Source organism: Aurantiacibacter sp. KMU-128, from assembly GCF_056933515.1.
Genome location: NZ_JBXORT010000001.1, coordinates 2705791 through 2761540 on the forward strand (window position 1 = coordinate 2705791; position 55750 = coordinate 2761540).

The window sequence follows — 55750 nt, forward strand, 5'->3', positions numbered from 1 at the left end:
TTTCCCACATACTGGGCGTTTTGCGTTCGCGCTTGGCGACTTCTTCCTCGCCCTTTTCGGCGACTTCCTCTGCAGTTGCAGCGGCATCGGCGGCCTTTTGTGCGAGCACTTCCTCGGCGCTTTCTCGGTTTACCGCTTCGTCATACTTGCCTTCGAACGGACTGACCGACTGGATGATCGCGCGCTCCTTGGGCGTCAACGGGCCAAGGCGGCTGCGCGGCGGTTTGATGAGCGTACGCTGCACGATGGTCGGCGCGCCATCCTCGTCGAGCGTACTCACCAAAGCCTCGCCGACCTTGAGTTCGGTAATCGCCTCGGCAACATCCAGCTCGGGATTGATGCGGAAGGTCTCTGCCGCCGCCTTGATCGCGCGCTGGTCTTTCGGCGTGAACGCCCGCAAGGCGTGCTGCACGCGGTTGCCCAATTGCCCGGCGATCTCCTCGGGAATGTCGATGGGATTCTGTGTGACGAAATAGACCCCGACGCCTTTGGAACGGATCAGCCGGACGACACGCTCGATCGTGTCATGCAGCGCCTTGGGCGCGTCATCGAACAGCAAATGCGCCTCGTCGAAGAAGAAGACGAGCTTGGGCTTTTCCGGATCGCCCACTTCGGGCAGCGCCTCGAACAGTTCGGCGAGCAACCAGAGCAGGAAGGTGGCGTACAGCTTCGGGCTGCGCATCAGCTGGTCGGCGGCGAGGACGTTGACGATCCCGCGCCCCTGATCGTCCACCGTGATGAAATCGTTGATCTCCAGCGCGGGCTCGCCGAAGAACTTGTTCGCGCCCTGGCTTTCGAAGCTCAGCAGCTGCCGCTGGATCGCACCCACCGACTGCTTCGAAACATTGCCATACGTGCCCGACAAGACATCGGCATTGTCGTATGCCCAGGCGAGCATGGCGCGCAGATCCTCGAAATCGAGCAGCAGCAGCGCGTTTTCGTCAGCATAGCGGAACACGATGTTCAATACGCCTTCCTGTGTCTCGTTCAGATCGAGCAGGCGGGCGAGCAGCAGCGGGCCCATTTCAGAGACGGTGGTGCGGATCGGGTGGCCTTGCTCGCCGAATAGATCCCAGAACACCACCGGATTATCCGAATAGGCATAATCGTCCATGCCCAGTTCCTTGGCGCGGGACTCCAGCTTGTCGGCGTGCTTGAAGGTGGGCGAGCCCGGCATGGCAATGCCCGACAGATCGCCTTTCACATCGGCCACGAACACCGGGACACCGGCGGCGGAGAAACTCTCCGCCATGCCCTGCAAGGTCACCGTCTTGCCCGTTCCGGTCGCCCCCGCGACAAGGCCGTGGCGGTTGGCGCGCCCCAGATCGAGCGCCTGCCGGTTGCCGCCCAGATCGTTACCCAGAAAGATGTCGGCCATTTTCGTCCCTTATTTCTCATGTTGCCCGATTCTCGCGGTGACCCTAGAGCGGGGCGGATGGATGGCAAGTCCCCCTTCGTTCTGCTTGACGATGCGCGCGTGGAAAATGCGAGCGACGCGCATTTCTTTGCCGCGCCCGAAAAGGTGTTTGTCGCTCGTACACCTGCCGAGGTAGAGCCGGTGCTGGCCGCCGCCGAGGCCGCGCGTGTAAAATCTGGCAAACATCTGGCGGGCTATATCGCTTACGAAGCGGGGCTGGCGCTGGAAGGACGGCTGGAGGCGCTGGCGGCGGTGCGCAGCGGGGCGGACGGGCCGCTCGTCTGGCTTGCCCTGTTTGCCGATGCGGAGAGTATCCCCGCCGCCGACATGCCCCGATGGCTTGCCGCAAGGGTGCAAGGCGAGGCAAGCATCGGCCCGCTTGATCCGCAAATCACGCCGGGCGAATATTGCGCGCGGTTCGAGGCGCTGCAGGAAGCCATCCGGGCAGGCGATATCTATCAGGCGAACCTGACCTTCCCGCTCGCAGGCCCGGCCAAGGGCGATCCGTTGGCGCTTTATGCCGCAATCCGTCCGACGGCGGCAGCGGGCTATGGCGGGCTGGTGTTTGACGGCTCGCATTACCTGCTGAGCTTTTCGCCCGAACTGTTCTTCTCGCTGAAGGGCCGCGAAGCGAAGGTGAAGCCGATGAAGGGCACCCGCCCACGCCTTGCAGATCCCGCAGCGGACGATGCGGTGCGCGATGAACTGGCGACATCGGTCAAGGACAAGGCCGAGAACTTGATGATCGTCGATCTGATGCGCAACGATCTCAGCCGCGTGGCCGAGGCGGGTAGCGTGCGGGTCGATGCACCGTTTGCGGTCGAAAGCTATCCCACCGTCCACCAGATGGTGAGCACGGTCTATGCGACGCTGCAAGAGGGCAAAGGCGCGGTCGATCTGCTTGGCGCGCTGTTCCCCTGCGGATCAATCACCGGCGCGCCGAAAATCCGCGCGATGGAGCTGATCGATGCGGTCGAACGCGATGCGCGCGGCCCCTATTGCGGTGCGATCGGGCGGATCGACCCGAATGGTGATGCCGCATTCAATGTCGCCATCCGCACGGTCCGGCTGACTCCGGGCGAAAATGCCAAGCACAAGGCGGTGCTCGGCGTGGGCGGCGCGATTGTCGCCGATAGCGACCCGATGGGCGAATGGCGCGAATGCCTGATCAAGGGCGCGTTCACGCGTGGCCCCGCGGGCGGGCATGATCTGATCGAGACGATGCGCTTCGATCCCGAAACGGGCATTGCGCTGCTGGAGCTGCATCTCGAACGCATGAAAGCGAGCGCGGCGGAACTGGGCTTTTCCTTCGACCGCCACGAAACGCGCAACCGCATCCAGGCGCTGTGTTTCGAGCTCGAAGCGGCGGCGAAAGTGCGGCTTGTCCTGTCGCGCAGCGGGGCGACGACTCTGGAGACTTCGGCGCTGCCTGATGCGCTGCCCGATCCTGCTCCCTGCATTGCCCTGCCGCATCCGACGGTTCCCGGTGACTGGCGGCTGAGGCACAAGAGCACCGACCGCAGCTTCTACGAAATGGCGCATGAGGCCGCGCGCGGTGCGGGCGCGGTTGAGGCGGTGCTGGTGCGCGCCGATGGCCTCGTGACCGAGGGAAGCTGGACGAGTATTTTCGTCGAGGGCGAGGATGGCGTGCTGCTGACGCCGCCTGCGGAGCTTGGTTTGCTGCCGGGAGTGTTGCGGCGCTCTTTGCTGGAACAAGGCAGGGCGCGCGAGGCGGAATTGACCTTGGACGATCTCGCGGGCGGGTTCGTGATTGGAAATGCACTGCGGGGTTTGGTGCGGGCGAAACTCCTTTAGGCCGCTCATCCTGAGCCTGTCGGAAGCGAAGCTGGCCATTAGACCTACGACTGTTTTTCTTCTCGTTAGACCGGCCTCAAAAAAGAAGAACAGCCCTTCGACAAGATCAGGGCACACGGATATGGGGTTTCGATGCAGAACATAGAAATCCTCTACGAAGACGGCGAAGCGCTGGTCATCAACAAGCCGGCTGGCTTGCCGATCGAGCGGCCGCGCAAGGGTGGGCCAAGCCTCGAAGACCATCTCGAAGCGCTCAAGCTCGGCTTCCAGCGCGCGCCGCAAGCCGTCCACCGGCTCGATACCGATACGTCGGGCTGCCTGCTGCTGGCGCGCAATCCCAAATCGCTGAAACGCTTCAACGCCGCGTTCGAGGCGAAGGTGGTGAGCAAGACCTATCTTGGCATTGTCGCCGGGTCGGTCAGCGAGGACGAAGGCACCATCGACCTCGCCCTGTCCAAGATCAGCAGCGAGGCGAAGGGCTGGCGGATGATCGTCGCCAAGAAGGGCAAGCCATCGGTCACCCATTGGACGAAGCGCAAGGAGCTGGAAGGCGGGCTGACGCTCGTCGAATTCCGCCCCGAAACCGGCCGCACCCACCAGATCCGCGTCCATGCCGAACACGCTTTCGGGCGCAGCCTGCTGGGCGATCCGGTCTATGGGCACAAGGATGCGCGGGTGAGCCGCACCATGCTCCATGCCAGTGCCATCACCGTGCCCCGCGAAGGCAAGCCCGATATTGTGGCCGAGGCTCCGCTTCCCGCCGACTTTCTGGCGCTGGGAGCGGGATAATGTCCGGCATCCTCGACGATCTGCTGTCGCGTGCGAATGCGATTGCCGAGGAGAGCTTTATCGCCGCCTCCGGCCCCGGCGGGCAGAACGTCAACAAGGTGGCGACGGCGGTGCAGCTGCGGGTGAATATCTACGCGCTCGGCCTCGCTCCGCGCGTGTTCCACCGGCTGAAAGACCTGGCGGGCAACCGGCTCAATAGCGCAGGCGAGATCGTGATCGACGCGCGCAACCACCGGACGCAGGAAGCGAATCGGCGCGAGGCGCGCGAGCGGCTAGGCGAGATGCTGGCCAAGGCGCTGATAGAGCCCAAACCGCGCGCCAAGACCCGGGTAAACCGCGTCGGCAAGACCAAACGCCTTGCCAGCAAGAAGGCACAGGGCGAGAAAAAGGCGCTGCGGGGGAAGGTTGATCTCTGAGCGGGCCACCGCGCTCCCCGCTTGACTTTTCCCCGATTCTCCATCATTGGCGCTGCGATTGAGGGCGGCGCGCTGCGTCGCCTGTTGTTTTTTCGGACCGCTGTGGTCCTCCAAACATATTCGAAGGCAAGACCATGGCGAAGCCCGCAACCATCAAGATCCGCCTCAACTCGACGGCAGACACCGGCCACTTCTACGTGACCAAGAAGAACCCGCGCAATCACACCGAGAAGTTCACCTTCCGCAAGTATGATCCGATCGCGAAGAAGCACGTCGAATATAAGGAAGGCAAGATCAAGTAAGACGGCGCGCCGCGCTCTCTTTCAGAAAACTTGCCCGAAACCTGAACGACGCCAGCCTGCGAAGTTCAGTGACAGTTCAACGCTCCGCCATTAGGAACCGAGGCTCGCTCCCATGCATTGGGGGCAGCACTCGCAAGGATGGAATGATGAACACGATTGCCCGCCTGATCGCCAAGCCCCTCGCCGCCACCATGGTTGGCGCGCTGGCACTGTCCGCGCCCGTGGCCCTGACCGCTGCCGAGGCCCCCGCCTCGCGCGTCGTTACCCAGACCGACGATCTCGACCGCGCCGTCGCTGCTCTGCGCGCCATCACCACGATGCGCGCCGATTTCACCCAGACGGACCGCGCGGGCAACAGCGTCTCCGGCACGCTCACCATGCGCAATCCCGGCCGTATCCGTTTCGAATATGGCCGCGACACCAATATGCTCGTCGTGTCGGACGGGCGCGCGCTGACGCTGGTCGATTACGATGTGAACCAGGTCGAACGCTGGCCGATCCGCAATTCGCCGCTGGGCGCGCTCCTTGATCCGCAGAACAATATGCGCGGCTATGGCCGGCTGGTGCCCACCAGTTCGAGCAATGTCATCAGCATCGAAGTGCGCGATCCTTCGCGCCCCGAATTCGGCGTCATCACGATGATCTTCGTCGAGGATACCTCCGCGCCGGGCGGGCTGGAGCTCGCCAGCTGGGTGGCGCTCGATGCGCAGAACACGCGCACCACGGTGCGGCTGCGCAACCATCGCTACGGCGTATCGGTGCCCGACAGCGCGTTCACCTATCGTGATCCGCGCCGCTCCACCCGTCGCCCGGGGTAGTCACTCGCCGCTGAACGGTTGTAAATTTGCGACAAGCAACGGCGAAAATTCATTGGCGTGACAGGCTTCGCACCCTAAATTACAAATTCAAGACGCCCGGGGCGGGTTTCCCCCCTGTTGCCCTGCTCCATCATAGGGCGTTCTTGAAAAGCGTGACGAACGCTGAAAATGGAACCCCCGTCGCAATGCCCCCGCGGCGGGGGTTTTTTTATCTGGTGATGGAGACTAGGTGATTCCTATGATCTCGATCGCCACCTGGAACATCAATTCCGTCCGCCTGCGCCTACCCATTGTCGAACGGTTCCTCCAAGAGGAAGCGCCCGATGTGCTGTGCTTGCAAGAAATCAAATGCCAGGCGGAGCAGTTTCCGGCGAAGGCACTGGCCGAGCTTGGCTATGTCCATCAGGCGGTGCACGGGCAGAAGGGCTATCACGGCGTCGCCACGGTCAGCCGCGTGCCGATCACCGAATTCTCGCGCCATGATTGGCAGGACAATGGCGAGGCGCGCCATGTCGGGGTGGAAATCGGCGGGCCGGGCAAGGGGATGATTCTGGAGAACGTCTATGTCCCCGCAGGCGGCGACGAGCCCGACCGGACGGTGAATCCCAAATTCGGGCAGAAGCTCGATTTCCTCGAACGGATGACGCGCTGGGCGGACACAGTAGACCGGCCCACCATGATCGTCGGCGATTTCAACATCGCCCCGCTCGAAAGCGATGTGTGGAGCCACAAGCAGTTGCTCAAGGTGGTCAGCCACACGCCGCTGGAATGCGAGACCTTGCAGCGCTTCAAGGACGCGCATGGCTGGACCGATATCGGGCGCGAGCATATCCGCGACCCCGAACGCTATTACAGCTGGTGGAGCTACCGCGCGAAGGACTGGCAGGCGAATGATCGCGGCCGGCGATTGGACCATATGTGGGCGAGCCCCGACCTCGCCGCGCAATCGACCCGCCATTGGCTGCGCGAGGATGCGCGCGGGTGGGAGAAGCCCTCCGACCACATCCCGCTCATCACCGAGCTCGACCTCTGACCATGGACGGGCGTTCCCCTGCACGGCGCGTGGCGCAAGCGGTGGACGCGCTGCGCCATGGCTGGCCGCTGCGCATCGGGGACGCGCCGGTGCTGCTGCCCATCGAGACCTCGCCCGACAGCGCGCCGCAATCGGCCCATTTGCTGATTTCTGCTGCGCGGGCAGAGACATTGAAGCTCGGCAATCAGCGCGCGGCGGCGGGCGGACACACGCCGGTACTGGTGCGTGCGGCAGAAGCACTCGATATCCGCACCGCACTCCCCGCAGCCGATCCTGCGCTCGACGGTGCGAACCCGCTCAAAGGGCCGTTCAAGGCCGAGAATCTGGCGTGGGCAGAGGACGCGGCAGCTGCGATGGAACTGGCGCGGATTGCCGGAATCCTGCCCGCCTTTCTTGTCGATCCGCAGCCTGCGGGTGAACCGGTGGCGCTGGAGGCTGGCGATCTGGCGGCATGGGCTGCGCCCGCCAATCTCGCCATCGCCACCCGCGCACGCCTGCCCATCGCGCATGAGGAACACGCCGAGATTATCGCCTTCCGCTCTGCCAATGACTCGCGCGAACACGTCGCCATCGTGCTGGGCGAGCCATCTTCAGACCACGCGCCGCTTGTCCGCCTGCATTCCGAATGCCTGACGGGCGACATTTTCGGCAGTCTCAAATGCGATTGCGGCCCGCAACTCGACGGCGCGCTCGCGGCGATGTCGGCCGAGGCCGCGCGGGGTGGCTGGGGCGTGCTGCTGTATATGCGGCAGGAAGGGCGCGGGATCGGCCTCATCAACAAGCTGCGCGCCTACCGGTTGCAGGATGAAGGTTTTGACACGCTGGAGGCCAATCGCCGCCTCGGCCTGCCCGAGGAAGCGCGCGACTTCCCGCTGGCCGCAAGGATGCTCGATCTGCTCGGCGTAGGCGCGGTGCGTTTGATGACCAACAATCCGGAGAAAGTGGCTGCGCTCGAAGCCGCCGGAGTGACCGTTACAGAACGCGTGCAGCACCAGCGCCCCGCCAATCCGCACAATGCCCGCTACCTCGCCACCAAGCGCGACAAGTCCGGGCATTTGCTGACTTGAATCGGCTCACGCGCCGTCTGCGCAACACGCGCCTGCGCTTTTACGGGCGCGCGCGCTTTGGTCGCGACAGCCGTTAGTACGGAAGGCCCCGGCTGAACCCTATTCCGGCAAAACCGCGCCGCCGGCGGGCCACTCGCTGTCTCCGATGCGGGTCAAATCCATGCGGAAGAACTCGAAAGGCGGCCGACCCTCCATCACCATGTGCCCGGTCTGGCGCCACATCCCGTCCTCGAAGCGCGCTTCGTATACCGTGGTGCCCGCAGGTGTCTCGATTTCCCAGCGATAGCCCGTTTCGGTGGCTTGCAAAGGAAAAGAACCTGCATTCTCCAGCGTCCAGCTGGTCATCAGATAGCCCTCGCCATCCGGAGCGGGGGCGATCACGGCAAAGGCGTTGAAAAGGACATTACCGTCCCCGTCATACCCCTTGCCTTCGACCGCACGCACAAGCCCGCCAAGCATCGGGCCGACCCGTTCGGTCTGGGTGAATTCCACCGGGCCTTCCGGAGTGACAAACATCGCCGTGCCGCGCCATTCGCCATCCATCCACGCCAGCGGGTCGTGCGCCGGTGCAGTGTCCGGTGCAGCCTCTTGGGCAGTTACTTCTGTCGATAAGGCCAGCGCAACAGGCGCGGCGAGCGAGATGAGAATTTTGGTAAGCATAGCTCCCTCCCTTATGCAGGAGGTCAGTCTGCCCGAATTTTGGCTCAGTTCAAGCGATCAGCGCACTTCGTAGCGGGTCAGGCCACGGCCCAGCGTGTTCTCGCCGATGCCGCCCATATCGCCCGACCAGTCGGCCACGAACACCGTGTTGCGCTCCACACCGGGGGCGAGGCGGGCGTCATTGCCCACCACGACCAGCCCGCTGGAGCTGCGCTGGCGGCCTTCGGCCGCGACTGCGATGAAGGCGGAGTAGTTTTCCTTGTCAGCGCCTTGGACGAACCAGTTGTTGCTGATCTGACCGGCGGAACCGCCCGGCAGATCGATCATGTAATTGGTCGCGCGGCCTGCGGCATCGTCAAAGCTGCACGAGGCGATATCGACGCGCGCGGCTCGCGATTTGACGTAGTGCCCGCCGCGTCCCTGCTCGAACCGGCTGCGGGTGATGCGGACATGGGCGAGATCGCCGGTATAGACCGAATGCGCGCAGCCGCCCGCGCCTTCGCAGGTGCCGAGGCGGGTGAAGGTCGAACGGTCGATCACCAGCTGAGAGTTGGTGTCGCTGGCGGTCAGAATGCCCTGCTGGCTATCGCGGAACCAGCTTTGCGCTACCGTCAGATTGCCTGCCTCGAAGCGGATGCCCGCGCCGTTGAAATCGGGCACACGCATATTTTCGAAAATGATGCCTGCAACTTCGGCATTGCGCCCACGGAGCACTAGCGCCGCCTTGCCCTCACAGGTCACGCCGTCGAAAATCACCGAGCCGGGTTCGCTGGCGAGGTAAGAGACTTCTCCCGCCGTCTGCACCGCGCACTGCTCGTGGCGGCCCGGCGCGATCGCAATCGTGCCGCGCCCGTCACCAATCGCGTTCACCGCGTCCTGCAAGCGGGTGAAGCCCTGCCCGGTCTCGACCACCGTGTATGGCGCATCGGTTGCTTGCGCGAAGAGTGCGCTGGCGGGAATGGCAGCGATAGCGAGCGCGGCCACAGCAAGCGCAAGCTTGGCGGTAAAGCGCGATGCGGGCGTTGGGGCGGGCGGGCAGGGGACGGCGTGTGTCATGCCCGCAGGCGTAGCGCAAAAGGGTTAAAAGGCGGCTAAGTCTGCCCTGCGCTCAGCCCCGCCAGCGCCACCCGCCGCGCGTGTGCCGCTTGGCGATCCAGAGGAAGGGGATGGTGATGGCTGTCAATGCGACGATGAAGAGGGGTAGGCCCAGCCATTCGACCGAGAGGCCGAGGCCGATTGCGGCTGCGATAAAGGCAACCAACAAAACCCAGCCTTGCCACGCACAGGGCAATCCTGCGCCATAACCGAAGCGCTTGGGTTCAAACCATGGGTCAGTTCCGAACAGGTCGCGCAGCATCCTATTTCCCTTTCGTCTTCGTGCCCGGCATTTGGTCGAGGTCGATGATGTCGGCGCGGGCGATTTGCCAGCGGAACATCAGCACACACCAGATCGCGGTTGCCGCCAGGAACAGGATGGTCGCCGTGGCCTTGCCCCAATCCCCGGCGAGAGTCGGCATAAGCAGCGAATAGAGCAGGGCGAGGATCGCGAAGGGGATGAACCATACACCGGTGGCAATCCACCCGGCGCGGCCCTTGGCCACGATCTTCCGGTTCCAGCCGCGCTTGTAGTAAAAGAAGATCTTTTCCTCGGCCATCGGTCAATCCTCCTTCGGCGGCCTGCCCCGTGGCGGGCGCTTGCTGTGCGGGACCACATGGCCCCGTGTCCTTAGCGCTTCGCGCAGCAGCATTTCGATCTGCGCATTGACCGAGCGCAGCTCGCCCGCCGCCAGACGCTCCACCGCATCGTGGAGCGCCGGGTCGAGCCGCAGGGCAAAGGCCTTCTTCTGCGCCATGGTCTCTTAGTAGAGCGAGCCTGCATTGACGACGGGGTTCACTTCCCGCTCGCCGCACAGCACCACCATGAGGTTGGACACCATCGCGGCGCGGCGTTCGTCATCCAGTTCGACAATCCCGTCCGCGCTGAGCTTTTCCAGCGCCATTTCGACCATGCTGACCGCGCCCGCCACCAGCTTGGCGCGCGCCGCGATCACGGCTTCGGCCTGTTGGCGGCGCAGCATCGCTCCGGCAATTTCGCTGGCATAGGCAAGGTGGGTGAGGCTGGCCTCGTCCACGACCACGCCCGCTACCGAAAGCCGTTCGTTCAATTCGGCCTGCAGCTCGGAATTGACGACTTCGGGATGGCCGCGCAGCGTCGTCTCGTTCTCTTCGAAATCGTCATAGGGATGGCGCGCGCCCACCGTGCGCAGCCCGGCCTCGATCTGGATGTTCACAAATTCCTTGTAATCGTCGACATCGAACACCGCCTGCGCGGTATCGCGGACGCGCCAGACCACGTTGCACGCGATATCAACGGGATTGCCGCGCTTGTCGTTGATCTTGATGCGTTCGGAATGGACATTGTGCGCGCGCACATTGACCTTGTTCTTGCCCATCCACGGCCACACCCAGCGCAGGCCTTCGGTGCGGTCGGTGCCGCGATATTCGCCGAACAGCGTGATGACTACGCCCTGATTGGGCTGGATCATATAGAACCCGGCCCAGGCGAACAGCGCCATGACCATGCCGAGGATAGAAGCGAGAATCATCGTCGCCCCGCCACCTGCTTCGGCGACCCAGATGCCGTTGGGGATGCCCCAGCCCGATAGCGCTGTCAGCGCGAGCGTAATAAACAGCAACAGAAACCCGTTATAGCCGCTGGCGGAGACTTCCCGGCTGCGCGCCATGTGCGTGTGCTCTTGATCCATATGAAATGCCCTCCTGATATAAATATGATATCGTATTTATATCAATCTGGGTGAATTGCAAACAGAATCGGCGAGGGATCAGTTTTCGCGGATCGCCTTCAGAAATGCTGCGCCGAAGGCATCCAGCTTCTTCTCTCCGACGCCGGGGATTGCCGCCAATGCCGCCAGCGATGCGGGGCGCTCGGCTGCCATGGCGCGCAGCACCGCGTCGTGGAAGATAACATAGGGCGGAACCCCCGCTTCGATAGCGAGATCGCGGCGGAGCGTGCGCAGCGCGTCGAACAGCGGATCGCCCACGGGATTGGGCGTGGTATCGCCGCGCCCGCGCCTTGCCCGCCTTTCGCGCGGCGGCGGCAGGACGATCTCGACGCTGCGCTCACCCTTAAGGATTGCCCGCGCTTCGCCTCCCAGCTCCAACCCGCCATGCGCATTGGCCACCAGCACACCCTGCGCCTGCAAAGCCCTTGCGAGCGGTTTGAGCAGCGGCGCTTCTTCCGCAGTGACGATACCGAATACGCTCAGCGTATCGTGCCCGCGCTGTGTCACCCTCTCGTCCGCCTCACCGGTCAGCACTTTGGCGAGATGCGTCAGGCCGAAGCTCTGGCCGGTGCGATAGGCGGCGGAAAGCAGCTTGCGCGCCAGTTCGGTGGTGTCGGCGGTCTTGGGCGGGGAGAGGCAATTGTCGCAATTCCCGCAAGTGGCTGGCGGCTCCTCGCCGAAATGCCGGAGCAGCACCGCGCGGCGACAGCCCGGCGCCTCGACCAAACCCGCAAGCGCATCGAGCCGTGTGCGCTCGCCCGCCTGCCGTGCAGGGTCGAGCTCGGCCAGCCGCTGGCGCGCGGTGGCAAAATCGCCCGCGCCCCAGAACATCACCGCCTGCGCCGGATCGCCGTCACGGCCCGCGCGGCCGGTTTCCTGATAATAGCCCTCGATCGATTTGGGGATGCCCGCATGGGCAACGAAGCGCACATCGGGCTTGTCGATCCCCATGCCGAAAGCGACCGTGGCGACGATCACCATATCCTCGCTGGCAACGAAAGCCGATTGGTTGTCCGCGCGCACCTGCGGATCGAGGCCCGCATGGTAGGGCAATACCCGGCGGCCCGTCGCGCCGCCCAGCGTTTCCGCCAATTGCTCCACCTTCTTGCGCGTCGGCGCGTAGATGATCCCCGGCCCCGGCTCTTCGGCGAGCAGCGCCGCCAATTGCTTGGGCCCGTGCTGGCGCGGGCGGATGGCGTAGCGGATATTGGGCCGGTCGAAGCCCGCCAGCACCATGCCTTCCGCGGGAATGCCGAGCTGGGTGAGGATGTCTTCGCGCGTATGCGCATCCGCCGTCGCCGTCAGCGCGAGACGCGGGACGTGCGGGAAGGCATCCATCAGCGGGCGCAGCTGGCGGTAATCGGGGCGGAAATCGTGCCCCCATTCGGACACGCAATGCGCCTCGTCGATAGCGAACAGGCTCAGCCGCGCGCGGCCGAGAAGATCGCGGAAGGCGGGCTGGCTCGCACGTTCGGGGGCGACATAGAGCAGGTCGAGCGCGCCTTCCTCGAACGCGCGCATCGTTTCCCGCCAGTCGGCATCGACAGAGGTGAGCGTGGCGGCGCGAATGCCGTTCGCCCGCGCACTGCGCAACTGGTCGTGCATCAGCGCGATCAGCGGCGAAATGACTACGCAGCAGCCATCGAGCATGGTTGCAGGCAGCTGGTAGGTAAGCGATTTGCCCGCGCCGGTCGGCATCACCGCAAGCGTCGACTGCCCCAGTAGCACCCGCGCCACGACATCGGCCTGCACCCCGCGAAAATCGGCAAAGCCGAACAAGCGGCGCAGTTCTGCGCGCGCCGCGTCGAGCGGTTCGGGAGCAAAGGCGGTGGAAGTCATCGCCCCGCTTGTGGCAGAAGCGCCGCGCTGCGAACAGAGTTGCAACGGGGCATTTCCACGCGCGCGCGCCTGCGCTATCCTTTCCGTCCTGTTTTTATCTTCGAAGGGGAAGACTTATGAAGAAACTTGCATTTGCCGCCACTGCTGCGGCCTTCGCTCTGGCCGCTTGCGGCGACACCACCGACGCTTCCGAAGAAGCGCAGGCGGATACGGTGGAAATCGCTGCTGACGAAGCGATGGAAGATATGCCCGAACCGGTGGAAGACGAAGCGGCGACCGAGGAGGTGACCGAGGAAGCTGCCGAGACGCAGATGAATGTGACGCAGGAAACCGCGGAACGCGCGGCTGACAACGCCGAAGCTGCCGTTGACGACGCACTCGCCGCTGCCGAGGCTGCTTCTGCCGAGCTTGAAAACGCCGCCGAATAAGCGGTTTGTCCGCTAGCAAGACGCGCCCGGTGCCACCCGGCCCCGGGCGCGTTTCTGTATGCAGCGCAGATAGTATCGCTTGAAACTGGAATGCCGCGCCGCCCCGTGGTATTTTGCTCTGCATGAACGATCTCGCCAATACGCCTGCCGAGTCGGTGGACTATTCCGCCCTTCCCGATGTCTCCGATGACGTGTTCACCGCGCCGCTCAAACGGCCCGATCATGTCGGGCCGGACTGGCTGGAGCCTGCGCAGACGCAATACACTTCCGAAGACGATGCGATCTGGAACGATCTGTTCAATCGGCAGATGGAGATCCTGCCCGGCCGTGCCTGCTCGGCCATGTTCAAAGGCCTCGACACGCTCGATCTGGGCAAAGGCGGCGTGCCCGATTTCGGCAAGCTCAGCGAAGAGCTGGGCGCGCTGACGGGGTGGAGCGTGGTGCCTGTGCCCATGCTGATCCCCGATCACGTATTCTTCTGGCACCTCGCCAACCGCCGCTTCCCCGCAGGTAATTTCATCCGCACGCGCGAGACATTCGACTACATCCAGGAACCCGACGTGTTTCACGACGTGTTCGGCCATGTCCCGCTGCTGACCGACCCGACCTTTGCCGACTATATGCAGGAATATGGCCGCGCCGGATGGAAGGCGATGCGATACAACAAGCTCAAGGCCTTGGGCGCGCTTTATTGGTATACGGTCGAATTCGGGCTGATCATGGAGCAGGGGGAACCGCGCATCTACGGTGCAGGTATCCTCTCCGGCCCGCAGGAGGCGGTGTTTGCATTGGACGGCCAGTCCCCCAACCGCATCATGCTCAATGTCGACCGCGTCATGCGCACCGACTATGTCATCAGCGATTTGCAGCCGACCTATTTCGTGATCGAGAGCTTTGACGATCTCTACCACCAGACGGTGGATCGCGATTTCGACCGGCTCTACCGCAGCCTCGGCCCCGGCTTCACCTACGCCAATTCGGCAGTGATCGATGTCGACGATGTGCTGCATCGCGGCACGCAGGAATATTTCCTGCGCGGCGGACGCGGATCAAGTGCTGCTCCGGTTTAGAAAAAGGACAAGAGCGCCACGCCCATCGCCACGCGGTAAATCACGAAGACCAGCATACTCGCCTTCTTCAGGAAGTTCATGAGGAAGGCCATGGTGGCGAACGCGGCGAGGAAGGTCAGCACACCCGCAATCAGCGCCTCTACAGCCAGATCGCCGCCCGCTTCGAAAATCTCCGGCACGATCAGCACGCCCGCGCCCGCCACGGCGGGAATTGAGAGCAGGAAGGAAAAGCGCGCCGATTCAAAGCGGCTGTAACCCAGCACGCGCGCCGCCGTCATGGTGACGCCCGATCGGCTGGTGCCCGGAATAATGGCCAGCGCCTGCGCAATGCCCACGATCAGGCCATCGCGCCAGGTCATGTCCTCGAACTTCTTCACCTCGCGCCCGAAATGGTCGGCCAGACCCAGCAGGATGCCGTAGAAGATCAGGTTGAAGGCGATGAGATCGGTAAATCGGATCGAGGCCATCAGATCGCCATCGGTTATGGTGATGCCGAAAACACTGCTAACCAGCCCGTTGAACAGCCCCAGCTTGATCGACAGGCCGAAAGCAACGGCGGGGATAGTGCCCAGCACAATCCACCAGAACAGCTTGCGCTCCGCCGGAGCCTTGCCAATCCCCACGCTCGCAAAACCGCCGCGCGCCAGGGACACCACGTCCTTGAAGAAATACACCATGATCGCCAGCAGCGAGCCGACGTGCACCGCAACGTCGATCAGCGGCCCTTGATCGGGGAAATCGGTGAAATTGGGGATCAGGATCAGATGGCCTGAGGAGGAAATCGGCAGGAACTCGGTGATCCCCTGCACGATGGCAATCAGCAGCAATTGGAGAAAGGTCATGGCCTGATGCGTGTCCGTTTGATCGGTGCGGAGATGCGCCCGAATGCTGTCGCGCCAACAAACACAAACGGGGGCGAAGTCAAGCCTCGCCCCCGTCCGATATTACCTGTGCTGCGCGCTTACCAGATGCGGATGCGCTGTTCGGGCGGCAGATAGAGCTCGTGCTCCTCGGTCACGCCGAACGCCTCGTACCAGGCATCGGTGTGGCGCACGGCGTTGTTGAGGCGGAATTCACCCGGCGGGTGGTTGGCGGTCATCACGCGGTTGCGCAGGCTCTCCTCGCGCTCCATCCCGCGCCAGATCTGCGCGTAGCCAAGGAAGAAGCGCTGGTCGCCGGTCAGCCCGTCGATCACCGGCGGCTCCTCGCCGTTCAGCGAGAGGCGGTAGGCACGGTAAGCCATTTGCAGGCCAACCACATCGCCCAGCGTTTCACCCATCGACTGGCGGGCGCGCAGGCACACAGGGCCTTCAGCGCTGTTGACGGGGCAATAGGCTTCGATGAATTCACCCATCTGGCGGGTGAAATCCTCGAACCCGGCGCGGTCTTCTGCCTGCCACCAGTTGCGCAGCGTGCCCGTGGCATCGAATTGCGAGCCCTGGTCGTCATAACCATGGCCGATTTCGTGCCCGATCACCGCGCCGATGCCGCCGTAATTCACCGCCGGATCGGCATTCATGTTGAAGAAGGGCGGCTGCAGAATCGCGGCGGGGAAGACGATGCGGTTGGTCAGCGCCGAGTAATAGGCGTTCACCGTCTGCGGCAGCATCCCCCATTCGCTGGGATCAACCTGCGTGCCGAGCCGCGCGTAATTGTCCTCGTTGCGCCAGCTTGCCGCGCTCATCGCGTTGGCCAGCGGATCATTGGCGGTAACTTCGAGGCCGTCATAGGTCTCGAACACATCGGGATAGCCGATCATCGGGACAAAGCCGTTCAGCTTGTTGCGCGCTTCTTCGAGCGTTTCGGCCGTCATCCACTCGTTTTCATCGAGCGACATCGACATGGCGCGCGAGAGGTTGGCGACCAGTTCGTCCATCTGTGCCTTGGCTTCGGGCGGGAAATAGCGTTCGACATAGAGCGCGCCAAGCTGTTCGCCGAGCATCCCTTCAACCGTGCCGATCGCCCGCTTCCAGCGCGCTTCCTGCTCTTCCGCGCCGCCAATCGTGCGACCGTAGAAATCGAAATTCGCCTCGTCGAGCGCGCTCGACAGCACCGATGCGTTCCCCGACAGGAACCGCACCGCCATATAGGCCTGGATGGTCGGCAGCGGCGTTTCGGTCAGCAGTTCCATCATCGCGGGCAAACCGCCACCGATGAGCGCGAGTTGCTCCTCGGTCAGCCCCAGCGCCGCGATTTCCTCGTCGGTCGGCGGCAGCTGGCTGGCGAGGAAGCGCTCCTGATCGGCAAAGCGCCCGGCTTCAAGCAGCGCGCCGATGGGGAAGTCGCCCGCCATCGCGTCCAGCTCTTCGCGGCTGAGCACGTTGTAGGTGAGCTGCGGAATGCGGAACATCTGCCGTGCCCATTCGATTTCGGCCACTTGGTGCTCGAAGGCATAAACGGCTGCGGCAGCACCAGCCGGATCGGGGTAACCCGCCGCTTCCAGCATGGTGGCGAGATAGCCCATATAGGCTTCGCGGATCGCCAGATTGCTTTCCGAATCGACCAGATAATAATCGCGGTCGGGCAGCCCGGTGCCATTGAAGCCGAGCGACACGGCATATTCGGTCGGATTGCGCGCATCGATGCCCACGCCTGCCGAAACGAGGCTGGGATAACCCGGCTCTTCCATGAGGCGGACCAGCGCTTCCAGATCCGGCGCGGTGAAAATCCGCTCCAGATAAGGATAAGCAGGTGCCAGCCCGCGCGCGTCGATCGCTTCGATATCGAGATAGGCGTTATAGGCGTCAACGATGCGGCGCTCGGTCGTGCCTTCTGCCGGGTTGGAGGCGACGAGATCGGCCATCAGCCGCTGCACATCGACCACCGACTGTTCGCGCAGCATATCGAACGCGCCGTAACGCTGGCGGTCAGCCGGAATTTCGTTCGTCTCCACCCAGATGCCGTTGGCATAGGCGTTGAAATCGTCACCGGGATGCAGATCGGCGTCAATGTAATCGAGGCCGACACCCCATTCACCAAAATCCATGGTGGGGCCCGAGGGCGTTTCCTCCTGCGCGGCGGCGGGCATGGCGATTGCCAGGCCAAGCGCCGAAACCGAAGTGACGAGCAAAGTGCGGATCATAAGGCAGTCCTCTACGATGAAACGGTTGGATAGAGCGATAACACGAAGGCGCGTCACGCCAAGAAGAAGTTACAGATGTGACATTCGCCAATCGACCAAATGCCGACTCCCCTCGACACGCGGCTTTTGACCGCCAAGGTCAGGCGGCCGCCACTTCGTCAAATTGCAACGCCGCCAGCCGGGCGTAAAGACCACCCGCAGCCGACAGGCTGGCATGGTTGCCCTGTTCGACGATACGACCGTTTTCAAGTACAACGATCCGGTCTGCCGCGCGCACGGTGGCCAGCCTATGAGCAATCACCAGCGTGGTGCGGTTGGCCATCAGCCTTTCGAGTGCATCCTGCACCAGCCGTTCGCTTTCGGCATCGAGCGCACTGGTGGCCTCGTCCAGCAGCAGGATCGGCGCATCGCGCAGCAACGCCCGGGCAATCGCCACGCGCTGGCGCTGTCCGCCCGAAAGCCGCGCCCCGCCTTCGCCAAGGAAGGTGTCGAGGCCCTCGGGCAGGTCGCGCAGGAACTCCTCGGCATTGGCCGCGCGCGCCGCCTCCCAGATCGCGTCCTCGCTCGCATCCCATGCGCCGTAGCGCAGATTGTCGCGCGCGCTAGCCGCAAACAGGATGCCCTCCTGCGGCACCAGCGCCATGCGGCGGCGGATCTCGGCAGGATCGGCCTGGGTGAACGGCACGCCGTCGAGCTTGATAGTGCCCGCTTGCGGATCATAAAATCGCTCGGCCAGCTGGAAAATGGTCGACTTGCCCGCGCCCGAAGGCCCGACAATCGCCACCGTCTCACCCGGCTCGACCGAAAGCGTGAAATCGTCGAGCGCGGTCTCGCCGGGCCGTGTAGGATAGCGGAAAGTAACGCCCGAAAAGGCGAGCGCACCGCGCGGCGGCACGGGCAGCGCCTGCGGGCGGGCAGGCGGCGCAATCACTGGCCGTTCGTTGAGCAATTCGTTGAGACGGCTTGCTGCACCCGCGCCGCGCAGCAGATCGCCATAAACTTCGGTCAGCGCCCCGAATGCCCCCGCCGTTATCGCCCCGGCGAAGATGAAGGCGGCAATCGTGCCCCCCGATATCAGCCCTTCGCTCACCATCGTGGCACCACGCCACATCAGCACCGTAATCGCGCCGAAAATCAGCGTGATAATCAGCGCGGTCATCACCGCGCGGATCAGGATGCGCACCTTGGCGACGGCAAAGGTCTTCTCGACCGCTTCGGCAAACCGTCCGGCCTCGCGCGCTTCCTGGTTGAAGCCTTGCACAATCTTCATTGCCGAAAGCATTTCAGTGGTGATGCCGCCGACGGAGGCGACATTGTCCTGGCTATCACGGCTGACATTGCGCAGGCGGCGGCCGAAAATGGTGATCGGGATAATCACCAGCGGAATCCCCGCCAGCAACCACACCGCCAGTTGCGGCGCCATCCAGAACAAGTAGCCCGTACCCAGCACCGCCATGATCGAATTGCGCAGGGCGACCGAAACCGTGGTGCCCACAACCTGTTCGATAATCGCGGTGTCCGCCACCATGCGGCTGGAAATTTCCTTGGGGCTGTTCTCTTCGAAAAAGCTGGGGGATAGGCGAAGGAGGTTTTCGTAAACCTCGCGCCGGATATCCGCGACCACCCGCTCGCCGATCCAGCTGACGAAGTAAAAACGCAGTGCAGTCCCCATGCCCAGCACGCCCACCAGCAGCAGCAGGTAGCGGAACCAGCGGCCGATATCGCCGTCACCCTCATCGCCGAACCCGCGGTCGATAATCGTCTGCAACGCATTTGGTAGCGCCAGCGAAATAACCGCCGCCGTGATCAGCAAGGCAATCGCTGCCAGCGCGATCTGCACCGGATAGCGCGCCGCTGCGCGCCAGATCATCCGCAAAGGGCCGAGCGACTTGGCCGGCTCCACCTTATCGATTTCGAGAACGTCATCCATTGCGCCGAGGCCCTAGCCCAAGCCGCGACAAGATTGAAGCACCACGATGGCGCCGTGCCCCAATATGACCGCCTAAAACTTATGCCGCGTTGCAACATGAAACGAAAAGGGGCATATCGTCGCCCCAAGCGCGGCAAAACGGACAAATCCGGCCCGCATCAAACCGATCCGCAGGGGACGCATTTTTGCTTTATTCCGCTTACGAGATGCAGAAGGCGTGGCTGTCTTCGGCCAGCCACTGGGCGAGCGTCGGTGCCGAACTGCTCGATAATCCGGCACTGCCCATGGGCTATTTCGGCATGGGGCCTGCTGCTGCAAGCGCGTTGAAAGTCTTCGCCCATCTGTATGAAGACCGCGGCAAACCTTCCTTCGATATCCAGCCGGTTATGGTCGATGGCGAGGCAAAATCCGTCAGCGAGACCGTCGTGCTCGAAAAGCCCTTTGGCAGCCTGCGCCGCTTCGTGCGCGACGGCTTGCCCGAAGACGCGCCCAAGCTGCTGATCGTCGCTCCCATGAGCGGCCACTTCGCAACGCTGCTGCGCGGCACGGTGCAGCGTCTGGTGCAGAACCAGCAAGTGTGGATCACCGACTGGGCCGATGCGCGGATGGTGCCGTTGTCAGCGGGCCATTTCGATCTTGATGACTACATCGACTATCTGATCGAGTTTATGCGGTTTATCGGGCCGGATACGCATATGCTGGCCGTTTGCCAGCCCTCGGTGCCCGCCTTTGCCGCTACGGCGGTAATGGCCGCCGCCAAGGACAAATGCCGCCCCAAATCGCTCACCATGATGGGCGGGCCGATCGATACCCGCGCCAGCCCCACCAGCGTCAATGATCTGGCGATGGAAAAGCCGCTGAGCTGGTTCCAGAACAATGTGATCGCCACCGTGCCGTTCAATTATCCCGGCGCGGGCCGCAAGGTCTATCCCGGCTTCCTGCAACTCGCCGGTTTCCTCAGCATGAATCTCGCCGATCACATGATGAGCCACTACGAAATGTTCAAACACATGACGATGGGCGATCAGGACAGCGCCGACCGCACCAAGCAGTTTTACGACGAATATCTCAGCGTCTGCGACATGACGGAGGAATTCTACCTGCAAACCATCGTGCACGTGTTCCAGGAACATTCGCTGCCCAAGGGCGAATTTGTCCATCGCGGCAAGGCGATTGATCCCGATGCAATCCGCGACACGGCACTGCTCGCCATCGAAGGCGAGTTGGACGACATTTCCGGCATCGGCCAGACCCGCGCCGCGCTCGATCTCGCCCCGCACCTGCCGGAAGCGAAGAAGCGCTACTACCTCGCCAAGGATTGCGGGCATTACGGCATTTTCAACGGCAGCAAATGGCGCAACAAGATCGCGCCCGTGGTGGAAGAGTGGCTGAGGGAGAATGGGTGAGCGGTCGGTGAATTCCGAACTGCTTTAGGAACCCGTGACCTCGGCCTTCTTTTTGCCAAAGATTCGCTTGAGCAATCGACGCAATGTCAGCACCAAAGCAACGGCGATAACCAGTAGCACCGCCGCCACGCCTGCCGCCGCCCACGGGTACTCGTAAACGACCCACAGCAGGCCCACGGTCGCCACGTCCTCTGCGGTGGAAGCGACGATATTCGAAACGGGCTCGGGCGAGGTGTTCATCGCGGCTCTGGCACCCGCTTTGCCGCCATGCGCCAGCAAGGCGCCGCCGCCGCCGAGCAGGAAGGCGACGACTTGCAGCGCCGGTTCGCCCGGATCGACAATCGCCAGCGCCAGCAGCGCGCCGCCCACCGGTCGCACCAGCGTATGCACCGTGTCCCACGCGCTATCGAGCCATGGCACCTTGTCGGCAAAGAACTCGGCCGCCGCGCCGAAGCCGGCAATGCCCAGCACCCACGGATTGGCGAGCACTTGCAGCGATTGCAAATGGTCAGGCAGCGGCACCACGCCGCTGCGCATCGCAAGCCCGGTCGCCAGAATGACGAGATAGAGCCGCCACCCCGCGAGCAGGCTGGCGCTGGCGGCGATGCCCAGAATTTCTACGATACCAAGTGGTGCGACCCCGTCCATGGCGCGATTATCCTACGCCTGCACGGTTTTGTCGAGTGCGCGCCTTACGCCGTCGCCGCCTGCCGCGATGCCGCCAGCTTTTGCGCCACCGGCGAAGGCTCGAACCCGCGCCGCTTCTGCCGCCACTGGCTCCATAGCGCCGCCTGGAACGCCAGCAGGATGAACACGAAGGACTGGAAGGCGATGCCGACAAACAGCGCCCCGACAAGGAAAATGATCTGCGCGTGCTGCAAGGCGGTGGCGAGATCGAACATGAAGACATCGCGGTCGGGCCGCTTCTTGCCCTCGCGCCAGCGGATGCGCTCCATCTGGTAGAGTCCCAGCCCCTGCAAGGACAGCCACAGGAACAGGCCGAGCCAGCCCTGTTCGCCCAGCACTTCGAAATAGGACGAGTGATAGGCGCGCGCCTGGTCGGTGATCTCGCGATAGGTGACGCGGCGGTTGTTGCCTTCGCCCTCGATCTCGGGAATCTCGTAGGTGAAGCTGTTGCCGCGATAGGCGTCAAAGCCGCCGCCGGTGGGGTTGGCGAGCACGTAGTGATATGTCCATTTCCACACTTCGATGCGGGTGGACGCGCTTTCGTCCGAGCGGAAACCGGTGATCGTCTCCATCCGCTCTTTGTATTCCTGCGGCAAGAATGGCGTCGCCGCGACCACGGCGACCGCGGCAAGACCTGCAATCAGGAAGCGGTACTTCACCTGCCGCATCAGCAGCACGCCGAACACGGCGATGCAGATCAGGCCGGTGCGCGCGCCGGTGCCGATCGGGATCAGCATACAGGCGAAAATCAGCGCGGCGGAGAACACCCAGACCGTCCAGTGCGGCGGGAAAATCGATCCGCGCCGGGCAAGGAACAGGATCAGCGGGATGCTGGCAATCGCCGCCGTCGACATGATCGAGCCTTCGTAAAGCCCCGCATCGACATTCACCAGCAACACCAGCTGGCCATAGCCGCCCCCGCCGAAAACGGTCTTCATGCCGCCTGCAATCGCGTTCGCGCCGATCGACAGCACGAACACCAGCAGCGCCGCTTCCAGCCGCAGCCGTGTGCGCAGGGTGAGGGGGAGGAAAGCGGCGAAGAAGATGCTCTTCCACACCCAGTCCCATTTCTGCCACGCAAATTCCTGGAATACCGCGCCCAGCGTTGTGTACCCGCACCACGCGAGCAGGCCGACCATCAGCGCCTGTGTCAGCGTAAAGCGGCTGTTCTCTTTCGAGTCGAGCACGACATAGCCCGCAAAGGCCGCCAGAAAGGCGACGAGCGAGAGTTGCAGGCTGCGGATAAAGCCCCAGCCGATCATCTGCGGCGAGACGATATCGACATAGATATAAAGCAGCACCCACAGGAAGGGCCGCTTGAAGCCCATCGCCAGCACTATGGCGATGAAGATAAAGAGGACGATATCACGCATCGGCGCGCGGCTCCTGCGTGCCGGATGCCGGTTGGCGGTTTTTCAGCCACGGCTTCACCGGCTTGTCCTCTGCCGCGCCTTCGTCATCGAGTTCGGGCCGGAAAATGATGCGCCACATGGCGACCAGAATCAGGCCGTGGGTCAGTCCGATGGCAAACAGGTCAATCACGTGGGGTTGTTCATCCGCAAAGCTTTGAAGGCGCCGCTTTAGGCCAAAGCTCTTGACGGCCCGTTAAGCACAACCGGGTTAATGCGCGCGCCATGACCCGGATTTTGCACGTTCTCGATCATTCGCTGCCGCTGCATAGCGGCTACACCTTCCGCACTCGTGCGATCCTGACCGCGCAGCAGGCGCTGGGCTGGGAAGTGCGCGGCATCACCGGTCTGCGGCATTCGGAAGCGAGCCCGCCGGTGCAGGAAGTGGACGGTTTCACCTTCCACCGCACGCCGGGCAAGGCAGAGGGGCCAGCGGGCCTACGGGAATGGCGCGAAATCGGCGCGCTGACCGATGCGATTGTCGCGCTGGCACAGGAATGGCGTCCCGATATCCTCCATGCCCACTCGCCCGCATTGGACGGCCTTGCAGCGGTTCGTGCGGGCAAGAAGCTCGGCATTCCCGTCGTCTACGAAATCCGCGCCTTCTGGGAAGATGCGGCGGTGGGCAATCTCACCGGCACGGAAGGCTCGCTCAAATACCGCCTCACCCGCCAGCTGGAAAATATGGCGGTGGCCGGAGCCGACCATGTGATGACAATTTGCCAGGGCTTGAAAGACGATCTGGTGAAACGCGGCGTTGCGCCTGCGAAGATCGGCATCATGCCCAATGGCGTCGATCTCACCATGTTCGGCGAACCTGCCGCGCGCGATGACACTTTGGCCGAAGAACTCGGCATCGGCAGTGGGCCGGTGATCGGCTTTATAGGCAGTTTCTATGATTACGAAGGGATCGACGATCTGATCGCGGCCATGCCGCTGCTGATCGAACGCCACCCCGATGCACGGCTGCTGCTGGTGGGCGGCGGCCCGATGGCCGATAGCTTGAAAGCACAGGCCGAAGCCTCGCCCGCAGCGCATGCCATCCGCTTTACCGGCCGCGTACCGCATCACGAAGTCGAGCGGTATTACGCGCTCACCGATATTATGGCCTATCCGCGCAAGGCGAGCCGCCTCACCGATCTCGTCACGCCATTGAAGCCGCTGGAAGCGATGGCGCAGATGAAAATCGTCGCCGCCAGCAATGTCGGCGGGCACCGCGAACTGGTGACGCATGGCGAGACTGGCGTATTGTTCGCACCTGATGATCCGGGCGCCTGCGCGGCGACGCTCGCCGACCTGATCGACCGGCGCGGCGAGTGGGAAGCGTTGCGCGCACGCGGCAAGGAGCATGTGCGGGCCAATCACGACTGGCACGCCAATGTTCAGCGTTATCAGGTCGTTTACCAAACCCTGTTAGGCACGAATGTGAACCGCCGGATTTCCGCCGCGGCCTGACAGCCAGGCCACCGCAGTATCGGCGCAGAACAGGAACGTATCGTGGCGTCAATGCCCATGGATAATGCACCCACCACACGCGGCCGCGGCAAGCCGCCGGTCAGCGCGCACCCGGCTTTCCCGGCCGTGGTGGCCTTGTGGTTTGCCGCCCTGCTCGGGATCGGCAGCCTGATTCTTCCGGTCCGCCTGTACGAGGCGATCCTCGCTGCGACCGGCATTTCGAACATCATCACCGCCGCCGCGCCGCCGCTGGGCTTTACCGCGCGCGCACTGATCGCGCTGGTCGCCACCGTTTGCGGTGCGGGCCTTGGGCTCTACGCCGCGCGCCGCATCGGAGGAAAGAGCAGTGATCGGGTAAAGAGCAGCAAGTCCGGGTTTTTCCGCCGCGACGACTCCTCCCGCCGTGCCTTCAGCGCCGCGGATGAAATCGGCGAAGACGGGATTGAGGATGAAGAGGATGACCTTCCGCCGCTGCGCGAGTCTGTGATCCCGGCAGGACGCCGCCGCGCGCTCGCCATGGTGGAAGACGACGGACCGAGCGAATTGCTGAACGCAGCGCCGCTCCCCGGCGAAGGCACTGACTCGCTTGCAGGTCTCGGCGGCGCGGTGATGCACGCTGACGACGCGCTCGAACTGTTCGAAGAAATCGAGCCTGACGACTATGCCGATCTGCCGCGGCAGGAATTTGTCGCGGATGCCCATGCCTGGCCACAGGATGGCGGCGCACGAGACGACACCGAAGCGCCGCTCGAACTCGAAATGATTGCGGAAGCTCCGGCGCGCTCCGAACATAGCTCGGGGCAACTCTCCGATCCGCTTCCCTTCTCGCCGCCATCGCTCGGGCGCAAGGATGTGGCACCGGAGGAAGGCGGGCCGGATGGCGCGACGGTGTCAGCGGTTGCCGGACCCGGCTTCCTGAACCCGCGCAGTCCGCGTCTATTCGATCCTTCGCAGGCTATCGCGCCCGCTCCCCAGACAGCTCCCAAGACCGGCGCACCGGAAGAAGCCGCCGCACCAGATTTTAGCGAGGACATTGTGCCAGACAAACCCTTTACGCCCAGCGACGCCTTTTCCGATCCTCTGGCGGCTAATCCGTTCTCCGCGCCGTCGCGCAGCGAAGCAGGTGCCGCCAACGATGGCGCCGAAGGACTGGTTCAGCTGGTGCAGAAACTTGGCTCCACGCTCGAAAAGCATCGCGAATGGAGCGCCCAGCGCGCGGCGCAGGGCATGGCGGCAAAGATCGCTGCTCCTGCTCCGCAATTCGCGGCAGAACAGCCGGTCGCACACGCGGAGGCCAAGCTGGCCGACGAATTCGATCCCGCCGCCGCCGATGACGCGGCAGAGGCCATGGCTGCCTATTTCGGCAAGCCCGCAACCGTCAGCGAACAGGATGATGGCGCAAACGAAGCAGCGAGCGAGCCCGATGCGCGCCCTTTCGCTGCACCCAGGCAGGTTTTCCAGCCAGCCGAAGAGGAAGCTGAAGTACGCGACCAGATGCATCCGGCTCCGCCAGCCCCGGTCGCAGGCGAGGCATATGCTCCGTTCACCGGCTTTGCCGCATCGGCCAATATGTCGTTTAACGCGGCAAGCGAGGACGAGGACGAGGACGTCGCCGATCTGGCCGCCTCGTTCCAATTGCCGATCGCTGCAAAGCCGACGCCGGCTCCGGTCGAAATTGAGCAGGCGGAAACCGATGTGGCAGCCCAGTCGCCACGGCCTGCATTTGATGTCCCGCCGCCTTCCGCCCGACCCGCCGCACCGGCCGAAAGCACCCGCGATGCGGACTACTCGGCCGTTGCTGCACACAATCCGTTCAAATCCAATACCGAAGACTTCGTTCGCATTGACGAGCCGGAGCCCGACACGGCAGAGCCCGCTGTGGTGTTCCCCAACCAGCAGCGCCGCGCCGGTGGACTGGGTCTAACTCCCTCGGCATTCGCAGGTGAGTATGCTAGCCCGGCACGAGCCGCGTCGGCATCGAACCCGTCGGTCTCGAACGACGATAACGAGCGCGCCCTGCGCGAGGCGCTGATGAACCTACAGCGGATGGGCAAGTAAGCCCAGCCGCTGCGCTTCGCCGCTACACATACTTATGCGCCTCTTGTGCGGCGCACCAAAACTTGCAATTGGCTTTTCCTGTCGCCATGAGGGCGCTTCGCGAAATTTTCGTGCAGCAGAGGGCTGTTGATTCGCGTTTCGTTGCCGATGAAACCGGTTTCGAGGCGCGTTTTCCAGCCGCCCCGCAACAGGAAGAGTGCAAGTTTGACCGAGTATCCCGCCTCGCCCCCTGTCAATCAGGGTCTTTATGACAGCGTAAACGAGCATGACAATTGCGGCATGGGCTTTGTCGCCCATATCAAAGGCGTCAAATCGCACGGCATCATTACGCAGGCGCTGGAAATTCTGGCCAATCTCGACCACCGCGGCGCGGTGGGGGCAGACCCGTTGCTGGGCGATGGCGCGGGCATTCTGATCCAGATTCCCGACACGCTCTATCGCAAATGGGCCGACAGCGAAGGCCTCACCCTGCCCCCCGCAGGCGAATATGCGGTCGCCATGTGCTTCATGCCGCAGGACGACAAGGCCCGCGCGTTCATCACCGAACAGTTCGAAAAGTTCATCGCCAAGGAAGGCCAGCGCCTGATCGGCTGGCGCGACGTGCCGGTGACGACCGCAGGGCTCGGCAAGGCGGTGCTCGCTTCGATGCCGCTGATCCGCCAGTGCTTCATCGCGCGCGGAGAAAACACCCCCGATCAGGACGCGTTCGAACGCAAGCTGATCGTCATTCGCAAGCAGACGCAGAACCCGCTGGCAGAACTGGCCGAAAAGCATGCCATGCCCGCCATCACCAAGCTCTATATGCCGAGCTTCTCTAGCCGGACGGTGGTGTATAAGGGCCTGCTGCTCGCCGATCAGGTCGGCAGCTTTTACGACGATCTGCGCGATCCCGATTGCCAGAGCGCGCTGGGCCTCGTGCACCAACGGTTCTCCACCAACACTTTCCCCAGCTGGCGGCTGGCGCAGCCCTTCCGGTTCATCTGCCACAATGGCGAGATCAACACGGTGCGCGGCAATGTGAACTGGATGAACGCCCGCCGCCGCACGATGGAATCCGACCTGTTCGGCGCCGATCTCGACAAGCTGTGGCCGATTGTGCCGCACGGCCAGTCCGACACGGCCTGCCTCGACAACGCTCTGGAATTGCTGCTGCTTGGCGGATACAGCCTTGCCCATGCGATGATGATGCTGATCCCCGAGGCCTGGGCGAAGAACGACCTGATGGATCCCAAGCGCCGCGCCTTCTACGAGTATCACGCCGCGCTGATGGAACCGTGGGACGGCCCTGCATCGGTCGCCTTCTCGGATGGCCGCCAGATCGCCGCCACGCTCGACCGCAACGGCCTGCGCCCCGCGCGCTACTGCGTCACCAAGGACGACCTCGTCTGCCTCGCTTCGGAAAGCGGGGTGCTGCCCTTCGCCGAAGAAGACATCGTGCGCAAATGGCGCCTCCAGCCAGGGCGGATGTTGCTGATCGATCTGGAGCAGGGCCGGATCATCGAGGACGAGGAGCTGAAAGCCGAACTCGCCGCTGCGCATCCTTACGAGGAATGGCTCGAAGCCGCGCAATACAAGCTCAAGGACATCGAAGCGATCGAAACCGACGCCGAAGCGGTGCTGGAGCATGATGTCAGCCTGCTCGATCGCCAGCAGGCCTTCGGCTACACGCAGGAAGACATTTCGCGCTTCCTTGAACCGATGGCGGTGAATGGCGATGATCCCATCGGCAGCATGGGCACCGACACGCCGATTGCCGTGCTCTCGAACAAGAGCCGCCTGCTCTACGATTATTTCAAGCAGAACTTCGCGCAGGTGACCAACCCGCCGATCGACCCGATCCGCGAAGAGCTGGTGATGAGCCTGCTCACCATGGTCGGCCCGCGTCCGAATATTCTGGGGCGCGAGGCGGGGACGCACAAGCGCCTCGAAATCAGCCAGCCAATCCTCACCAATAGCGGGATGGAGAAGATCCGCTCGGTCGAAAGCGTGCTCGACGGCGCGTTCCGCACGGCGACCATCGACATCACCTGGGACGCGGTGAGCGGGGCAGACGGCCTCGACATGGCGATCAAGGAAATGTGCTGGGCCGCGACCGAGGCGGTGCTGCAGGACAAGAACATCTTGATCCTGTCCGACCGCGCGCAGGGGCCGGACCGTATTCCGATGCCCGCCCTGCTCGCCACCGCCGCCGTGCATCACCAGCTGGTGCGGCAGGGTCTGCGGATGCAGACCGGCATTGTGGTGGAGACCGGCGAAGCGCGCGAAGTGCACCATTTCTGCGTGCTCGCAGGGTACGGCGCGGAAGCCATCAACCCCTATCTCGCTTTCGAGACGCTGGAGGATATCCGCCAGCGCAAGGCCCCCGAACTTACCCCGCAAGAGGTCGAGAAGAACTACATCAAGGCCATCGGCAAGGGCATAATGAAGGTCATGTCCAAAATGGGCATTTCGACCTACCAGTCCTATTGCGGGGCGCAGATTTTCGACGCGGTGGGCCTGTCGAGCGAATTCGTCGAGCGCTTCTTCACCCGCACCGCGACCACCATCGAAGGCATTGGCCTGAAGGAAGTCGCCGAAGAAACCGTGCGCCGCCACGCCGCCGCGTTTGGCGACAATCCGATCTACAAGAATATGCTCGATGTGGGCGGTATCTACCAATACCGCCTGCGCGGCGAGGAACACGCCTGGACGCCCGCGAATATCGCCGATCTGCAACACGCCGTGCGCAGCGAGCCGGGTCTCGATGCGCAGGGCAAATACCGCGCTTTCGCCAAATCGGTTAACGAGCAGGCCGAGCGTCTGCTCACTATTCGCGGATTGATGGAGCTGAAGCCGGCGAATGATCCGGTGCCGCTCGACGAGGTTGAGCCCGCCGAAGAGATCGTCAAGCGCTTCAGCACCGGCGCAATGAGCTTCGGTTCGATCAGCCACGAAGCGCATTCCACGCTCGCCATCGCGATGAACCGCATCGGCGGCCGCTCAAACACCGGCGAGGGCGGCGAAGAACCATTCCGCTTCACGCCGCTCGACAATGGCGATTCGATGCGCAGCCGCATCAAGCAGGTTGCCTCCGGCCGCTTTGGCGTGACGACCGAGTATCTGGTCAACTCAGACGATATCCAGATCAAGATGGCACAGGGTGCCAAGCCCGGTGAAGGCGGCCAGTTGCCCGGCCACAAGGTCGACAAGCGCATCGGCGCGGTGCGCCATGCAACGCCGGGCGTTGGCCTGATCTCCCCGCCTCCGCACCATGATATCTATTCGATCGAGGATCTGGCGCAGCTGATCCACGATTTGAAGAATGTGAACCCTGTGGCGCGCATCTCGGTGAAGCTCGTCTCCGAAGTGGGCGTCGGCACGGTCGCGGCGGGCGTTTCCAAGTGTAAGGCCGATCACGTCACGATCTCGGGTTATGAAGGCGGGACGGGCGCATCGCCGCTCACCAGCCTGACGCACGCGGGTTCGCCGTGGGAAATCGGGCTTGCCGAAACGCAGCAGACGCTGCTGCTCAATGATTTGCGCAGCCGCATCGCGGTGCAGGTCGATGGCGGGCTGCGGACGGGCCGCGACGTCGCAATCGGCGCGCTGCTCGGCGCGGACGAATTCGGTTTCGCCACCGCTCCGCTGATCGCGGCAGGCTGCATCATGATGCGCAAGTGTCACTTGAACACCTGCCCCGTAGGCGTGGCGACGCAGAACCCCGAACTGCGCAAGCGTTTCGTCGGCCAGCCCGAACACGTCATCAACTACTTCTTCTTCGTCGCCGAAGAACTGCGCGAGATCATGGCCGAAATGGGCTTCCGCACGGTGGAAGAGATGATCGGACGGGTCGACCGCATCGATATGAACCGCGCCATCCGGCACTGGAAGGCGGACGGGGTCGATCTCTCCAAGCTGCTGCACACGGTAGAGGCACCCGCAGGCAAGGCGCTGTTCCAGACCGAGACGCAGGATCACGGCCTCCAGAACGCGCTCGACAATGAATTGATCGAAGCCTGTGGCCCAGCGATTGAAAGCGGCACGGCGGTGCAACTTGATCGGCCGATCCGCAACGTGAACCGCACGGTGGGCACGATGCTCTCGGGCGAAATCGCGCGCAAATACGGGCATCAGGGTCTGCCGGTCGATACGATCCGCGTGAACTTCACCGGCACGGCGGGGCAGAGCTTCGGCGCGTGGCTGGCCCACGGGGTCACGCTCGATCTGGTGGGTGACGGCAATGACTATGTCGGCAAGGGCCTTTCGGGCGGGCGGATCATTGTGCGCCAGCCGGACAATGTGGAGCGCGATCCGCGCGAGAACATCATTGTCGGCAACACCGTGCTCTACGGCGCGATTGCGGGCGAGGCCTATTTCTGCGGCGTCGCGGGCGAACGCTTTGCCGTGCGCAATTCGGGCGCGATCGCGGTGGTCGAAGGCACGGGCGATCACGGCTGCGAATATATGACCGGCGGCGTGGTCGCTGTTCTGGGTCGCACGGGCCGCAATTTCGCGGCGGGGATGAGCGGCGGGATCGCCTATGTCTACGATCCCAAGGGCACGTTCCACCAAAGGTGCAATCTGGCGCAGGTCGATCTCTTGCCAATCACCGCCGATGCGGACGATCCGGAGGGCACCGGCCTGCCGCAACAGCGCGCCGCCAGCGTCGATGATTTCGGCATGGGCGATCCGCTCTACCACGATGCCGCGCGGCTGAAGATCCTGCTCGAACGGCACAAGCTGCACACCGGCTCTGGGCGGGCGGCGGAAATGCTGGAGGATTTCGCGGCGACGCTTGGCAAATTCGTCAAGGTCATGCCGAAGGATTACGCGCGGGCGCTGAAGCAGCTCGAAGCCGAACGCGAGGCTGCGGCCTCGGTCGCCGCGGAATGACGCGCTCGCTCTCTCGTCATCCCAGCGAAAGCTGGGATCGCACTCAATTCAGTCCGACCCCTGCTTTCGCAGGGGCTTCGGCCAAATCGGAGATTTGACCTCGTGGGAAAAGAAACCGGCTTTCTCGAAGTCGACCGCGAAGATCGCAGCTATGCCGATCCCAAGGAGCGGCTGAAGCATTACCGCGAATTCATCATCCCGCACAGCGAGGAGGCGCTGCAAAAGCAGGCGAGCCGCTGCATGAATTGCGGGATTCCCTACTGCCATAACGGCTGCCCGGTGAACAACATCATCCCCGACTGGAACCATCTGGTCTATGAAGGCGACTGGCAGAACGCGCTCGAAGTCCTGCATTCGACCAACAATTTCCCCGAATTCACCGGTCGCATCTGCCCCGCCCCATGCGAGGCGAGCTGCACCTTGAACATCACCGACGCACCGGTGACGATCAAAAGCATCGAATGCTCGATTATCGATCGCGGGTGGAAGGAAGGCTGGGTGAAGCCGCAAGTTCCGTCCGAAAAGACCGGCAAGAGCGTGGCGGTGGTCGGCTCCGGCCCCGCCGGCATGGCCTGCGCACAGCAACTTGCGCGCGCCGGACATTCGGTGACCGTGTTCGAAAAGTCGGACCGCGTGGGCGGGCTGCTGCGCTATGGCATTCCCGACTTCAAGATGGAGAAAACGCTCATCAACCGCCGTGCGGTGCAGATGGAAGCCGAAGGCGTGACTTTCCGCACCAGCACCGAAGTGGGCGTCGATGTCTCCATGAAGTCGCTCAAGGAAAATTTCGACGCGGTGGTGCTGGCAGGCGGCGCGGAGCATCCGCGCGGGCTCGAAATTCCCGGTGCGGAAATGCCGGGCGTGCGGCTTGCGATGGAATTCCTCACCCAGCAGAACAAGCGCAATGCGGGCGACGATGAAACCCGCGCCGCGCCGCGCGGCAGCCTCACCGCGACGGGCAAGCACGTCATCGTGATCGGCGGCGGGGATACCGGCAGCGACTGCGTCGGCACCAGCAACCGGCAGGGCGCGGCGAGCGTGACGCAGATCGAAATCATGCCGCAGCCGCCCGCAAAGGAAAACAAACTCCTCACCTGGCCCGATTGGCCAATGAAGCTGCGCACCTCGTCAAGCCACGAAGAGGGCGTCGAGCGCGACTGGGCGGTGCTGACCCGAGAAGTCATCGGTGAAGGCGGCAAGGTCACTGGCCTCAAATGCGTGCGCGCCGACTGGTCGGAAGGCCAGCTGAAGGAAGTGCCGGGCAGCGAGTTTACGCTGAAGGCCGACCTTATCCTCCTCGCCATGGGCTTCCTCGGCCCGCGCAAGCAGGGAATGCTCGAACAGGCAGGCGTCGAATTGACCCAGCGCGGCAATGTCGCGGCGAACGAGAGCGATTACCGCACCTCGGACGAGCAAATCTATGCGTGCGGCGATATGCGGCGCGGGCAGAGCCTTGTCGTCTGGGCGATCCGCGAAGGCCGCCAATGCGCCGCCAGTGTTGACGAAGCGCTGATGGGAGCTACGCAATTGCCGCGATGAGCGGCAACTCCATCTCATTGCGGGACGACGCCCTCGCCGCATTCCGGCGCGGGGCGGGCGATGCGGCGGCCCTTTTGCGGCAGGCGCTGGAAGCGGCACCGGATGATGGCGCGCTGCTGATTGCCGAGGCCGAAGCGCTCGCCGAAGCCGGGGCCGATGCGCCCTTCGCGCGGCTCGAAGCGATGCTGGGCCAAGCGCCCGACTGGATAACGGGCCACCAGGCACTCGCGCGGCTCAAAAGCGAATTCGGCCACCCCGATCCGCTCGCCACGATCGAGGCGGCGCTGCGCAAGCTGGGGCTCCATCCCTCGCTATGGCACGCCTATCTCGGGCTGCTGGCGGGACAGGAGCGGTTTGTCGAGGCGGCAGACCATGCCGCGAATTTGCGCCGGAAAATCGGAAAAGTGCCCGAATTGCTGCTGCTCGAAGCGCGCTATGCCGGGCTGGCGGGCGATGCCGAGAGGGGGCAGGCGCTGCTCGGTCAAGTGCCCGCGACCACATTCGATTACACCTACCAATGCGCTCGCAACGCGCTCCAGCGCGGGGCGGTGGACGAAGCGGTGGCGGCGCTCGATGCAGAGCCTGCCCGGCGCGAAGACGGGGCGCGGCTATGGGCCTTGCGCGAAGTGAGCTGGCGGGCGAGCGGGGATGCGCGGCACACCTGGCTGTTGGGGCATGGCACACTGGTGGCAGGCTTCGCGCTCGACCTGTTGCCAGCGCAGCACAGCGCCATCTGCGAAGCCTTGCGGACCTTGCACAAAGCCCGCGCCGCGCCGCCATCGCAGAGCGTGCGCGGCGGCACCCAGACGCGCGGCGCCCTGCATTTGCGCGCGGACCCGCTGTTGCAGGAGCTGTTCGCCGGTTTTGCGGACAAGCTGGCCGCCTATTGCGCGCAGCTGACCAGCCTGCCGCCCGATCACCCGCTGGGCGACATGGGCGCAGCTCCCGCGCAGATCACCGCCAGCTGGTCTGTCCGGCTGACCGGCGGCGGACATCACGTGCCGCATCTGCACGATAGCGGACGCGTCAGCAGCGCGTGCCACCTTGTGCTGCCCGAAGGTGCGGCGCCGGGCGAAGGCGCGCTCGAACTGGGCCGCCCGCCCGCCGATATGGCGCTGCCGCTCGAACCCCTCGCGGTGATCGACCCGCAACCCGGCCGCCTGATCCTGTTCCCCAGCTTCCTCTACCACGGCACAACACCCTTCGGCACAGGCGAACGGCTGAGCGCGGTGATCGACGCGGGTTAGCGGCCTGTTGCCGTCCGCAAAGCCGCCTGAAACGCGGCGGGTTCGTCGAGCCGCAGCGCCACACGGTCGATGGTGCGGGTGCCGATCAGGCCGGGCATTTCGACCGGGCGCGCAAGGCGCAGCGTGACATTGGGCGCACTGAGGATGGCGGTGTCGAGCGTTGATCTGGCCTTGAGTGTTTCGGCATCGAAGGCCTCGCCCATGCTGGCAATGGCGTCCAGCGGGATGGTGCAATCATGCAGAATGCCGGTGCGCACGCGCAGGCTGTCTTCGGTGAGGAGCACCGGATTGAGCCGCAGGCTTTTGGTGAGCGCGATGAACCAGAGCAGCCCCGCCAGCGTCGGCGCGAAGACAAGCCAGGCGATGAGCGGGTTCCACAGGCTCAGCAGCAGGTGGACAACGCCGAGCTCGACCACTTGCAGCCCGATCAGAACCCCCATCATTGGCGCGAGATAGCGGTGATAGCCAAACGCCTGCGCGCCTGCGGGCACGTCGGGCTTGCCGTTCCACACGAACAGCGCGAGGTGCATCATCCGCACTTCCGTGAGGAAGAATTTGAGGAACGGGCCGGGCATGACTTCGCCCAAGGCCGCCTCGATATCCGCCCCCTCGCGCCATGCCTTGGCGACGCGGCGGGAGGCGACCACGAACCACAGCATGGCCGTAAGGCCCAGCGCGGTGAGCAGTGCGTGCAGCTCGAAAATCCGCTCCCGCACAGCAGGCGACGCGCCGACGATGACGATGAATACCCCAAGCGCCGCCGCGCCGAGAATAGTGTGGAGGGCGGGCTTCTTCTCCGGTGCCTTGGCAATGGTTGCGAGGCAGAGCGCGTCCATGACTATCCACGCAAACAGCAGGGCCGCAAGCGTCGCATTGGCCGCCGCCCAGTCGTGTAGGTCATCAGCCGGGCGAGACCGATAGCGATAAGCGGCAGCACCAAGGGCGCATATTTGCGAGCAAGCGCGATGGGGCGGGCGCTGGTCATAAGAGGTATATGCGCCTCTTTATGATGGAGAACCAGTGATTAAACTGCACACACAAGTGCGTCAGGCGCGACCTGCGGCACGGGTGTAGATTTGCGCCACCGCAAGGATGACCTTCAGCACTGTGACAAGAAGGATTGTGCAGAAAGGCACATAGACCAGCACGCTCTTCCAAAGCGGCATTTCAAGTCCGCAACCATCGAGCGTGGCAAAACCGGAAGACAGATCCTGCGGCGGACAAAAGAGATCGTAAAGCAGTGACGAATGGCTCAGCAGCACGGCGATCCCGAAGAAGCAGAAGGTGCGGAAGAGGAAGCGGAAGTCGGTTAGAACGCTGAGCCAACGCACCGCAACGGTGCCACGCGTCGCGAAGTTTGCAAAGTGCCACAGCAACAAGACAGGAAGAATAAATATGTAGTATCCCGCGCCGACAGCGAGGCCTGAAAAAAGAGCGGACTCTTGAGACGAATAGTTGTTCGCCAATCGCAAAGTCACTTCATACCAGACGATTCCCGCCGAACCGACAATCAACCCGAACAAAGCAGCGATGCTGAGAAACCAGTGTCGCAGCTTCTGCCGATACTCCGCGCTCACCTCTCACACCCCGCGCATTTTGCCATGCCCCGGATCAGAGCATAGCCGCGCTGTAAACGCCGTGCAGGGTTGAGCCTCAGTCACCGGAACAGCTTTCCTACAGCCGGGGGACTTGTCAATTCGGAAGATATGAGCACTCCGCCCCCTTCTTCCCCGCCACAACCCTGTCCGTCCGCCCCGAAGAGAAGCGCAATTGTCTCTCCAAATCAATGCTTTGAAGCAAGGATACGAAAGTGACAGGGTGTAACCTTTGTAACCCTGCGCCGCTACAGCGACCAGTCGACCGCGCCGCGCCCGTGCGCTTCCAGAAAGGCATTCGCGCGGCTGAAGGGCTTGCTGCCGAAGAAGCCGCGATGGGCGGAGAGCGGGCTGGGATGCGGGCTGGCGATGATGCAGTGGCGCGTGCCGGGGCCGAGCGCGGGGATGCGTTTCGCCTTGCCCTGCGCGTGGCTGCCCCAGAGGATGAAGACGCCCGGCTCCGCGCGCTCTGCCACCGCCGCTGCAATCGCATCGGTAATCGCGTCCCACCCGCGCCCCGCATGGCTGCCCGCCTGCGCCGCTTCCACCGTGAGCGTGTTGTTGAGCAGCAGCACGCCCTGCCGCGCCCAGCTTTCGAGATTGCCGTGGCGGGGGCGCAGGATGCCCAGATCGCTTTCCAGCTCCTTGCCAATATTCACCAGCGAGGGCGGCTGCCGGACGCCCTCGGGCACCGAGAAGCTCAGCCCGTGCGCCTGCCCCGGCCCGTGATACGGGTCTTGCCCCAGAATCACGACCTTCACGCTGTCCAAAGGCGTGAGTTCGAGCGCGCGCAACCGGCATCCCCTCGGCGGGTAGATCACCTTCCCCGCCGCCTCCTCGGCGCGCAGCCAGCCGGCGAGTTGCCGTGCCTCCGGAGTGGCGAGCGCGGGTTCGAGGACGGGCTTCCAGCTATCGGGGATCGCTTCGCTCATGCTCTGTTGTTTACGCTTGGCCAGCAGCGAGGCAAAGCCACCCTTCCCCTCCATCCCCAATGCGACTAAGGCGCGATGCGATGACTGTTCATTATCACGAAGAAGACCTGCCCGCAGGCGTGCTCGCCGATGGCCCCGTGGCCGTCGATACCGAAACCATGGGTCTCGTCACCGCGCGCGACCGGCTGTGCGTTGTCCAGATCAGCGATGGCAAGGGCGATGAACATCTGGTGCGCTTTGCCAATGGCAGCGCCTATGATTGCCCCAATTTGAAAGCCGTGTTGGCCGATCCGGCGCGGGTGAAAATCTACCACTTCGCGCGCTTCGATCTGGCGGCGATTGAACATTATCTCGGCGTCGAGGCAGGGCCTGTCTTCTGCACCAAGATCGCCAGCAAAATGACGCGCACTTACACCGGCTATCACGGACTCAAATCCATCGTCGAGGAACTGCTGGGCGAAAGCATTTCCAAGCAGCAGCAGTCGAGCGATTGGGGCGCGGCCACGCTGTCCGATGCGCAGCGCGAATATGCCGCGTCCGATGTGCGCTATCTCCACCGTTTGCGCGAGGTGTTTATCGAACGGCTCGAACGCGAAGGGCGGATGGAAATGGCGCAGGCCTGTTTCGACTTCCTCCCCACCCGCGCGCGGCTGGATATTGCCGGTTGGGCCGAAGAGGATATCTTCAGCCACGCGTAAGGCGGGATTCGCCACACGGGCACTTGGGATTGAGTGATGACAGCAGCTGCCGACAGAATGCGCTCCAAGCGTCAGGCCTTTGCGGCTCCCGGCAGCGTGCTCGATATCATCGTCCGCGTGCTGGCGCTGGGCCTGCCTGCGTTGGTGGGGGTGATCGCGGCGATGATGGTGATCTCCCCGCTTTCCCCGCGCGGCGAAGTCAGCTTCCTGCTCGATCGCAACAAGGTCGCCGTGGCGGATGACCGGATGCGGGTGGATAGCGCGCTTTATCGCGGGCAGGATGATAGCGGGCGGCCCTATTCGCTTGGTGCCGGTGTCGCGGTGCAGCGCAGCAACAGTGTGCCGCTGGTCGAGCTGGAAGACCTGACCGCGCGCATCGTGCTGCCCGAAGGCCCCGCCATGCTCACCGCCGCAGCGGGCACCTATGCGATTGACGATGAGCGGGTGAGCGTCCCCGGCATCGTGCAATTCACCGCGTCGGACGGCTATGATATGTCGGCCAGCAATGTGACGATTGATCTCGCCAACCAGCTGCTGGTGGGCACGGGCCGGATCAGCGGCGTGATCCCCGCAGGCACTTTCAGCGCGGATTCGATGACAGCCGATCTGGCGAGCCGCGAGATCACGTTGCGCGGCAATGTGCGCGGGCGGATGGTGCCGGGGCAGCTGCGCCTGCCGCGCGGTATGGATATGTACGATTTCGAGTAAGGTGATGGTGATGACAGCACAATCGGTTGAGACACGCCCTTCGCTTCGCGCACTCGCCTTGCGCGGATTGGCCGGCGGTTTGCTGGCGGGCGCAATCGTCTCGGCGGGCTTTGGCTCGCTGGCGGGGGCGCAGGAAATCTCTGGCCTGGCGAGCAATGAACCCGTGAGCTGGGCCGCCGATTTCGGGCAATTGCAGGACCGGCAGAACCGTGTCGTACTGCAAGGCGATGTTGTCATTACGCAAGGCGATCTGCGGCTGACTGCGGAGCGCACCACCATTGCATATTCCGACAATGGCGCGCTGCGTATCCAGCGTATTGATGCGAGCGGCGGCGTGGTCGTCACCCGCGGTGCCGAGCGCGCGCGCGGCGATGCGGCGGTGTATGATTTCAACCGGCGGGTGATCATCCTGTCGGGCGGTGTGGCGATCAATCGCGGGGCTGACCGGCTCGACGGCGGGCGTTTGACCATCGACCTCGATAGCGGCGTGTCCAGCGTCGACGGCGCAGGCTCGCGCCCCGCCAACGGCCAGAATGCCGGCCGCGTGTCGGGCGTGTTCGAGGTGCCGGAGCAGGACTAATTGGCGCAGGTTTCGCGCAAGGCTTGCGCGGCGTCTGCGTGCCCTTCGCGCTGATAGCGGGAGGCGATCCGCTCCAGCCGGGCACAGTCGATTGTAGAACCCGCCTCGCTCGCCAGCACCATGGTGGCGGCGAAGTCATTGGGGTCGGCAGCATTGGACAAGGCATCCGGAACCTGCCTCTGCCAATGCCCTGCCTTGGCAAATCGCGCGACAAAGGCAGCGCGGCCCTCTGCGGTGGAGACAAGCTGCGCCGCATAAAGGCTCGCCGCCTCGCCCTCGCCAATCGCGTACAGCGCGGCGATGCGCATGGCGGCGATATCGTGCTCGTCCTGCGCAATTGCGGCGGAGGCACCCGCCTGTTGCGCCAGCGGATCGCGCCAGCCGCGCTGCATCGCCAGTTCGAGCGCGGCGAGCGAGCGCGCCTCCTCGCCCGCCATCGCTGAGGCAACCGCGAACAGGCTGAGATGCTCGGCCGGAAGCGGGCGGCGCGCGATCAGCGCCTGCGCCTCGGCCAGCGCCAGGCCGCTGTCTTGTGCGGCGATGGCCTGCCGCGTGCGCTGCTCTGCCGCGAAGCCGGAGAAGGCGGGCGGCACTGCGCCTGCCAGTTCGGGCGCGAAACGCGCGGTGCGGTCAAGCTGCGCGAAGCTCGCGACCAGTGCCGTCACTGCAAGAGCGAGCCAGAAGAGAATACGTCCCATCACCCTTCCGCCTCCCGCTGCCGCACCAAGAGCACCACGAGCAGCGCCGCCACGCAGAGCAGGCTCTGGTTGCGTAGCGGGTAATCGAGCGGCGATTGCAGCGCGATGGCGGCCAGCCCCGCCCCCGCGCCCAGCCGCAGCCACACGCCTTCCGCCGAACCGCCGCGCATGCTTGCCCGCGCAATCCAGAGCAGCCAGCCAAGCGCAATCAGCAGCGCCGGAGCACCGCCCTCGATAGCGATCTCCAGCCAATCGCTATGCGCCCTCCCGGCCTTGCGCGGCGAGACGTGTTCGAGCGATTCGTGCAGCTGGAAGACCTCGTCAAACGTGCCCATCCCGCTACCGACCGGTGAATAGAGGCGGGCGGCATAGGCGCCGTCTTCCCACATTTCGGGCCGGTCGGACGCGCCCCCAGCGAAGCGTTCAATCGCGGCGGCAGCGCGGTTCTCTCCGCCGCCCACCAGCATTAGCGCGCCTGTACCGATGGCGGCGATCCCCAGCAACGCGGCGATCACCGGCGCGAGCTGCTTCTGCGTCCGCCGCTTGGCAAAGAGCACCCGCAGCACCAGCACCGACGCAGGCACGCCAAGCAGCACCATGCCCGAACGCGATTGGGTGAGGATGGTGGCGAGCGCGAACAGCACCGCCGCGCCGCCCCATGCCCAGCGCCACAGCACTTCGCGCGGCCAAGGCAGCGCGGCAAGCAGCGCGAGCGCGGTCACGAACAGCAGCGCGGTCGAATTGCGGTTGGCGAATGTGGCGTAGAACACATCGGCGCGCGGACGCTCAAGATACACCAGGCCGATGGCATTGCCCGAAAGAAGCTGTACCACGCCCAGAGCGAAAGCCGCCACGCAGGCCCAGAGCAGCGTATGCGCCAGCGCGAGCTTATCTTCGCGCGAAAGGCCGCTGCCAACAATGATGATCGCCGCCGGAGCCAGCGTCCCGCAAAAGGCCACCAGCGTACGCATCGGATCGAGGCTGAGCGGAAACCAGCGTGCGCCAAGTTCGGCCAGCGCGAAACTCTCCGCCACCGCGCCGCGTCCGGGGAGCGCCTGCCAGAGCGCCGTTGGCAAAGGAACCAGTTGCAGCAAAGGCAGCGCCACACTCGCGAGCACCAGCAAGCGCAACCCGATCGGCGCGCCGCGGACGAAGCCCGCCACACGCTGCGGATGCGCGGCCAACACGGCGAGCGCCAGAAGCTGGATCGCCAGATTGCGCAGCCCATAGGCCACACCACCGCCGCCAAGCAGCAGAGCCGTGATTAGCAAAAGCTGGAGATGGAACCCGGCCGAGCGCACCAAGGGTCAGGTCACGCGCGGTGGCGCTCAGCCACCCGTGCCGGGCGAGGCGTTATCGCCGGGGCCGTCATCCTCCTCGACATCGCCGCCCAGCGCGAACAGCGTGCCGCCGAGAATGCCCAAGCCAATCAGGAACGCTTCCCACGGCAAGCGACCGGGGAGGAGGAAATCCTCTTCGTCGGGGATCAGGGGAGACCAGCCGGTTGCGCCCAGCGAGATCGCGGCATCGACCGCGCGCGTATTCTCCTGCGCGGCTGCGGAAATGGGAGACACAACAAGGCTGATCGCAGCCATTCCGGCAAGCCCGTTCCTGATCATATCCTGCCTCCTTGCGCTCTCCGAGCCAAATTACCGCAAAAGACGGGTTCCCGCAATGCAGCACAGCGTTAGCGGCAATAGGCTAAAATATCGCCAACCACGTGGTAAAATTCTGTGTCCGAGCCAATGCAGATCACACTGGCGCTTTTGCTGTAACGGCGTGTTATAGCAACGCTGCCATGTCGCAGCTGCTGAGCCAACGTCTGCAAGATCCCGCCTATCGCGATGCGCATCTCTGCGCCGCGCTGGTGCTGCGGCAGGAGGCGCGGCTGGCATGGTATGACAGCTTTTTCCTGCGCCGTTTTGCACTGGCACGGCGCTTTCTTGAAGTGCATTCGCCCGGCGAGGTCGCGCGCTTTGTCGCAGGCTTCGCGCCGCTCGAGCCGCCGCCGAACTTCGAACCGGTCACGCTGCCGGCACTGCTCGACGCGGCCAGCCATCGCGCCATTCGCGAGGAAGTCGCGGCACTGCGGCCGGAGAGCCTTGAGACGCACGAGGTGGAAAGCTTCGGGCGACAGGTGGTGCATGATCACCCGCCCTTCCTTGATCTCCAGCGCGCGCTCTTGCCCCGGGTAAGCGCGCTGGTCGGCTGCGAGCTTGCCTTGGGCTACAATTTCCTCAGCCTGTACGGTCCGACGGGGCGCTGCGATCCGCATATGGACCAGCCGCTTTCGATGTATACGCTCGATTATTGTATCGCGCAGAATGTGCGCTGGCCGATCCACTTTAGCGGGTTGGTCGATTGGCGGAGCGGTGGCGTGCGCCCCGTCGCGCCGCGGGACCTGCCAGCCGATCCCACGCTGGACTTCACCCCTTACGAAATAGGCGAGAATGACGCGCTGCTGTTTTGCGGCAGCTCGCAATGGCATTACCGCGAGGCGATGCCCGAAGGCGGGTACAGCCATTTGCTGTTCTTCCATTATTATCCGGCGGGTTGCGAGGCGCTGGTCAACCCCGCGCAATGGCCAGCGCATTTCGGCCTGCCACAATTGCAGGCGCTGCTTGATCTGCTGGACGATCCGCAGGTCTATGGCGGATAGCAGCCGATGAGCGGGATTGCGGCGGTGTTCCGCGCCGATGGCGGGCCGGTGGATACCGCCGTGCTGGACGCGATGGCGGCGGCCATGCCCTATCGCGCATTGACTGGCAGGAGCGGAGGCGGCGCAGCGCGCTTAGCCCATTCCGGTGGAGCAGTCATTTGCCCGCACTCGCGCTTTCACCTCGCCTTCGACGGATATTTGCTCAACGGCGCGGAGCTGCGCCGCGAACTGGCGGAGCGCGGTGTGCACCTGCCGGGCAGCAGCGATGCGCCAACGGTTTTGCGCGCTTTCGCGCTTTGGGGCGTGGCAGCACTGGCTCGGCTCGAAGGCGAATTCGCACTCGTGATTTGGGATGCGCAGGAACACCGCCTCACCTGCGCGCGCGACCATCTCGGCCTGCGCCCGCTTACCTGGCACTGGGATGGCAAGCAGCTTCTCATCGCCTCGGACATTGCCGCGATCATCGCTGCCCTGCCCGAACGCCCGCCGATCAATACCGGCTATATGGCAGAACATCTGGCCAATTGCTGGTACACGCAGGATGAAACCGTGTGGCAAGGCGTCCACAAGCTGCGCCCAGCGCATACACTTACGATTGCGCAGGGTGACAGCGCCCCGACGATGCGCGAGTACTGGTCGCTGCCGGTAGAGGCGTCGCTCCGCTATCGCAGCGATGGGGACTATGCCGAACATTACCTCGAATTGCTCTATGAGCTAGTGCTGGCCGCCGCCGCCAGCGACGCGCCAGTCGCCGCCGAAATGAGCGGCGGTCTCGATTCCTCGGCCATTTTCGCATTGGCAGCACGGGCGCAAGGCGATGGCGCGCTGCAGGCGCCCGGCCTCGTCGGCTTTACCCTGCGCGGCCATGCAGGCGACTATTCGGACGAAATCGCCCACGCGCGCGCGGTGGCGGCGCATTCGGGCCGGTCTTTGACCGAAGTGCCGCTGTTCGAACCGGAGCTTGACTGGTTCAGCGCGCAATCTCGCGCCGATGCAACGCTCGCCTTTGCGCCCAATGCCGCGATGATGGCGGGCCTGCACGCGGCAATGGCCGAGGCTGGTGTGCGCGTGTGCCTGAACGGGCATGGCGGCGATGTGTGGCTCAACGGCAGCAATGCGCAGTTCAACCAGGCGCTGCGCTTGCGCGACTGGAGCGGTGCTGCGCGTAGTCTGTCCGCTGACCAACGCGACTTCGGCGCGGCCTATGCGCTGCGCAAGGGTATCCGGCAGGGGCTCGGTCTGGTCGCTCCGGCAGCAGCCAAGCGCGCGCTCCGGCGTATCGCAGCGCCCGCGCCGCACGCACTCGAAACGCTGTTCTGGCTAAGCGAAGAAGCCAAGCAGGAGTTAGCGGATCGGCGCGCCCGTTTTGACGCCGAGATCGAGACAGCTCCCGATCACGAACAGCACAAGCTGGCGCGGCTGAAGGAGCCCTTCACCGTGCTCGTCAACGAAATCACCAATCTCATGGCCGCGAAACACGGCTTCGAATATCGCAGCCCGATGCAAGCGCGGCGCTTTGTCACGTTCTGCGCGGCTATGCCCGAACATCTCAAGCGGCGCGGAAAGACGCGAAAATGGCTGCACCGCGAGGCGATGCGCGGGATTCTTCCCGAAAGCGTGCGGTTGCGTAGCGACAAGGCCTTTTTCGATGGCACATTCCAGTGCCTGCAGAGCGAAACGCGCGATTTCTGCTTGGAACACCGGTCGACTCAGCCATTTGCCGGACTTGTCCGTGCCGATGGTCTGGATGCGCTGTTCGGACAATTTTACGGCGCAGAAATTGACGAGGGGGCCATTTGGGAGCTATGGGGAGCTTTCGCTAGCGTAGCGTTTTGCCGCGATTTTGCGGCGCCCGAGCAGGATTTTCTGTGATGAACCAGCCCAAGACGAAAAAGGCCCGGTACGAACGCCCCGTGCTCACCGTTTTCGGCAGCGTGCGCAACCTTACCGGCGGCAGCGGCGGCATGATGAATGGCGACGGCTTCACCATGGATATGCTCTGAGACGATCCACCGGAAGCCGGAACGATATTGCAAGGAGCGCCTGCGGGCGCTCTTTTTGTTGGTAAAGACTATCGGTTGGCCGCGCATTGTGCGAAGACTTGCGCCCCATGCCTTCGGTGCTCAACGAACATCACCGCTACCTGTCGCTGGCCAAGCGCAACGCCGCCTATGCGCGTGCGATCGGCGAAGTGGTGCAAAGCGGAGACGCGGTTGCCGATCTCGGCTGCGGCATAGGCATCTTGGGGATGCTGGCATTGGAGGCAGGCGCAGAGCATTGCACCGGCATCGACCAGACCGCAGCCATCGAAATCGCCCGCGAAACCATGCGCCGCGAAGGGTTTGAAGACCGGTTTACTGCAATTCGCGGCTCGACCTTCGACACCGATTTGCCCGACCGCGTCGAGCTGCTGGTGTGCGACCATATCGGCTATTTCGGCTTCGATTACGGGATCATCGCGATGCTCGCCGATGCCCGCAAGCGGATGCTGAAGCCGGGCGGACGCATCGTGCCGCAGGCGATGGATATGCAGATCGCGCTTGCCGAATGCCCGAATATTCACGCCAAGCTGCAACGCTGGGCCGAAGCGGCAATGCCCCCCGCATTCCGCTGGCTGGGCGAATATGAGGCGAACACGGTGCATTCGCGGCGCCTCGATGCCGATGCGATGCTGAGCGAAGCGGCAACCATCGCCTCGGTCGATTTCCGCGAGGATGCGCCCGACCTGTTCACTTTCAAAGACACGCTGATTGCGACCCGCGACGGGGAAATACACGCGGTTTGCGGCTTCTTCACTTGCGCGCTCTCAGACACTGTCAGCATCACCAACAGCCCCTTCAGCGACGAGGCGATCGGGCGCGCCAATGCGATATTGCCTTGCCGCACGCCTTTTGCGCTGCGCAAGGGCGATGCTGTCGAAGTCAGCCTGTCGATCCGCCACGATCCGCGCATCATCAACTGGACGGTGACTCCGCCGGGCGGCGAGAAGCAGGCCATGTCGACATGGAATTCGCAAATCCTCTCGCGCGAAGATTTGCCCAAGGCGGGGAAATGAGCGCGCCATACGTGCTGGGCGCAGCCCGCGCGCAAAAGCCATTATCCGTCCCGCCCTATGACCGCTGGATTGCCGATAGCGGCGAGACCATGGCGGAATTCCACCGCGATCCCGCCGGTTTTCGCGTGCGCTTCCCCGATGATGCCGACTTTGTGATCGAGAGCAAGGCTCTCGCCGTGCGATGCGAGCCGGTGCCGGGCGTTGGCAAATCCGATTGCGACACGCTGTGGCACAATGCGATTGTCCCGCTGCTCGACAATTATCGCGGCGCGCTCAGCCTGCATGGTGCGGCCTGTCTCATGGCAGGCAAAGCGGTGGGCTTTGTCGGTGCATCACGGCAGGGCAAGACGACGCTCGCCGCCGCTTGCGCGCTGGCAGGCCATCCGTTTCTGGCCGAGGATGCGATCCGTCTGGAGGGCAGCGCCGCGCCTTATTCCGTGCTCCCCGCAAGGCCGCTGCTGCGGCTCTTTGCTGACAGCGCGGCGCATCTCTTACCAGAGTTTGCCGATGGCGCCGACAAAGTCGATATCGCCGCCAGCACTGCCCTGCCACATCACGGCGCGCCTGCCCGCCTTGCCGCCATCTATCTGCTGGGCGAGGATCGCGTAGGCGAGCCCGCCTTCACTCGGCTTGGCCAACAGGCCGCTCTGGCCGAGCTGATGCGTCATGCGTTTATTCTCGATATTGAAGACAAGGCGCGCCTCGCCGCGCATTTCGACCGGCTGGCGCGGCTCGCCGAAGCGGTGCCGATGATAAGGCTCGACTATCCGAGGCGCTTCGACGCGCTCAACCACGTCATCGAACGGCTGGCAGAAGACGCTGAAATGCAGTAGAGCTTGGGCATGGCCGACACAAAGCGCATTGCCGCCAAAGACTCGATCATCGCCCGCGAAATCGGTGGGGAAATGGTGCTCCTCGATCTCGAAGCAGGCACCTATTTCGGGCTCAATCCGGTGGGCGCAAGGATTTGGGCGGCTTTGGGCGAAGCGCCGCAGACGCAAAGCGATCTTGCCGCGCTGGTCGCCGAAGAATTCGATGCGGAAGACGCGGTGATCGCGCAGGACATCGCCGCATTGGTCGCCGATTTGCAGGCCAACGGGCTGGTCGAGCTTAGCGCCTAGGCAAAACCCGCCGCCACAGCGCGCCGCCCAAGCGCCGCAGCCGCAAGGCGATTGTCGGCCAGTGTGTTGCAGCGGGATATTTGTCCTCCAGAAAGGCGCGGCCGGGCAGGATCGCCGCGCGAAGAAGGTCGATGCGCTGCGACAAGCCATCGGCTTGCGCCCAATTGGCGCGCAAATGCTCCCAGCCATCGGCGTTGAAGACGAACCGATCGATGGTGCCTCCTGTCCCCGCCGCCTTGAGCGCTGCGAGAATATGCGCGGGAACGGGCGCGTCGAAATCGCTCTGCGCCTGTTCCAGCGCGCGCAGCGCAATCATCGCAGCTCCACGCTCGACCGCAAGCTGCGCCAATGCGCGCCACGCCTGCTCGTCAAAGGCCTGTGCCTGCAAAGCCGCGCCGTATGACCAGACGAGGCGGCACGAACCGCGCCTATGCTCGCCTTCGACCAGATAGCCCGCGCGCCCATGCAGCGCCTGGTTGAGCGCGTCATTGAGGAAAGTGCGCAGCGGATCGGTCGCGCGCGCGGTCGGGGCGAGGCGCGGCAGGGGCGCCGCATTGGCCAGCGCTTCTGCGGGCGCAAACAGCGCCGCCGCTGCCGGAGTGGAGGCGCTGTGCCAGTGCAGATCGAATTCATGCGCAAAGCCGCTCGCGGTCGCATCGATCCACACTTCCTGCATCGCGCCCGCCTGCTCCCGCGTCAGTCCGAGCTTGGCAAGGACAGCACGCGCGGCCTCCAGCTGGCCGGGCTGCACCAGCAGATCGCTATCCCCGCGCCGCCGGAGTGCTGGATCGGGATACAGGCTGTAGGCCAGCGCGCTGCCTTTGGTCACCAACACCTCGACACCGGCCGCCGCCAGCGCATCGATCACCCGGACAAGGCTGGCCTTGTGCGAGGCTTCCCACAAAGCCTGCAAGCGCGCCTCTTCACGCATCCGCGCGCTCAGGGCTTGTGGCCAGTCCGTAAGACTGTTCCCCGCCTCGACAATCGCCAGCGCGCAGCCGTGCCAGGCGATTGACCGCCATCCCGCCTCGCATTGCGCAGCGTCCCACGCGCCGAACGGCCACGCCGTCTCTCCCAGCATCGCGCGTGCCAGAAAACGGCGGAACCCGGTCTCGCCAAAATCGTCTGTCGCGGGCGCGCTTTGCTGCATCGCCCAACCGATTGCGCGCGCGGCCTTGCGCTGTCAAACGCCGCGCGACCAGCGATACGAGATAGTGTTTGACCCTCCCCGCGCGCACTGCGATGGAATCGCCCATGGCGAGCCAAGCGCGCAAGGGCATTATTCTGGCAGGCGGGAGCGGAACGCGGCTCTATCCGCTGACGCGCGGGCTTTCCAAGCAGCTGATGCCGGTGTTCGACAAGCCGATGATCTACTATCCGCTCAGCACGCTGATGCTGGCGGGTATCCGCGATATTCTCGTCATCACGACGCCCGAAGACCAGCCGCAATTCCGGGCGATGCTGGGCGATGGTTCCGATTTCGGCGTGGCGCTTAGCTATGCCGTCCAGCCGGAGCCGGGCGGGCTGGCGCAGGCCTTCCATATCGGCGCGGATTTCGTTGCGGGCGGGCCGAGCGCGCTCGTTCTGGGCGACAATATCTTCTACGGCCACGGGCTAGCCGGAATGCTGCAAAAGGCCTCGGCGCATGGCACGGGCGGCACGGTTTTCGCTTATCGTGTGAGCAATCCTTCGGCCTATGGCGTGGTGGAATTCGATGCTGATGGACGCGCCTGTTCGATCGAGGAAAAGCCCGCCGCGCCGAAATCACCCTTCGCGGTGACGGGCCTCTATTTCTACGACGACACCGTGGTCGAACGGGCCCGCGCGCTAAGCCCAAGCGCGCGCGGCGAGCTGGAAATCACCGATCTCAACCGTTCCTATCTGGCGGACAACGCCCTTGCAGTGGAGATCATGGGGCGCGGCTTCGCGTGGCTCGATACCGGCACCCATGCCTCGCTGCTCGATGCCGCCAGCTATGTGCGGATTACCGAGGAGCGGCAGGGGCTGAAGATCTGCTGCCCCGAAGAAATCGCGTGGCGGCAAGGCTTTATCGACGATGCGCAATTGGAAGCGATTGCCGCGCCGCTTCGTTCGTCGGGCTATGGCGAATATCTGCTGGCGCTGCTCGCCGAGGGTCGCTGACCATGCAGGTGATCCCGACCGCGCTCGACGGCCCGCTGATCATCGAGCCTAAAGTCCATGGCGATGATCGCGGGTTCTTTCTCGAAAGCTGGAATGCGCAGGCCTTTGCCGAGGCGGGGCTCGATATCGCTTTCGTGCAGGACAACCATTCGCGTTCGGACATGGGCGTGCTGCGCGGGCTGCATTTCCAGAACCCGCAGCCGCAGGGCAAGCTGCTGCGTGTTGTCAGTGGCGCGGTGTATGATGTTGCGGTCGATCTGCGGCGTTCGTCGGCGACATTCGGCAAATGGGTGGGCGTGGAGCTTTCCGCCGCGAACAAAAGGATGTTCTGGGTGCCGCGCGGTTTTGCGCACGGCTTTCTTACTTTGGCCGACGGCACCGATTTTCTCTACAAATGCGATGCGCCCTATGCGCCGGAGCACGAGCAGGTGCTCGCCTGGGACGATCCCGAAATCGGCATCGACTGGCCGCTCGAAGGGTTTGAACCGCGCCTTTCCGAACGCGACCGGAAGGGCCGTGCGCTCGCTTCTATCGAGGCCTTCGCGTGAAGGTTCTGGTTCTCGGCGCCAAGGGGCAGGTCGGCAGCGCGCTGCTGCAAACCGCGCCTGCGGGCGTTGCGGTGCAAGGTGCCGACCGCGGCGATTGCGACCTGACGGACGCGGAGGCTGTCCGCGCTTTCATCGCCGGGGCATCGCCCGATATCATCATCAACGCCGCTGCCTACACCGCTGTCGATGCGGCGGAGGAGGATGCGGCGGGCGCGCACGCCGTCAATGCCGATGCGGTGGAGGCGATCATCGCTGCGCATCCGGGCAGGCTGGTGCATATCTCCACCGATTACGTCTTCGACGGGCAATCGCCCAAGCCTTACGCGCCCGATGCGCTGCGCAATCCGCTTTCCGTCTATGGGCGCAGCAAGGCGGCGGGGGAGGCGCATTTGCGAAAGGGCGACCTGCTCATCCGCACATCATGGGTCTATTCGGCAGGCCATGCGAATTTCGTCACCACCATGCTGCGGCTGATGCGTGAGCGGGACGAAGTGCGCGTCGTTGCCGACCAGATCGGCGCGCCGACATGGGCGATGGGCCTCGCCAACACGATCTGGAAGCTCGTTGACGCGGGCGCGAGCGGGACGTTCCACCACTGCGACGCGGGCACTGCCAGCTGGTACGATTTCGCCGTCGCCATTCAGGAAGAAGCGCGCGCGATCGGCTTGCTCGAGAAGAGCGTGCCGATCATCCCGATCAGCACAAGCCAATACCCCACTCCCGCCCCGCGCCCTGCCTTTGCGCTGCTCGATTGTGCGAAAACCCGCGACTTGCTCGGCGACGGGCACACGCATTGGCGGACGAACCTGTGGCATATGCTGCGCGCGGAGAAATATCGTGGCTAAGCTGCTGGTCACCGGCGGCGCGGGGTTTATCGGCGGCAATTTCGTCCATTACTGGGCGCGCGAGAAGCCCGATGACACGATCATCGTGCTCGACGCGCTGACCTATGCGGGCAATGCTTCGACCATCGCCGGGGTCGAACAGGCAGAGCTGGTGGTGGGCGACATTTGCGACACCGCGCTGGTCGAACGCCTTTTGCGCGAGCGCGACATCGACACGCTCGTCCATTTCGCCGCCGAAAGCCATGTCGACCGCTCGATCAGCGCATCCGACGCTTTCATCGCCACCAATATCACCGGCACCCACTCACTGCTCAAAGCTGCGCAGGCGGTGTGGCTCGATCAAGGTTCGGGCCGCCCGCACCGTTTCCACCATATCTCCACTGACGAGGTCTACGGGTCGCTAGGCCCTGATGCGCCCGCCTTTTCCGAGACCACGCCCTACGCCCCCAATTCGCCCTATTCGGCGAGCAAGGCCGCGTCCGACCATCTGGTGCGCGCGTGGCACCACACTTTCGGGCTGCAGGTGACGACCAGCAATTGCTCGAACAATTTCGGGCCGTATCAATATCCCGAAAAACTGATCCCGCTGTTTGTGCTCAACGCGCTCCATGGCCTTGCGCTGCCGATCTATGGCGACGGAATGAATGTGCGCGACTGGCTTTATGTCACCGATCATTGCGCAGCGCTGGCGGCCTGCCTCGAACGCGGCGTGCCGGGCGAGGTCTACAATATCGGGGGCGGGGCGGAATTGCCCAATCTGGCGGTGGTCGACGCGATTTGCGCGGGAGTTGACGCGGCCTTTGCCGAAGACCCAGCGCTCGCCGCCCGCTTCCCCGATGCACCCGCCGCGAAGGGCCAGCCGACCGCTTCGCTCAAGCGCTTCGTCGAAGACCGCAAGGGCCACGACCGGCGCTATGCCATCAATGCCGCCAAGGCCGCGGCCGAACTCGGTTTCGCCCCCGCCCACAGTTTCGAAAGCGCGCTGAGGCAGACTTTGCGCTGGTATCTGGCTAATGAAGACTGGTGGCGGCCACTTGTCAGGGCGGCCTAGAGCAGCGGGGAGTTTGGCGTGCAGCGCGATTACAGGCGGAGCGTTACGGGCCGGTCAGTCCTGCACCGGTTTCGCCGGATTGCCGCGCACCCGCTCGCCCGGGGCAACATCGCCGGTCACAATCGCGCCGGGATCGACTATCGCGCCCGCGCCCACCCGCACGCCGGGCATCACAATCGCGCGAATGCCAATGCGTGCGCCTTCCCCGATATGCGTATCAAGATAAAGCCCGCGCGACATATCATGCGCGAGGATAACCGCGTGATCCTCCACCACCGCGCCCGCCGCGATATGGATGCCCTTGGGCCAGGTGCGGTCGATATGCGCGGTGGCGGCGATATCCGCGTCGGGATGGATGTCCTGCCGCCAGATCCGGCGGCGCAACAGCTTTTGGAAACTAAGAAAAGGTGATGCAGGGCCTAGCATATGCCTGCGATATGCCCTTGGCTTTGCCGCTGCAAGCAGGCGGCGGCGCATAGAGATGGTGACGCTCAGAAACTTTCGCGGATTGCGGAAAACCCTGCTGGCGATGCGGCGGCTCTATCTAGTTTGGCGGTATGGCATCGCAATCGCGCCGGGCACGCAAGTGTCGCTTTCGGCGCGGTTCTTCCCGGCGGGGCGCGGCTCGATCCGCATCGGCGCGCAAAGCCTTGTTGCCTTCCACACCATCATCATGGCGCGCGAGGGTGCAGTGACACAGATCGGCGCGAATTGCTTTATCGGCGGGGGCGCGATGATCCTGCCCGGCGTGCGCATCGGCGACAATGCGATTGTCGGCGCGGGCGCGGTGGTGTTCGACGACGTGCCGCCGCGCGCCATGGTGCTGGGCAATCCGGCGCGCGTGGTGCGTAGCGATCTGCAAACCGGCGCCTTCGGCCGCCTGCCCGAAGCCGATGCCAATACGCGGCGCTACTACCATCCGGAGCAATCGGCAGATGGCTGAGCCATCCCGGCAGATCGGGCTGATCGGCACATTCGATGTCGAGAATTACGGCGATTGCCTGTTCGCGCATGTCTATACGCATTTGCTGCGAGGGCATTTCCCCGATGCGGCGATCACGCTCTATTCGCCCTTCGCGCGCACGGCGGAGATACTCGATTGTGCACAAGTCCACGCGCTTCCCGCCAAGCTGGACGAGCCGCCTATCGCTGCCGATGCACTGATCCAGACCGGCGGGGAGACGCTGGCAGTCGGGCATTCATCGGGCACCTATCTGGTCCCGGACAACACGCTCAGCCACTATCTGCGGATGTGGCTGGCACCGACCGTGTGGAACGGGCGCGGCGAAGCGCGCTTCTTTGCGCATGGAGTCGGCGTGCCGCCTTCGCTGGTGCGCGCACTGGGCCCAAGTGCGCGAGTGCTCGAAAGCGCCGAATGGGTGCGCGCGCGGGATGCGGTATCAGCGCAGCTTCTGGTTTGCGAGATCGCGGTCGATCCGGTGTTCCTGCTTGCCGATCTTTTCACTGCGGTCGAATGGCATGAGCGGGCGCAGCGCGCTCTGCCATCGGGAGTGGAGCCCGAAGGCTACATCGTCTGCCATATCTCCCCGCTTTATGCCGAGGGGCAGGATGCGGCGTGGTTGCAGCAGGTCATTGCGCTGCTCCGGCGGACGGGCAACAAGGCGTTGCTGGTGCCGGTGTGCCATTTCCTGGGTGATCACGATTATCTGCAGCTTGCCGCCAAAGCCATTGCCCGCCTTGCCCCCGATTTGGCGGAGCGGGTGGTCGTGCCCTATGAGGATTTGCGCCCGGTGCTCGATACCGCAGCGATCATTGTCGCTTCGAAAGGCGTGGTGACGTCATCGCTCCATGCCGCAGTGACGGCGGCGGCTTTCGGCCTGCCGATATCGGTCTATGCGGGCAATGGCGGCGCTGATGGCAAGCACCGCCAGACCTTGCTCGCAGCGGGGATCGATAGCGGAATTGCGCTGACAATTGCCGATCTCGACGAAACCTTCTCAGCCTCGCAGGCGAGCGACCGCGCGGCGCAATGCGCGGAGGCGCGGCAGCGTGCGCAGGCGGGATTCGATGCGCTGTGTGCTGCGATTGCCAGTGAACCAAGAACGAACGTGCCGGTGGCAGAGGCCGATGTGTTAGAGCTACTCCGGCTCGACAGCGCATCGCTCACGCCAGCCAACCGAATACAGCGCGCACTGCGCCGGGTGATGCGCAATTTCCCGCAAGTGCGGCGGGCGCGGCTGCGCGGTTCCTTCGCGCGGCGATTGACGGTATGAGCAGGCAGAGGTTCACCAGTGCACGCAGCCGCCATTCCTGATCCCCAGAGGCCTGCAAATATGCAGGAACCGTTCGCGCCAACAGGGGCGGCATTAGGCGCGTGGCAACGCATCCTGCCCGCTGCCATCCTGATTTATTCGATCATGTTGTTCTCGCCCGAAGTGCGGATTTCCGCCGCGGGGCTCAACATTTATTCGTATCGCATGGCGATCCTGCCGCTGCTGGGCGTCGTAATGCTTCGCTATCTGCGCGGCCACACGCGCTGGAGCCTGACCGACACGCTGGTGACGCTAGCGGCCATCTGGATGCTGGTTTCTTTCACCGTGCATTTTGGCGTGGGCACCGGGCTGGTGCGCGCAGGCGCGCTGGTGGTGGATTTTGCCGGGGCCTATTTTGTTGCGCGGATATCGGTGGGCAGCACAATAGATTTCCGCCGCCTGCTGGTGGCCATCGCGCCCGGTCTTGCCGTGGCAGGCGCGCTGATGACGCTGGAAAGCGTCTCCCACCGGTTGCTGGTGCGACCCTTCTGGCGGGAGATTTTCGGGCCGCTGCCAGAGTATTTCGCCGGTGAAGCCGTGGCCGATCTGGTCTACCAGAACGAAGTCCGTCTTGGCCTGCTGCGCAGCTATTCGGTGTTTTCGCACCCCATTCTCGGCGGCGCGGTGCTGATCAGCGCTTTCCCGCTGTTCCTGTTCGCCGGGCTTCGCGGCTGGCCGAAATTCGCCGGACTGGGCGCGGCGTTGGCGGGGTTCTTCTCGCTGTCCTCCGCCGCAATTCTGGGGCTTTTCCTCGTGCTGGGGCTGTCGGCGCTGGAATATCTCAAGCGCAGTATTGCACGGCTGCGCTGGTTCTCCATGACCGCGATTGGCCTCGTGCTGCTACTGGCAGCGCAACTGTATACGGCGAACGGAATTATCGCCGCGCTGTCCCCGTTTACGATCAATCCGGCAACCGCCTATATCCGCCGCGTGCAGTGGCAATATGGCATCGACGCGGTCGAGCGGCAGCCGGTCTTCGGCTATGGCTACGGCCTGATCGATCGCGCCGCGTGGATGACCGACAGTATCGACGCGCATTTCCTTGTGCTGGCAATCCGTCACGGCATTTTGGTGCCTCTGCTGCTGTTGGTGGCGATGACCGGCGTGATGGTGGCAGCGGGCCTGCGCGCCGGGCGCGAAGCGGAACACCGTGCTGTGCTGGTCGGCTATAATTTCTGCCTTTTCACCCTGATCTTCGTCGGCATGACGGTGACCTATTTCGGCGAATCGCATATCTGGCTGATGTTTATTCTCGGCCTTGGCGGATCGCTGGTCGCTGCGCCTGCGTCGCGAGCGCGGGACGGGTAATCGCGCCGCCGTGACGATTGCCCGCAACAGTGTGTATTCGGCGCTCGGTGCGGGCTTGCCGCTGCTTGTGACCATCATCACCCTACCGCTTTTGATCGGGCAGATCGGGCTGGAGCGGTACGGTGTGCTGGCGATTGCATGGCTCATCCTTGTCTTTGCCGGACAAGCCGATTTCGGCCTTGGCTATGCCATCACGCAGCGCATCGCGAGTGGCAAGGACGGAGCGCCCGCAGACATTGCTGTTACCGGTTTTGTCCTCGCGCTGGGCGCGGGACTGGTGACCGGGCTGGTCGGCGCTTTACTTGCTTATGCCTTCTTTGCCCATGGCATGGCGCTCTCGCCCGCATTGCAGGGTGAGGTCCTGCCCTCAGTGTGGATGATCGGCGCAGCGACATTGTGCGTCACGCTGTTCGGCTGGGCCGTTGGTTGCCTTGCGGGAGAGGAACGGTTCGGCGCGGTCTCGCTCCACACGCTTGTCACCAATAGCGCCTTGCAATTGCTCCCGCTTGCCGTCGCTTTCGCCATCGGCCCCGATTTGGGCACTTTGCTCGCCGCGACACTGCTCGCGCGCTTTGGGGGCCTGCTGCTCGCCGCTGCATCGGTGTGGCGCGTCATGCTGCGCGCCGGAGGCGGCGCATTCTCGCGCGCCATTTCTGCAAGGCTGCTCGATTTCGGGCGCTGGATCATGCTCTCGACCGTCACCCGGCCGGTCATCACCATGGCCGACCGCTTTCTGATCGGCCTGCAATTGGGCGCGGTGGCGGTGGCTGCCTATAGCGTGCCGTACCAGATCGCGAGCCGCACCCAGCTGGTGCCGCAAGCGGTGATCCGCGTGCTGTTCCCGCGCTTCTCCGCGCTGGGTGCAGACGAGGCGCTGGCAACCGCGCGCCATGCGGTGGTGATGCTCGCCAACCTCTCGACCCCCTTCATGCTGGTGCTGATATGCCTTGCCGATCCGCTGCTGCGGCTGTGGCTGGGGAGCGAGCTCGACGAACGCTCGATCCTCCTCGCGCGCGTGCTGCTCGCAGCCTTCTGGCTGAGCGGCGTGTCGGTGCTGGCGGCGACATTCATTCAGGCGCGCGGAGAGCCGCGCTTCACCGCGCTGTGGCATCTGGTGCAAGTGCCGCTGTTTGTCGCCGCGCTGTATCTGGTCGCGCCGATCTGGGGGCTGGCAGGGTTTGCGCTCGTCTTCTTGCTGCGCACAGTGATCGATGCTGGCGTGTTGATGGCGAAGGCAGGCTTGGCGACCACGCCGGTGTTGCTGCGGCTGGCACCGTCAGCTCTCGCCATCACTGTCACCATCGCATTGCACAGCGAACTCGTGGGATGGGGCATCTCCATTGCAGCAGCAGCGATAGCAGGCGCAGGCAGCGCGGTGGTCGCGCATTTTGCGA

Annotated in this window: 54 protein-coding genes (2 of these 54 running past the window's edge); 32 read left to right on the forward strand and 22 right to left on the reverse strand. The window is 64.0% G+C overall.

Annotated elements, in window-relative coordinates:
• Positions 1 to 1378, reverse strand: the 5' portion of a protein-coding gene (locus ACS0VV_RS13255) for a helicase HerA-like domain-containing protein (RefSeq protein WP_483533164.1). The gene continues 149 nt to the left of window position 1, outside the view; the window shows 1378 of its 1527 coding nt (coding positions 1–1378); it begins with the start codon at positions 1376 to 1378; its stop codon lies beyond the left edge, outside the window.
• Positions 1379 to 1435: 57 nt separating this feature from the next.
• Here ACS0VV_RS13255 and pabB point away from each other — a divergent pair, with 57 nt between their 5' ends.
• The 7 genes from pabB (at position 1436) to ribA (ending at position 7657) form a co-directional block, all read left to right on the forward strand.
• Positions 1436 to 3232: an aminodeoxychorismate synthase component I gene (pabB, locus tag ACS0VV_RS13260; RefSeq protein WP_483533165.1), complete on the forward strand. Its 1797-nt coding sequence runs from the start codon at positions 1436 to 1438 to the stop codon at positions 3230 to 3232.
• A gap of 132 nt (positions 3233 to 3364) precedes the next feature.
• Positions 3365 to 4021 (forward strand): RluA family pseudouridine synthase, encoded by a 657-nt coding sequence (locus ACS0VV_RS13265; protein ID WP_483533166.1) that lies wholly within the window; start codon positions 3365 to 3367, stop codon positions 4019 to 4021.
• On the forward strand, positions 4021 to 4437 hold the full coding sequence (gene arfB, locus ACS0VV_RS13270; RefSeq protein ID WP_483533167.1) for an alternative ribosome rescue aminoacyl-tRNA hydrolase ArfB: 417 nt from the start codon (positions 4021 to 4023) through the stop codon (positions 4435 to 4437). The genes ACS0VV_RS13265 and arfB overlap by 1 nt, the downstream gene beginning before the upstream one ends.
• Positions 4438 to 4571: 134 nt before the next feature.
• Complete coding sequence (gene rpmG, locus ACS0VV_RS13275) at positions 4572 to 4739, forward strand: 50S ribosomal protein L33 (protein ID WP_047003840.1); 168 nt, start codon at positions 4572 to 4574, stop codon at positions 4737 to 4739.
• A 146-nt stretch (positions 4740 to 4885) separates the two neighbouring features.
• Positions 4886 to 5557 (forward strand): LolA family protein, encoded by a 672-nt coding sequence (locus ACS0VV_RS13280; protein ID WP_483533168.1) that lies wholly within the window; start codon positions 4886 to 4888, stop codon positions 5555 to 5557.
• Between the two features lie 238 nt (positions 5558 to 5795).
• Positions 5796 to 6590: an exodeoxyribonuclease III gene (gene xth / locus ACS0VV_RS13285; protein WP_483533169.1), complete on the forward strand. Its 795-nt coding sequence runs from the start codon at positions 5796 to 5798 to the stop codon at positions 6588 to 6590.
• Between the two features lie 2 nt (positions 6591 to 6592).
• The gene (gene ribA / locus ACS0VV_RS13290; protein WP_483533170.1) at positions 6593 to 7657 is read left to right on the forward strand and encodes a GTP cyclohydrolase II; all 1065 of its coding nucleotides are present in this window, start codon (positions 6593 to 6595) and stop codon (positions 7655 to 7657) included.
• Between the two features lie 99 nt (positions 7658 to 7756).
• Here ribA and ACS0VV_RS13295 read toward each other — a convergent pair whose 3' ends face one another.
• The 7 genes from ACS0VV_RS13295 to recQ form a co-directional block, all read right to left on the reverse strand.
• Positions 7757 to 8317 (reverse strand): DUF1579 domain-containing protein, encoded by a 561-nt coding sequence (locus tag ACS0VV_RS13295; RefSeq protein ID WP_483533171.1) that lies wholly within the window; start codon positions 8315 to 8317, stop codon positions 7757 to 7759.
• A gap of 57 nt (positions 8318 to 8374) precedes the next feature.
• The gene (locus ACS0VV_RS13300; RefSeq protein WP_483533172.1) at positions 8375 to 9373 is read right to left on the reverse strand and encodes a right-handed parallel beta-helix repeat-containing protein; all 999 of its coding nucleotides are present in this window, start codon (positions 9371 to 9373) and stop codon (positions 8375 to 8377) included.
• Positions 9374 to 9425: 52 nt separating this feature from the next.
• The gene (locus ACS0VV_RS13305; protein WP_483533173.1) at positions 9426 to 9674 is read right to left on the reverse strand and encodes a hypothetical protein; all 249 of its coding nucleotides are present in this window, start codon (positions 9672 to 9674) and stop codon (positions 9426 to 9428) included.
• Between the two features lies 1 nt (position 9675).
• A complete protein-coding gene (locus ACS0VV_RS13310; RefSeq protein WP_483533174.1) occupies positions 9676 to 9972 on the reverse strand; it encodes a hypothetical protein in 297 nt (98 codons plus the stop codon).
• 3 nt (positions 9973 to 9975) lie between these two features.
• The gene (locus tag ACS0VV_RS13315) at positions 9976 to 10170 is read right to left on the reverse strand and encodes a type II toxin-antitoxin system antitoxin (RefSeq protein ID WP_483533175.1); all 195 of its coding nucleotides are present in this window, start codon (positions 10168 to 10170) and stop codon (positions 9976 to 9978) included.
• A 6-nt stretch (positions 10171 to 10176) separates the two neighbouring features.
• Complete coding sequence (locus ACS0VV_RS13320; RefSeq protein WP_483533176.1) at positions 10177 to 11082, reverse strand: SPFH domain-containing protein; 906 nt, start codon at positions 11080 to 11082, stop codon at positions 10177 to 10179.
• A gap of 78 nt (positions 11083 to 11160) precedes the next feature.
• Positions 11161 to 12960, reverse strand: coding sequence for a DNA helicase RecQ (gene recQ, locus ACS0VV_RS13325; protein WP_483533177.1), 1800 nt, complete (start codon positions 12958 to 12960; stop codon positions 11161 to 11163).
• 116 nt (positions 12961 to 13076) lie between these two features.
• Between recQ and ACS0VV_RS13330 the strand changes: the two genes are divergently transcribed.
• Both ACS0VV_RS13330 and phhA read left to right on the forward strand, forming a co-directional pair.
• Complete coding sequence (locus tag ACS0VV_RS13330) at positions 13077 to 13388, forward strand: hypothetical protein (RefSeq protein WP_483533178.1); 312 nt, start codon at positions 13077 to 13079, stop codon at positions 13386 to 13388.
• A 122-nt stretch (positions 13389 to 13510) separates the two neighbouring features.
• Positions 13511 to 14458, forward strand: coding sequence for a phenylalanine 4-monooxygenase (gene phhA, locus ACS0VV_RS13335; protein ID WP_483533179.1), 948 nt, complete (start codon positions 13511 to 13513; stop codon positions 14456 to 14458).
• Here the strand turns inward: phhA and ACS0VV_RS13340 are convergent.
• From ACS0VV_RS13340 to ACS0VV_RS13350, 3 genes are all read right to left on the reverse strand, one after another.
• Positions 14455 to 15300 carry an undecaprenyl-diphosphate phosphatase gene (locus ACS0VV_RS13340; protein WP_483533180.1) on the reverse strand — a complete coding sequence of 282 codons (846 nt, stop codon included), beginning with the start codon at positions 15298 to 15300 and terminating at the stop codon, positions 14455 to 14457. The two genes, phhA and ACS0VV_RS13340, sit on opposite strands and share 4 nt — an antisense overlap.
• Positions 15301 to 15419: 119 nt before the next feature.
• On the reverse strand, positions 15420 to 17540 hold the full coding sequence (locus tag ACS0VV_RS13345) for a M13 family metallopeptidase (protein WP_483533181.1): 2121 nt from the start codon (positions 17538 to 17540) through the stop codon (positions 15420 to 15422).
• 139 nt (positions 17541 to 17679) lie between these two features.
• Entirely contained in the window at positions 17680 to 19470 is a 1791-nt protein-coding gene (locus ACS0VV_RS13350) for an ABC transporter transmembrane domain-containing protein (RefSeq protein ID WP_483533182.1), read from the reverse strand.
• Between the two features lie 185 nt (positions 19471 to 19655).
• On the opposite strand from ACS0VV_RS13350, the gene ACS0VV_RS13355 reads away from it, so the two are divergent.
• Positions 19656 to 20876, forward strand: a complete 1221-nt coding sequence (locus ACS0VV_RS13355; protein ID WP_483533183.1) for a polyhydroxyalkanoate depolymerase — start codon at positions 19656 to 19658, stop codon at positions 20874 to 20876.
• 24 nt (positions 20877 to 20900) lie between these two features.
• On the opposite strand, the gene ACS0VV_RS13360 is transcribed toward ACS0VV_RS13355, so the two are convergent.
• The 3 genes from ACS0VV_RS13360 to ACS0VV_RS13370 are packed head-to-tail and all read right to left on the reverse strand — an operon-like array spanning position 20901 to position 23105.
• Complete coding sequence (locus ACS0VV_RS13360; protein ID WP_483533184.1) at positions 20901 to 21524, reverse strand: DUF4126 domain-containing protein; 624 nt, start codon at positions 21522 to 21524, stop codon at positions 20901 to 20903.
• 44 nt (positions 21525 to 21568) lie between these two features.
• Complete coding sequence (locus ACS0VV_RS13365; protein WP_483533185.1) at positions 21569 to 22936, reverse strand: putative O-glycosylation ligase, exosortase A system-associated; 1368 nt, start codon at positions 22934 to 22936, stop codon at positions 21569 to 21571.
• On the reverse strand, positions 22929 to 23105 hold the full coding sequence (locus ACS0VV_RS13370) for a hypothetical protein (protein WP_483533186.1): 177 nt from the start codon (positions 23103 to 23105) through the stop codon (positions 22929 to 22931). The genes ACS0VV_RS13365 and ACS0VV_RS13370 overlap by 8 nt, the downstream gene beginning before the upstream one ends.
• Before the next feature lie 92 nt (positions 23106 to 23197).
• Here ACS0VV_RS13370 and ACS0VV_RS13375 point away from each other — a divergent pair, with 92 nt between their 5' ends.
• From ACS0VV_RS13375 to ACS0VV_RS13395, 5 genes are all read left to right on the forward strand, one after another.
• Positions 23198 to 24427: a TIGR04063 family PEP-CTERM/XrtA system glycosyltransferase gene (locus ACS0VV_RS13375; RefSeq protein WP_483533187.1), complete on the forward strand. Its 1230-nt coding sequence runs from the start codon at positions 23198 to 23200 to the stop codon at positions 24425 to 24427.
• A 57-nt stretch (positions 24428 to 24484) separates the two neighbouring features.
• Positions 24485 to 26485: a DNA polymerase III subunit gamma/tau domain-containing protein gene (locus ACS0VV_RS13380; protein ID WP_483533188.1), complete on the forward strand. Its 2001-nt coding sequence runs from the start codon at positions 24485 to 24487 to the stop codon at positions 26483 to 26485.
• A 279-nt stretch (positions 26486 to 26764) separates the two neighbouring features.
• Positions 26765 to 31357 (forward strand): glutamate synthase large subunit, encoded by a 4593-nt coding sequence (gltB, locus tag ACS0VV_RS13385; protein WP_483533555.1) that lies wholly within the window; start codon positions 26765 to 26767, stop codon positions 31355 to 31357.
• A 102-nt stretch (positions 31358 to 31459) separates the two neighbouring features.
• Complete coding sequence (locus ACS0VV_RS13390; RefSeq protein WP_483533189.1) at positions 31460 to 32896, forward strand: glutamate synthase subunit beta; 1437 nt, start codon at positions 31460 to 31462, stop codon at positions 32894 to 32896.
• Positions 32893 to 34143: a putative 2OG-Fe(II) oxygenase gene (locus ACS0VV_RS13395; protein WP_483533190.1), complete on the forward strand. Its 1251-nt coding sequence runs from the start codon at positions 32893 to 32895 to the stop codon at positions 34141 to 34143. Before ACS0VV_RS13390 ends, ACS0VV_RS13395 begins: the two co-directional genes overlap by 4 nt.
• On the opposite strand, the gene ACS0VV_RS13400 is transcribed toward ACS0VV_RS13395, so the two are convergent.
• The 3 genes from ACS0VV_RS13400 to ung form a co-directional block, all read right to left on the reverse strand.
• The gene (locus tag ACS0VV_RS13400; RefSeq protein WP_483533191.1) at positions 34140 to 34979 is read right to left on the reverse strand and encodes a hypothetical protein; all 840 of its coding nucleotides are present in this window, start codon (positions 34977 to 34979) and stop codon (positions 34140 to 34142) included. The genes ACS0VV_RS13395 and ACS0VV_RS13400 overlap by 4 nt on opposite strands.
• A gap of 210 nt (positions 34980 to 35189) precedes the next feature.
• Positions 35190 to 35720 (reverse strand): hypothetical protein, encoded by a 531-nt coding sequence (locus ACS0VV_RS13405; RefSeq protein WP_483533192.1) that lies wholly within the window; start codon positions 35718 to 35720, stop codon positions 35190 to 35192.
• A gap of 266 nt (positions 35721 to 35986) precedes the next feature.
• Entirely contained in the window at positions 35987 to 36670 is a 684-nt protein-coding gene (gene ung / locus ACS0VV_RS13410; protein WP_483533193.1) for a uracil-DNA glycosylase, read from the reverse strand.
• An 80-nt stretch (positions 36671 to 36750) separates the two neighbouring features.
• Here ung and ACS0VV_RS13415 point away from each other — a divergent pair, with 80 nt between their 5' ends.
• Genes ACS0VV_RS13415 through ACS0VV_RS13425 form a run of 3 tightly spaced genes read left to right on the forward strand, consistent with a single transcriptional unit; the run spans position 36751 to position 38656 of the window.
• Positions 36751 to 37368, forward strand: coding sequence for a ribonuclease D (locus tag ACS0VV_RS13415; RefSeq protein ID WP_483533194.1), 618 nt, complete (start codon positions 36751 to 36753; stop codon positions 37366 to 37368).
• Between the two features lie 36 nt (positions 37369 to 37404).
• Entirely contained in the window at positions 37405 to 38076 is a 672-nt protein-coding gene (locus ACS0VV_RS13420; protein ID WP_483533195.1) for an LPS export ABC transporter periplasmic protein LptC, read from the forward strand.
• 10 nt (positions 38077 to 38086) lie between these two features.
• Positions 38087 to 38656 (forward strand): LptA/OstA family protein, encoded by a 570-nt coding sequence (locus ACS0VV_RS13425; protein WP_483533196.1) that lies wholly within the window; start codon positions 38087 to 38089, stop codon positions 38654 to 38656.
• Here ACS0VV_RS13425 and ACS0VV_RS13430 read toward each other — a convergent pair.
• The 3 genes from ACS0VV_RS13430 to ACS0VV_RS13440 all read right to left on the reverse strand — a co-directional run bounded on the left by ACS0VV_RS13430 (position 38653) and on the right by ACS0VV_RS13440 (position 40973).
• Positions 38653 to 39354 (reverse strand): hypothetical protein, encoded by a 702-nt coding sequence (locus ACS0VV_RS13430; protein WP_483533197.1) that lies wholly within the window; start codon positions 39352 to 39354, stop codon positions 38653 to 38655. The two genes, ACS0VV_RS13425 and ACS0VV_RS13430, sit on opposite strands and share 4 nt — an antisense overlap.
• Positions 39354 to 40589 (reverse strand): O-antigen ligase family protein, encoded by a 1236-nt coding sequence (locus ACS0VV_RS13435; RefSeq protein WP_483533198.1) that lies wholly within the window; start codon positions 40587 to 40589, stop codon positions 39354 to 39356. The genes ACS0VV_RS13430 and ACS0VV_RS13435 overlap by 1 nt, the downstream gene beginning before the upstream one ends.
• Positions 40590 to 40682: 93 nt before the next feature.
• A complete protein-coding gene (locus ACS0VV_RS13440) occupies positions 40683 to 40973 on the reverse strand; it encodes a hypothetical protein (RefSeq protein WP_483533199.1) in 291 nt (96 codons plus the stop codon).
• Between the two features lie 179 nt (positions 40974 to 41152).
• Between ACS0VV_RS13440 and ACS0VV_RS13445 the strand changes: the two genes are divergently transcribed.
• From ACS0VV_RS13445 to ACS0VV_RS13470, 6 genes are all read left to right on the forward strand, one after another.
• Positions 41153 to 42013, forward strand: a complete 861-nt coding sequence (locus tag ACS0VV_RS13445) for a hypothetical protein (protein WP_483533200.1) — start codon at positions 41153 to 41155, stop codon at positions 42011 to 42013.
• 6 nt (positions 42014 to 42019) lie between these two features.
• Positions 42020 to 43885: an asparagine synthetase B family protein gene (locus ACS0VV_RS13450; protein ID WP_483533201.1), complete on the forward strand. Its 1866-nt coding sequence runs from the start codon at positions 42020 to 42022 to the stop codon at positions 43883 to 43885.
• Entirely contained in the window at positions 43885 to 44016 is a 132-nt protein-coding gene (locus tag ACS0VV_RS13455; protein WP_483533202.1) for a lasso RiPP family leader peptide-containing protein, read from the forward strand. The genes ACS0VV_RS13450 and ACS0VV_RS13455 overlap by 1 nt, the downstream gene beginning before the upstream one ends.
• Before the next feature lie 107 nt (positions 44017 to 44123).
• Entirely contained in the window at positions 44124 to 45068 is a 945-nt protein-coding gene (locus tag ACS0VV_RS13460) for a 50S ribosomal protein L11 methyltransferase (protein WP_483533203.1), read from the forward strand.
• Positions 45065 to 45901 carry a hypothetical protein gene (locus ACS0VV_RS13465; RefSeq protein WP_483533204.1) on the forward strand — a complete coding sequence of 279 codons (837 nt, stop codon included), beginning with the start codon at positions 45065 to 45067 and terminating at the stop codon, positions 45899 to 45901. The genes ACS0VV_RS13460 and ACS0VV_RS13465 overlap by 4 nt, the downstream gene beginning before the upstream one ends.
• A gap of 9 nt (positions 45902 to 45910) precedes the next feature.
• Positions 45911 to 46189, forward strand: a complete 279-nt coding sequence (locus tag ACS0VV_RS13470; protein ID WP_483533205.1) for a PqqD family protein — start codon at positions 45911 to 45913, stop codon at positions 46187 to 46189.
• On the opposite strand, the gene ACS0VV_RS13475 is transcribed toward ACS0VV_RS13470, so the two are convergent.
• On the reverse strand, positions 46179 to 47339 hold the full coding sequence (locus tag ACS0VV_RS13475) for a nucleotidyltransferase family protein (RefSeq protein ID WP_483533206.1): 1161 nt from the start codon (positions 47337 to 47339) through the stop codon (positions 46179 to 46181). The genes ACS0VV_RS13470 and ACS0VV_RS13475 overlap by 11 nt on opposite strands.
• A gap of 104 nt (positions 47340 to 47443) precedes the next feature.
• On the opposite strand from ACS0VV_RS13475, the gene rfbA reads away from it, so the two are divergent.
• The 4 genes from rfbA to rfbB are packed head-to-tail and all read left to right on the forward strand — an operon-like array spanning position 47444 to position 50775.
• Complete coding sequence (gene rfbA / locus ACS0VV_RS13480) at positions 47444 to 48331, forward strand: glucose-1-phosphate thymidylyltransferase RfbA (RefSeq protein ID WP_483533207.1); 888 nt, start codon at positions 47444 to 47446, stop codon at positions 48329 to 48331.
• Between the two features lie 2 nt (positions 48332 to 48333).
• On the forward strand, positions 48334 to 48879 hold the full coding sequence (gene rfbC / locus ACS0VV_RS13485) for a dTDP-4-dehydrorhamnose 3,5-epimerase (protein WP_483533208.1): 546 nt from the start codon (positions 48334 to 48336) through the stop codon (positions 48877 to 48879).
• Complete coding sequence (gene rfbD / locus ACS0VV_RS13490; protein WP_483533209.1) at positions 48876 to 49724, forward strand: dTDP-4-dehydrorhamnose reductase; 849 nt, start codon at positions 48876 to 48878, stop codon at positions 49722 to 49724. Before rfbC ends, rfbD begins: the two co-directional genes overlap by 4 nt.
• Positions 49717 to 50775 carry a dTDP-glucose 4,6-dehydratase gene (rfbB, locus tag ACS0VV_RS13495; RefSeq protein ID WP_483533210.1) on the forward strand — a complete coding sequence of 353 codons (1059 nt, stop codon included), beginning with the start codon at positions 49717 to 49719 and terminating at the stop codon, positions 50773 to 50775. Before rfbD ends, rfbB begins: the two co-directional genes overlap by 8 nt.
• 54 nt (positions 50776 to 50829) lie before the next feature.
• On the opposite strand, the gene ACS0VV_RS13500 is transcribed toward rfbB, so the two are convergent.
• The gene (locus tag ACS0VV_RS13500; RefSeq protein WP_483533211.1) at positions 50830 to 51159 is read right to left on the reverse strand and encodes an acyltransferase; all 330 of its coding nucleotides are present in this window, start codon (positions 51157 to 51159) and stop codon (positions 50830 to 50832) included.
• 100 nt (positions 51160 to 51259) lie between these two features.
• Between ACS0VV_RS13500 and ACS0VV_RS13505 the strand changes: the two genes are divergently transcribed.
• The 4 genes in view from ACS0VV_RS13505 to ACS0VV_RS13520 are tightly spaced (at most 60 nt apart) and all read left to right on the forward strand, a layout consistent with a single transcriptional unit that may run on beyond the window.
• Entirely contained in the window at positions 51260 to 51718 is a 459-nt protein-coding gene (locus tag ACS0VV_RS13505) for an acyltransferase (protein ID WP_483533212.1), read from the forward strand.
• Positions 51711 to 53009 (forward strand): polysaccharide pyruvyl transferase family protein, encoded by a 1299-nt coding sequence (locus ACS0VV_RS13510; protein ID WP_483533213.1) that lies wholly within the window; start codon positions 51711 to 51713, stop codon positions 53007 to 53009. The genes ACS0VV_RS13505 and ACS0VV_RS13510 overlap by 8 nt, the downstream gene beginning before the upstream one ends.
• Positions 53010 to 53069: 60 nt before the next feature.
• Positions 53070 to 54356 (forward strand): O-antigen ligase family protein, encoded by a 1287-nt coding sequence (locus tag ACS0VV_RS13515; RefSeq protein WP_483533214.1) that lies wholly within the window; start codon positions 53070 to 53072, stop codon positions 54354 to 54356.
• Positions 54307 to 55750 carry the 5' portion of an oligosaccharide flippase family protein gene (locus tag ACS0VV_RS13520; RefSeq protein WP_483533215.1) on the forward strand. It continues 59 nt past the right edge of the window, so 1444 of the gene's 1503 nt are visible here — the first part of the coding sequence; its start codon is at positions 54307 to 54309; its stop codon lies off the right edge, out of view. The genes ACS0VV_RS13515 and ACS0VV_RS13520 overlap by 50 nt, the downstream gene beginning before the upstream one ends.

What these genes read in the sequence shown, in the direction of transcription:
- ACS0VV_RS13375 (WP_483533187.1), top strand. Translation starts at nt 23,198, where the DNA reads ATGACCCGGATTTTGCACGTTCTCGATCATTCGCTGCCGCTGCATAGC.
- ACS0VV_RS13395 (WP_483533190.1), top strand. Translation starts at nt 32,893, where the DNA reads ATGAGCGGCAACTCCATCTCATTGCGGGACGACGCCCTCGCCGCATTC.
- ACS0VV_RS13345 (WP_483533181.1), bottom strand. Translation starts at nt 17,540, where the DNA reads ATGATCCGCACTTTGCTCGTCACTTCGGTTTCGGCGCTTGGCCTGGCA.
- ACS0VV_RS13465 (WP_483533204.1), top strand. Translation starts at nt 45,065, where the DNA reads ATGAGCGCGCCATACGTGCTGGGCGCAGCCCGCGCGCAAAAGCCATTA.
- ACS0VV_RS13420 (WP_483533195.1), top strand. Translation starts at nt 37,405, where the DNA reads ATGACAGCAGCTGCCGACAGAATGCGCTCCAAGCGTCAGGCCTTTGCG.
- gltB (WP_483533555.1), top strand. Translation starts at nt 26,765, where the DNA reads ATGGGCTTTGTCGCCCATATCAAAGGCGTCAAATCGCACGGCATCATT.
- ACS0VV_RS13360 (WP_483533184.1), bottom strand. Translation starts at nt 21,524, where the DNA reads ATGGACGGGGTCGCACCACTTGGTATCGTAGAAATTCTGGGCATCGCC.
- ACS0VV_RS13440 (WP_483533199.1), bottom strand. Translation starts at nt 40,973, where the DNA reads ATGATCAGGAACGGGCTTGCCGGAATGGCTGCGATCAGCCTTGTTGTG.
- ACS0VV_RS13320 (WP_483533176.1), bottom strand. Translation starts at nt 11,082, where the DNA reads ATGGATCAAGAGCACACGCACATGGCGCGCAGCCGGGAAGTCTCCGCC.
- ACS0VV_RS13310 (WP_483533174.1), bottom strand. Translation starts at nt 9,972, where the DNA reads ATGGCCGAGGAAAAGATCTTCTTTTACTACAAGCGCGGCTGGAACCGG.
- ACS0VV_RS13330 (WP_483533178.1), top strand. Translation starts at nt 13,077, where the DNA reads ATGAAGAAACTTGCATTTGCCGCCACTGCTGCGGCCTTCGCTCTGGCC.
- ribA (WP_483533170.1), top strand. Translation starts at nt 6,593, where the DNA reads ATGGACGGGCGTTCCCCTGCACGGCGCGTGGCGCAAGCGGTGGACGCG.
- phhA (WP_483533179.1), top strand. Translation starts at nt 13,511, where the DNA reads ATGAACGATCTCGCCAATACGCCTGCCGAGTCGGTGGACTATTCCGCC.
- ACS0VV_RS13295 (WP_483533171.1), bottom strand. Translation starts at nt 8,317, where the DNA reads ATGCTTACCAAAATTCTCATCTCGCTCGCCGCGCCTGTTGCGCTGGCC.
- ACS0VV_RS13510 (WP_483533213.1), top strand. Translation starts at nt 51,711, where the DNA reads ATGGCTGAGCCATCCCGGCAGATCGGGCTGATCGGCACATTCGATGTC.
- ACS0VV_RS13470 (WP_483533205.1), top strand. Translation starts at nt 45,911, where the DNA reads ATGGCCGACACAAAGCGCATTGCCGCCAAAGACTCGATCATCGCCCGC.
- ACS0VV_RS13400 (WP_483533191.1), bottom strand. Translation starts at nt 34,979, where the DNA reads ATGGACGCGCTCTGCCTCGCAACCATTGCCAAGGCACCGGAGAAGAAG.
- arfB (WP_483533167.1), top strand. Translation starts at nt 4,021, where the DNA reads ATGTCCGGCATCCTCGACGATCTGCTGTCGCGTGCGAATGCGATTGCC.
- ACS0VV_RS13300 (WP_483533172.1), bottom strand. Translation starts at nt 9,373, where the DNA reads ATGACACACGCCGTCCCCTGCCCGCCCGCCCCAACGCCCGCATCGCGC.
- ACS0VV_RS13445 (WP_483533200.1), top strand. Translation starts at nt 41,153, where the DNA reads ATGTCGCAGCTGCTGAGCCAACGTCTGCAAGATCCCGCCTATCGCGAT.
- ACS0VV_RS13315 (WP_483533175.1), bottom strand. Translation starts at nt 10,170, where the DNA reads ATGGCGCAGAAGAAGGCCTTTGCCCTGCGGCTCGACCCGGCGCTCCAC.
- pabB (WP_483533165.1), top strand. Translation starts at nt 1,436, where the DNA reads ATGGATGGCAAGTCCCCCTTCGTTCTGCTTGACGATGCGCGCGTGGAA.
- ACS0VV_RS13340 (WP_483533180.1), bottom strand. Translation starts at nt 15,300, where the DNA reads ATGACCTTTCTCCAATTGCTGCTGATTGCCATCGTGCAGGGGATCACC.
- ACS0VV_RS13455 (WP_483533202.1), top strand. Translation starts at nt 43,885, where the DNA reads ATGAACCAGCCCAAGACGAAAAAGGCCCGGTACGAACGCCCCGTGCTC.
- xth (WP_483533169.1), top strand. Translation starts at nt 5,796, where the DNA reads ATGATCTCGATCGCCACCTGGAACATCAATTCCGTCCGCCTGCGCCTA.
- rfbA (WP_483533207.1), top strand. Translation starts at nt 47,444, where the DNA reads ATGGCGAGCCAAGCGCGCAAGGGCATTATTCTGGCAGGCGGGAGCGGA.
- ACS0VV_RS13460 (WP_483533203.1), top strand. Translation starts at nt 44,124, where the DNA reads ATGCCTTCGGTGCTCAACGAACATCACCGCTACCTGTCGCTGGCCAAG.
- rfbC (WP_483533208.1), top strand. Translation starts at nt 48,334, where the DNA reads ATGCAGGTGATCCCGACCGCGCTCGACGGCCCGCTGATCATCGAGCCT.
- ACS0VV_RS13265 (WP_483533166.1), top strand. Translation starts at nt 3,365, where the DNA reads ATGCAGAACATAGAAATCCTCTACGAAGACGGCGAAGCGCTGGTCATC.
- ACS0VV_RS13365 (WP_483533185.1), bottom strand. Translation starts at nt 22,936, where the DNA reads ATGCGTGATATCGTCCTCTTTATCTTCATCGCCATAGTGCTGGCGATG.
- ACS0VV_RS13380 (WP_483533188.1), top strand. Translation starts at nt 24,485, where the DNA reads ATGGATAATGCACCCACCACACGCGGCCGCGGCAAGCCGCCGGTCAGC.
- ACS0VV_RS13305 (WP_483533173.1), bottom strand. Translation starts at nt 9,674, where the DNA reads ATGCTGCGCGACCTGTTCGGAACTGACCCATGGTTTGAACCCAAGCGC.
- ACS0VV_RS13430 (WP_483533197.1), bottom strand. Translation starts at nt 39,354, where the DNA reads ATGGGACGTATTCTCTTCTGGCTCGCTCTTGCAGTGACGGCACTGGTC.
- ACS0VV_RS13280 (WP_483533168.1), top strand. Translation starts at nt 4,886, where the DNA reads ATGAACACGATTGCCCGCCTGATCGCCAAGCCCCTCGCCGCCACCATG.
- rpmG (WP_047003840.1), top strand. Translation starts at nt 4,572, where the DNA reads ATGGCGAAGCCCGCAACCATCAAGATCCGCCTCAACTCGACGGCAGAC.
- ACS0VV_RS13475 (WP_483533206.1), bottom strand. Translation starts at nt 47,339, where the DNA reads ATGCAGCAAAGCGCGCCCGCGACAGACGATTTTGGCGAGACCGGGTTC.
- ACS0VV_RS13415 (WP_483533194.1), top strand. Translation starts at nt 36,751, where the DNA reads ATGACTGTTCATTATCACGAAGAAGACCTGCCCGCAGGCGTGCTCGCC.
- ACS0VV_RS13425 (WP_483533196.1), top strand. Translation starts at nt 38,087, where the DNA reads ATGACAGCACAATCGGTTGAGACACGCCCTTCGCTTCGCGCACTCGCC.
- ACS0VV_RS13450 (WP_483533201.1), top strand. Translation starts at nt 42,020, where the DNA reads ATGAGCGGGATTGCGGCGGTGTTCCGCGCCGATGGCGGGCCGGTGGAT.
- ACS0VV_RS13515 (WP_483533214.1), top strand. Translation starts at nt 53,070, where the DNA reads ATGCAGGAACCGTTCGCGCCAACAGGGGCGGCATTAGGCGCGTGGCAA.
- ung (WP_483533193.1), bottom strand. Translation starts at nt 36,670, where the DNA reads ATGAGCGAAGCGATCCCCGATAGCTGGAAGCCCGTCCTCGAACCCGCG.
- ACS0VV_RS13350 (WP_483533182.1), bottom strand. Translation starts at nt 19,470, where the DNA reads ATGGATGACGTTCTCGAAATCGATAAGGTGGAGCCGGCCAAGTCGCTC.
- recQ (WP_483533177.1), bottom strand. Translation starts at nt 12,960, where the DNA reads ATGACTTCCACCGCCTTTGCTCCCGAACCGCTCGACGCGGCGCGCGCA.